Below are 56,559 nucleotides of genomic sequence, written 5' to 3' on the forward strand. Positions count from 1 at the left end.
CAGGGCATGGGCGGGCTGAACGAGCGGATGGGCATCGAGCTCGTCGAGATCTCCGCGGACCGCGTGGTCGCGACCATGCCGGTCGCGGGCAACACCCAGCCGTACGGCCTCCTGCACGGCGGGGCGTCCGTGGTCCTCGCCGAGTCGCTCGGCTCCATCGGGGCGGCCATCAACGCGCACCCGGACCGGGTCGCGGTCGGCGTCGACATCAACGCGACCCACCACCGCTCGGCCACGTCCGGCATCGTCACCGGCGTCGCCACCCCGGTCCACCTGGGCCGGACGAGCTCGTGCTGGGAGGTCGTGGTCAGCGACGAGCGGGGCAAGCGGGTCTGCACCTCCCGCATCACCTGCTCGCTCATCCCCCGCGAGCGCGTCGGGATGTAGGGCTCGCCCGGGCTCAGTTCGCGTCGGAGGCCTGCGACCGCTTCAACGAGCGCCGGGCGGCGAGGACCTGCCCGAGCTGGCGGCCGCTGCTGCGGTGCAGGCTGGGGCGCTGGGCGGCCAGCCGCGCGCGGACCGCGTGCGTGGACGCCACCCGCAGGACCGCCTGCGGCCCGAGGGCGAGTCGTGCCATGAACCGGTTGCCGTCGCGCGAGCTGGACGCCGCGGCGGTCGCCAGCTGCGTGACGCCGAGCTCCTCGGCGTAGCTCACCGCCGCCTCCATCAGGGTGCGGCCCACCCCGTGGCGGCGGAACTCCGGGAGCACGTGCGGCGAGAGCGCCTGCAGGGTCGGCTCCAGGTTGATCGCGCTGAGCGTGGTCAACCTCAGGTAGACGGCGCCGGCCGGGCTGCCGTCGTACTCGGCGATGACGATCTTCTCGTCCGGCGACTCGGTCGCCGTCTTGATGACCAGCTCGAGGTCGGCCACCTGCTCCGCGCGGTCGACCCGCCGGATCGCGCTCTCCCACAGGGTCGCGAGGAACGGGGCGTCGCTGGCCCGCGCAGGCCGCAGGGACACCAGCGTCCGCATCATCGGTTCATGGCCTTCTACGTCTTCCCAGTGGCGAGCGCGCAGTCCGGTCCCGTGAACGCGACTCTCGGCCCGAGGCTACTCTCTGCAGGCTGATGTCGGCAGAGGAGGGGTCGAGGTGTTCCCTGGGATCGGGACGCTCGTGAACGTCGCCGCCGTGCTGGTCGGCGCGCTCCTCGGACTCCTGCTCGGGAACCGGCTCCCCATGCGCACCCGCGAGGTCGTCACCGACGCCCTCGGGCTGGTCACCCTGTTGAGCGCCGCGACCAGCGCGGCGGCCGTCCTCGACCCGGCCCTCACGGCCGAGGTCGGCGACAGCGCCCCGATGCTGATCGTGCTCGGCGCCCTGCTCCTCGGCGGGATCGTGGGCTCGCTGCTCGGCATCGAGACCGGGGTGAGCTCCTTCGGTGGCTGGCTGCAGCGCCGCCTCGTCGGCCAGATCGGCTCGGCGGAGCGGCAGCGCTTCATCGAGGGGTTCGTCGCCTCGTCACTGCTCTTCTGCACCGGGCCGCTGACGATCCTCGGCTCGTTGAACGACGGGCTCGGCAACGGTGCCGACGAGCTGTTCCTGAAGTCTGCGCTCGACGGCTTCGCCGCCATCGCCTTCGCCGCCTCCTTCGGCTGGGGGGTCGTGGCGAGCGTCGTGACGATCGTGGCCGTCCAGGGCAGCCTGACCCTCGTCGGCCTGGCGCTCGGCGACGTCCTTCCCGACGCCCACCTGGCCGCCGTCACCGCGGTGGGCGGACTGCTCCTGATCGGGATGGCCCTGCGCCTGCTCCGGGTGCGCGACGTCCCGGTGGCCGACCTGCTGCCGGCGCTCCTCGCCGCACCGCTGCTCGTCTCCGCGGTCGCAGCATTTCACTGAGCACGATCGTCCGGCGGGTATCCCCGGACCTGCCGAAATTGTCCGCTTGGTCACAAAACGGCCACAAAAGGCACCAGTCCAGTGACCCAGCACCCAAAGCGCGGCCGTCGCACTACCGTGCTTGCTGGTGCCCATGCCTGCATGGTGCTTCGTGAAAACCGGAGGATAAATGAAGCGCAATTCCCTGACTCTCCGTCTGGCCGCAGTGACGGCCGCGAGCGCGCTCGTGCTTGCGGGCTGTGGCGACGACGACAGCGAGCCCACCTCGAGCGACAACCCCAGCGAGAGCACCAGCGACGACGCGGCGCCCGCCGCCGAGGGCGACGGCACGCTGACGTTCGGCTCCCTGCTGCCGCAGACCGGCAGCCTGGCGTTCCTCGGCCCGCCCGAGTTCGCCGGCGTGGATCTCGCGGTCGCCGACATCAACGCCGCCGGCGGCGTCAACGGCGCCGACGTCGTGCACGTCCGCGGCGACTCGGGCGACACCGACTCCGGCATCGCCCCGGCCGAGACCGACAAGCTGCTCGACGCGGGCTCCGACGTCATCGTCGGTGCGGCCTCGTCGGGTGTCTCGCTCACCGTGATCGACAAGATCATGTCGGCCGGCTCGGTGATGTTCTCCCCGGCCAACACCTCCACGTCGTTCGACGAGGGCGACTACGCCAACCCCGACCTGTACTTCCGCACGGCGCCGTCCGACATCCTCCAGGGTGCCGTGCTCGCCAACCTGCTGGTCCAGGACGGTCGCAAGAACGTCGCGATCATGGCCCGTCAGGACGCCTACGGCGAGACCCTGGCCGGCGAGATCAAGAAGAACCTCGAGGCCCAGGGCTCGAAGGTCGCCGAGACCGTGTTCTACGGCGAGAAGGCCCAGTCCTACGACACCCAGGTCCAGGACATCGCCGGCGCCGGCGCCGACGCCGTCGTGCTGGTGGCCTTCGAGGAGACCACCGCGATCATCCCGCAGCTGATCGCCGCGGGCGCGGGCCCGCAGGACCTGCCGACGTACTTCGTCGACGGCAACACCGCTGACTACAGCAAGGACGCCACCGCTCCCCTGCCGCCCGGCACCCTGAAGGGCACCAAGGGCACGATCCCGGGCGCGGAGACCGCGACCGACTTCAAGGAGCGCCTGGCCACGGTCAACGACAAGCTGACGGACTACTCCTACGCGGCCGAGTCCTACGACGCCACGGTCGTCTCGGCGCTGGCGGCCATCGCGGCCGGGAGCGACGCCGGTGAGGCCATCGCGTCGCAGGTGGTCGACGTGACCACGGGCGGCACGAAGTGCACCTCGTTCGAGGAGTGCGCCGCGCTGCTCTCCGACGACCCGGCCACGGACATCGACTACGACGGTGTCTCCGGCCCGATCGAGCTCGGCGAGACGGGCAGCCCGACCGCCGCGTCGATCGGCATCTACGAGTACGACGGCGACAACAAGGTCTCCCCGGTCGACTACATCGCCGGCGAGATCTGAGCGGGATCCAGCCGCACCAGCACCAAGCGACAGGCCCCGGAGCGATGCTCCGGGGCCTGTCGGCTTTCTGGCGGACGCCGCCGTCCCGATCACGGCAGACCGACGACCAAGCCACAGGCCCCGGAGCGGTGCTCCGGGGCCTGTGGACTGTGCGGGTGACGCCGAGCGGTCAGCCGGTGGCGCCCAGGGTGCCGAGGTAGAGCTCGATCACCTTGGGGTCGTCGGCGAGCGACTTGCCGGTGCCGCTGTAGGCGTTGCGGCCCTGGTCGAGGACGTAGCCACGGTCGCAGATCTGCAGGCAGCGACGGGCGTTCTGCTCGACCATGACGACCGAGACGCCCGCCTTGTTGATCTTGCGGGTCTGCACGAACACCTCGTCCTGCATGACCGGGGACAGGCCGGCGGACGGCTCGTCGAGCAGCAGCACGGACGGGTTCATCATGAGCGCCCGGCCCATGGCGACCATCTGCCGCTCGCCACCCGACAGCGAGCCCGCCCGCTGCTTGCGACGGGCGCCCAGGGTCGGGAAGAGCCCGGTGACGAAGTCGAAGCGCTCCGAGAACGTCGAGGGGGCCTGGTAGCAGCCCATCTCGAGGTTCTCCTCGATGGTCAGGCTCGGGAACACGTTGTTGGTCTGGGGCACGAAGCCGATCCCCTGGGTGACCAGCTGGTCGGCCCGCTGGTTGGTGATGTCCTCACCCTTCAGCTGCACCGTCCCCGTGTGCACCTTCACCAGGCCGAAGAGCGCCTTGAGCAGCGTCGACTTGCCGGCACCGTTCGGTCCGATGATGCCGACCAGCTCGCCGGGCTGGCAGTACAGGTCGGCCCCGTTGAGGATGTTGACGCCCGGCAGGTAGCCGGCGATGAGGTTGTCGGCCCGCAGGACGGCGCCGTCGGCGGCGGCGAGGTGTGCCTCGCGCTCCGGGTTGGTCTCGCTCATGCCTGCTCCTCCTTCAGCTCGGCCTCGATCTCGGCCTCCAGGGCCTGCTCGTCGATCTGACTGAGGTCGGTGTCGTGGTGCGCCCCGAGGTAGGCGTCGATCACCCGCTGGTCGGCCATGACCGACTGCGGGGTGCCCTCGGCGACGATCTGCCCCTGGGCCATCACGATCACCCAGTCGGAGATGTGCCGGACCATGTCCATGTCGTGCTCGACGAAGAGCACGGTGCGCCCCTCGTCCCGCAGCGACTGGACGTGACCGAGCAGCGACTGCTTCAGGGCCGGGTTCACGCCGGCCATCGGCTCGTCGAGCATGATCAGCTCCGGGTCGACCATCAGCGCGCGCGCCATCTCGAGCAGCTTGCGCTGGCCGCCGGAGAGCGAGCCGGCGAAGTCCTCGCGCTTGGCGTCGAGCTTGAACCGGGCCAGCAGCTCGTCGGCCCGGGCCGTGATCTCGCGCTCCTGGCCGGACCAGAGCCACTTGAACGGCGCCAGCCAGAAGCTCTCGCCCTTCTGACCCGTCGCGCCCAGGCGCATGTTCTCGATGACGGTCAACTTGGCGAGCACCTTCGTCAGCTGGAAGGTGCGCACCATCCCGAGCCGGGCGACGCGGAACGCCGAGACCCGCTGGAGCGAGTTGCCGTTGAAGCTCCACTCGCCGGTGTCCGGCTCGTCGAAGCCGGTCAGCAGGTTGAACAACGTCGTCTTGCCGGCCCCGTTGGGGCCGATGAGCGCGGTGATGACGCCGCGCTGGATCTCGATGTGCTCGACGTCGACGGCCTTCAGGCCACCGAACGTGCGGGTGATCTGGCTCCCGACGATGATCGGGTCGGGCTTCTTCGCGCCGGGGTCGGTCGCCACGTCGGCGAGCGCGGCCTGGGCGGCGGTGAGTTCAGCGGCCATCGATCGCGATCTCCCTTCGATCGCCGAAGATCCCCTGAGGTCGGAAGATCATCAGCAGCATGAGTGCCAGACCGGTGATGATGAAGCGCACCAGGCTGGACTGGGTCTGGTCCATGAGCCACGACGGGATGAGCGGGTCGGGACCGCTGGTGGCCTGGCTGAAGAAGACGCCCAGGCCGGAGAGCAGGAACCAGAAGATGACCGCTCCGACCACGGGCCCGAGGACCCGGGCCGCGCCACCGATGAGCAGCGCGGTGTAGGCGTAGAACGTCAGCGTGGTGTTGTAGTCGGTGGGCACCACCGACGACTGCTTCAGGGCGAAGTACAGGCCGGCGAGGCCACCGAACATGCCGCCGAGGATCAGGGCCTGCATCTTGTAGGCGAAGACGTTCTTGCCGAGCGAGCGGACGGCGTCCTCGTCCTCGCGGATCGAGCGGAGCACCCGGCCCCACGGGCTGCGCATCAGTGCCCACACGATCAGGCAGGAGATCGCGACCAGGGTCCAGCCGACGGTGATGTTCCACAGGTCGTCGCGGCTGTAGCGGATGAAGCCCCAGTCGATGCCCTCGGAGTAGGGGTTCATGTCCTTGTAGGTGCTGGAGTAGCCGGTCAGGCCGTTGGAGCCGCCGAAGGTGTCCTTCAGCTCCACCGAGCCGAAGATCAGGCGCAGGATCTCGGCCGCCGCGATGGTCGCGATGGCCAGGTAGTCGGCGCGCAGGCGCAGGGTCGGCAGACCCAACACGATGGCCAGCACCAGCGGGGCCAGGAAGGCGAAGAAGATGCCGACCCAGAACGGCAGGTCCGCGACCACGACCGCCACCGCGAGCCCGTAGGCGCCGACGGCCATGAAGCCGGACTGGCCGAAGTTGAGCAAGCCGGTGTAGCCGAAGTGCACGTTGAGGCCGATGGCGGCCAGCACGAAGACGATCGCGGTGGGGCCGAAGGCCTGCTGCAGCGCGATGCGGAGAATCTCCAGGAAGTCCACGTGTCCCCCTCTACCCGATCCGCTCTCGGCGGCCGAGGATGCCTTGCGGCCTGATCAGCAGGATGAGGATGAGCACCACCAGGGCGCCGACCTCCTTGATGGAGGACGGGACGCCGAAGGTCGGCCCCACCTCGACGACGATGCCGATCACCATCGAGCCGAACAGGGCTCCCCAGATGGTGCCGAGCCCGCCGAGCGTGACCGCCGCGAAGACCAGCAGCAGCATCTTGAAGCCGGTGTCGAACTTGACCTGGCTGTTGACCGCCAGCAGCACCCCCGACAGGGCGCTGAGCGCGGTGCCGAGGATCCAGGCGTTGCGGATCACCCCGTCGACGCGCATGCCCGAGGACGCGGAGAGCGCGGGGTTGTCGGACACCGCCCGCAGGGCCTTGCCGAACCGGGTGCGCACCATCGCGATGCAGACGGCGGCGATGACCACCACGGAGACCAGGATGATCGCGATCTCCTTCTCCGCCAGGTGCAGCGGACCCCACTCGTGGCGGACCTGGGTCGTGTACTGGTCCAGCGAGCGGGTGGAGCCGCCGAAGGTGTACTGGTAGATGCTGCGCAGGAAGAGCCCGAAGCCGATCGAGACGATCATCATCGCGATCAGGCCCGTGCCCCGGTGCCGCAGCGGCTGCCACAGGACCTTGTCCTGGCCGTAGCCGAACAGCGCCCCGACCGCCACGGCGATCACCCCCGCGGCGATCACCGGAAGCCCGGCATCGCGGTTGAACCAGTACGTGACCAGGGATCCGAGCGTGATCAACTCGCCGTGGGCGAAGTTCGTCAGGCCGGTCGCACCGAAGATCAGCGACAGCCCGAGCGCCGCGAGGGCGATGATCAGGCCGAACTTGATGCCGGAGACGATCGAGTCGATCAGCTTCGTGGTGAAGCTGGTCGTGTCGGCGGCCTGGACGCCGATCGGGAACTGCGCGTTGGTCGCGGACCCGCTGATGAGCACCCGGATCTCCAGCTCCGTGCGGGTGGCGGAGTCGAGCTCGGTGCCCTCCGGGAGGGTGTCCTCGTCGAGGGTCACCGTGTAGGTGCCGGCCCCCGGCAGCGGGATGTTGGCCTTGCCCTCCGCGTCGGTGACGTCCTCCCCGACCTCGACGCCGTCGTCGGAGGTGACCGTCAGGGTCACCCCCTCGATCGGCGCCGGCAGGCCGTCCGGCCCCTTCTCGGAGTCGTTGGCCAGCGTGACGCTGATCGCGGTGCCGTCACCCACCGGCGCTGCCGGGGCCGACGTACTCGACGAGGGACTCGGGGATGGACTGGGCGAGGACGTGTCATCGGCGAACGCCGTGGCCGGTGACAGCAATGCTGCCGTCACCACCGCCAGCGCAATCAGTCGCGAAACCACACACAACTCCGTTCGTTCCACGCACCAGCGGCGAGGGTGGATGCAGTCTAGGGGCCCGACGGTCCGGGAGCGCTACATCAAATGGTGTCGACCGAAGGGAGACTCGCCCTTTACCACCCTGTGACCTTCGCCATGCGCCGGCGACGTCCGAACGGGGCGGTCGATCAGCCTCCGGCGAGCCCCGGACCGTGCTCGATCACGCCGTCGGCGACCTGCCGCATCGAGAGCCGCAGGTCCATCGCGGTCTTCTGGATCCACCGGAACGCCTCCGGCTCGGAGAGACTCAGCTGCTGCTGCAGGACGCCCTTCGCGCGGTCGACCGACTTGCGGGTCTCCAGGCGCTCGGTGAGGTCGGCGACCTCCGCCTCCAGCTGGCCGAGCTCGGCGAACCTGCTCACGGCCATCTCGATCGCCGGCACCAGGTCGCCCTTGCTGAACGGCTTCACCAGGTACGCCATCGCGCCCGCGTCCCGCGCCCGCTCCACGAGGTCACGCTGCGAGAACGCCGTCAGGATGACGACCGGGGCGATCCGCTGGCCGGCGATGGCCTCGGCCGCGGCGATCCCGTCGAGCACGGGCATCTTCACGTCGAGGATCACCAGGTCGGGCCGGAGCTCCTGGGCGAGCTCGATCGCCCGCGCCCCGTCGCCGGCCTGCCCGACGACGTCGTACCCCTCCTCGGTGAGCATCTCGGCGAGGTCCATCCGGATGAGCACCTCGTCCTCGGCGATGACGACGGTGCGGGTCGCGGGGGTCGGCGCAGCAGGCTCGGTCACGCGCCACAGGCTAACCCCGCCGACGCCGCCGTCGGGGCGTCGGGTGTCGGTCGTGCGGAGCGACCCCGGCCAGGGACCGGCGTGTCGGAGCGGACCCCGGCCGGGGGTAGGGTGTGCCCGCTCTCCAGCCCCGGTAGTCCAACGGCAGAGACAGTGGTCTCAAACACCATCCAGTGTGGGTTCGAATCCCACCCGGGGCACCGAAGCCGTCGCGTTGTCGGTCCTCGCCACGAGGCTGGCTCCATGTACGACGAGACGACCAGAGCCGCCGCGCTCGCGCTGCTGGAGACGCGGTCGCTCAGTGCCGCGAGCAGAGCGACGGGCATCAGCCGCTCAACGCTTCGCGTCTGGCGCGATGCGGGCGATCGGCCAGCGTCCCCGGGGTGCCCCCGCTGTGGCGGCACTCCACTCGGCCCCGCCTACTCGGCCCTTCTCGGCTACTACCTCGGCGACGGCTGTCTCTCCCGACATCCGCGCTACTACGCCCTTCGCGTCAGCTGCGACGCCGCGTACCCGGCGGTCGTGGACGACGTCGCCGACCTGATCAGGTCGGTCCACCCGCAGCGGCCGGTCTTCCGGGTACGCGCCCCAGGCGCGGTGGTCGTGCAGTCGCACTGGACGCACTGGCCGTGCCTGTTCCCCCAGCACGGTCCCGGACGCAAGCACGAGCGCCCGATCGTGCTGGCGGACTGGCAGGAGCGGATCGCCGAGAAGCACCCGGGCGGGTTCCTCCGGGGACTGTTCCACTCCGACGGGAGTCGGGTCCGCAATTGGGCGGCCCGGACGGTCGGCGGATCCACGAAGCGTTACGCGTATCCCCGGTGGCAGTTCAGCAATCGCTCAGCGCAAATCCTCGACCTGTGCTGCTGGGCGCTCGACCTGGTCGAGATCCCCTGGCGACGCTCCGGTCGGTGGACCGTCAGCGTCTCGACGCGCGACGGGGTCGCGCGCCTCGACGCCCTGATCGGCCTGAAGGGCTGAGGCTCAGCTCCGCTTGTACGCCGGCGCGACCTTGTTGATCGCGTCGCCCATCCGGTGGATCCGCAGTGCGTTGGTCGAGCCCGGGATGCCCGGAGGCGCACCGGCGATGATCACCACGAGGTCACCCTCGTGGACCCGGCCGATACGGAGCAGCTGCTCGTCGACCTGGCGGACCATCTCGTCGGTGTGCTCGACCGACTGGGTCTTAAAGGTCTCGACCCCCCACGACAGCGACAGCTGGGAGCGGACGCTCGCCTCGGGCGTGAAGGCCAGCAGCGGGACCGGACCGCGCAGCCGGGACATCCGGCGCGCGGAGTCACCGCTCTGCGTGAACGCGACGACGTACTTGGCGCCGACCCGCTCCGCGACCTCCTCGGCCGCCTTGGCGATCACGCCGCCGTTGGTGTGCGGGTCCCACTCGATGACGTCGAAGACGCCGACGCCGGTGGTCGCGGCGGCCGCGAGCGCGTGCTGCTCGGTCGAGGTGATGATCCTGGCCATCGTCTCGACGGTGTGGATGGGGTACTCCCCCACGCCGGTCTCACCCGACAGCATCACCGCGTCGGCACCGTCGAGCACCGCGTTGGCCACGTCGGATGCCTCGGCGCGCGTCGGCGACGGGCTGGAGATCATCGACTCCAGCATCTGGGTCGCCACGATGACCGGCTTCGCGTTGAGACGGGCCTGACGCACGATCTGCTTCTGCAGGAACGGCACGTCCTCCAGCGGGCACTCGACCGCGAGGTCACCGCGGGCGACCATGAAGCCGTCGAAGGCGGCGATCACCTCGTCGAGGTTCTCGATCGCCTGCGGCTTCTCGATCTTCGCGATGACGGGGAGCATCACCCCCTCCTCGCGCATGATCCGGCGCACGTCCTCGGCGTCGGCCGCGTTGCGGACGAAGCTCAGGGCGATGAAGTCGACGCTGAGGCTGAGCGCGAAGCGCAGGTCGCGGATGTCCTTCTCGGACAGGGCGGGCACCGAGACGGCGACGCCCGGCAGGTTGATGCCCTTGTTGTTGCTGACCTTGCCGCCGACCAGCACCTCGGTCTGCACGTCGGTGCCGTCCTTGACGGCGGTGACCCGGAGCCGGATCTTGCCGTCGTCGATCAGGATCGGGTCGCCGACCTGGACGTCGCCCGGGAGGCCCTTGTACGTCGTGCCGCAGATCTGGTCGTCGCCCGGGACGTCACGGGTGGTGATCGTCCAGACCTGGCCGCGCCGCAGCTGGGCCGGACCGTCGGCGAACCTCTCCAGGCGGATCTTGGGACCCTGCAGGTCGGCGAAGATGCCGACCCCGTGGCCGCTGGCGTCGGCCGCCTCCCGGACCAGCCGGTAGGACTCGGCGTGGTCCTCGTGGGTCCCGTGGCTCATGTTCAGCCGGGCGACGTCCATCCCCGCGTACACGAGCTCGCGGATGCGCCGCGGGGAGGAGGTGGCCGGGCCGAGGGTGCAGACGATCTTGGCTCTACGCACGAGAAGAGAGTCTAGCGCGTATTTGATCGTTCAAAATCCGAACCCCCGGCCCGGCGCCGTACCTGCCTGTCTCAGACCACCAGCGGGCGGTCGGTCGGCTTGACCGGCGTGGGCAGCGTCGTCGAGCCGGTGAGGAACCGGTCCACGTTCGCGGCCGCGGCGCGACCCTCCGCGATCGCCCACACGATGAGCGACTGCCCGCGGCCGGCGTCACCGGCGACGAACACGCCGGGCACCGACGAGGCGTAGGAGCCGTCGCGAGCAACGTTGCCGCGCTCGTCGAGCTCGACGCCGAGCTGGTCGACCAGCCCGTCCTTCTCCGGTCCGACGAAGCCCATGGCGAAGAGGACCAGGTCGGCCGGGATCTCGCGCTCGGAGCCCTCGATCTCGGTCAGCCGGCCGCCTTCGAAGACGACGTCGACGAGCTTCAGCGCCCGCACGTTGCCCTGGTCGTCGCCGATGAACTCCTTGGTGGAGACGGCGTAGACCCGCTCCCCCGCCTCCTCGTGCGCCGAGGAGACCCGGAAGGTCATCGGGTACGTCGGCCACGGCTGGCCGGCCGGCCGCGACTGCGGCGGCTCGGGCATGATCTCCAGCTGCGTGATCGAGACCGCGCCGTGGCGCGTGGAGGTGCCGAGGCAGTCCGCGCCGGTGTCGCCGCCGCCGATGATGACGACGTGCTTGCCGGCGGCGGTGATCTGCTCCGAGCCGTCCACCGTCGCCGGGTCGCCGACGGCGGCGCGGTTGGCCTGCGGGAGGAACTCCATCGCCTGGTGGATGCCGGCCAGCTCGCGGCCGGGCACGTCCAGGTCACGCGGGATCGTCGAGCCCATGGCGAGCACGACGGCGTCGTACCGCTCCCGGAGCCGCTCCGCGGTGAGGTCCCCCTCGCCGACGTTGACGCCGGCCCGGAAGACGGTGCCCTCGCGGCGCATCTGCTCGAGGCGCCGGTCGAGGTGCTTCTTCTCCATCTTGAACTCGGGGATGCCGTAGCGCAGCAGGCCGCCGACCTTGTCGGCGCGCTCGTAGACCGCGACCGTGTGACCGGCGCGGGTGAGCTGCTGGGCCGCGGCGAGACCCGCGGGTCCGGAGCCGACGACGGCGACCGTGCGGCCCGAGAGCCACTCCGGCGGCTGGGGCCGGACGAAGCCCGACTCCCACGCCTTGTCGATGATCGAGACCTCGACGTTCTTGATCGTCACCGGGTCCTGGTTGATGCCCAGGACGCAGGCGGTCTCGCACGGCGCCGGGCAGAGCCGGCCCGTGAACTCCGGGAAGTTGTTCGTCGCGTGCAGGCGCTCGATGGCGCCCTCCCAGTCGTCGCGCCAGACCAGGTCGTTCCACTCGGGGATGATGTTCCCGAGCGGGCAGCCCTGGTGGCAGAACGGGATCCCGCAGTCCATGCAGCGGCTGGCCTGCTTGCTGATGATCGGCAGCAGGGCACGGCCGACGCCGCCCGGGTAGACCTCGTCCCAGTCCTTGACCCGCTCGTCCACCGGACGGCGGGTCGCGACCTCGCGGCCCTCCTTGAGGAAGCCCTTGGGGTCAGCCATGGAGCGCCTCCATCATCTTGTGTGCGGTCTCGTTCTCGTCCAGCCCGTCGGCCTCGGCCTTGGCCTTCGCCTCCAGCACGATCCGGTAGTCGCGCGGCATCACCTCGGTGAAGCGGGTGAGCGCGGTGTCCCAGTCGGCCAGCAGCTCGGCCGCGACCTCGGAGCCGGTCTCCTCGGCGTGCGCGCGGACGAGCTGCTCGAGCTCGACCGCCGCCTGGCCGGTGACCGGACCGAGCTCGACGAGCTCCTTGTTGACGCGGAAGTCCTTCAGGTCCAGGACCCACGCGATGCCACCGGACATGCCGGCGGCGAAGTTGCGACCCGTCGGGCCGAGCACGACGACCCGGCCGCCGGTCATGTACTCGCAGGCGTGGTCGCCCACGCCCTCGGTGACCAGCCAGGCGCCGGAGTTGCGCACGGCGAACCGTTCGCCCGCACCGCCGCGGATCAGCAGCCGGCCCGAGGTCGCGCCGTACGCGATCGTGTTGCCGGCGATGATCTGCTCCTGCGACTTGAACGTCGCCGCGCGGTCCGGCCGGATCACGATCTGACCGCCCGAGAGGCCCTTGCCGACGTAGTCGTTGGCGTCGCCCTCCAGCCGCAGCGTGATCCCCTGCGGCACGAACGCGCCGAAGGACTGGCCCGCGGAGCCGGTGAAGGTGACGTCGATCGTGCCTTCGGGCAGACCTTCGGCGCCGTACCGCTTGGTCACCTCGTGGCCGAGGATCGTGCCGACCGTGCGGTGGACGTTGCGGATCTCCACCTGGGCACGGACCGGCTCCTTGCGCTCCAGCGCCGGCTCGGCGAGCGGCACCAGGGTGGTGACGTCGAGCGACTTCTCCAGCCCGTGGTCCTGGCCGGTGGTGTTGCGCAGCGCGGCACCCTCAGGCAGCTCGGGCATGTGCAGGACCGGCGTCAGGTCGAGACCGGCCGCCTTCCAGTGCTCGACCGCGCGGGTGGTGTCCAGCGCGCCGACCTGGCCGATCGCCTCGTCCAGCGAGCGGAAGCCCAGCTGCGCGAGCAGCTCGCGGACCTCCTGGGCGATGTACTCGAAGAAGTTGACGACGTACTCGGCCTTGCCGGAGTAGCGCTCGCGCAGGACGGGGTTCTGCGTCGCCACGCCCACCGGGCAGGTGTCGAGGTGGCAGACCCGCATCATGATGCAGCCCGAGACCACGAGCGGCGCGGTCGCGAAGCCGTACTCCTCGGCGCCCAGGAGGGCGGCGATGACGACGTCGCGGCCGGTCTTCAGCTGGCCGTCGGTCTGCACGACGATGCGGTCGCGCAGCCCGTTGAGCAGCAGGGTCTGCTGGGTCTCGGCGAGGCCGAGCTCCCAGGGACCGCCGGCGTGCTTGAGCGAGGTCAGCGGCGAGGCGCCGGTGCCGCCGTCGTGCCCGGAGATGAGGACGACGTCCGCGTGCGCCTTCGACACACCCGTCGCCACCGTGCCGACGCCGACCTCGGAGACCAGCTTCACGTGCACCCGAGCCGCCGGGTTGGCGTTCTTCAGGTCGTGGATCAGCTGGGCCAGGTCCTCGATCGAGTAGATGTCGTGGTGCGGCGGCGGGCTGATCAGGCCGACGCCCGGCGTGGAGTGCCGGGTCTTGGCCACCCACGGGTACACCTTGTGGCCGGGCAGCTGCCCGCCCTCGCCGGGCTTCGCGCCCTGCGCCATCTTGATCTGGATGTCGTCGGCGTTGGTGAGGTAGTCCGACGTCACGCCGAACCGGCCGCTCGCGACCTGCTTGATCGAGCTGCGACGGGTGGGGTCGTAGAGCCGCTCGGCGTCCTCGCCGCCCTCACCGGTGTTGGACTTGGCGCCCAGCCGGTTCATCGCGATCGCGAGGGTCTCGTGCGCCTCCTGGCTGATCGAGCCGTACGACATCGCACCCGTCGAGAAGCGCTTGACGATCTCGGAGATCGGCTCGACCTCGTCGATGTCGATCGGCGTGCGGCCGACCTCCTCGGCGTCCTTGAAGCGGAACAGCCCGCGCAGCGTCATCAGGCGGTCGGCCTGCTCGTCGACCCGCGAGGTGTACTGCTTGAAGACGTCGTAGCGGCCGGCACGCGTGGCGTGCTGGAGCCGGAAGACGGTCTCGGGGTCGAACAGGTGCGGCTCGCCCTCGCGGCGCCACTGGTACTCGCCGCCGATCTCCAGCTCGCGGTGCGCCGGGGAGATGCCGCCGCGCGGGTACGCCGTGGCGTGCCGGCGGGCGACCTCCTCGGCGACGGTGTCGATGCCGATGCCGCCGAGCTTGGAGGTGGTCCCGGTGAAGTACTGGTCGACCAGGGACTGCGAGAGGCCGAGGGCCTCGAAGATCTGGGCACCGGTGTACGACGCCACCGTCGAGACGCCCATCTTCGACATGACCTTCAGCACGCCCTTGCCGAGCGCCTTGACGAGGTTCTTGACCGCGACCTCGGGCTCGGTCTTGACGTAGTGGCCCTCGCGGGCGAGGTCCTCGACGGACTCCATCGCGAGGTACGGGTTGACCGCGGCCGCGCCGTACCCGACGAGCAGCGCGACGTGGTGCACCTCGCGCACGTCGCCGGCCTCGACGAGCAGGCCGACCTGGGTGCGGGTCTTCTCGCGGACCAGGTGGTGGTGGACCGCGCCGGTGAGCAGCAGCGACGGGATCGGCGCCAGCTCCGCGGTGGAGTGCCGGTCGGAGAGCACGATGATCCGCGCTCCGTCGGCGATCGCGGCGCTGACCTCGGCGCAGATCTCCTCGATCCGCGCGGCCATGGCGGCACCGCCGCCCTCCACGGAGTAGAGGCCGCGGGACACGTGGCTGATGAAGCCCGGCGCGTCGCCGTCGCGGTTGATGTGGCGGATCTTGGCGAGGTCGTCGTTGGAGATCACCGGGAACGGCACGACGACCTGCCGGCACGAGGCCGGCGTCGGGTCGAGGAGGTTGGCCTCGGGACCGATGGTGCCGTTCAGCGAGGTGACGAGCTCCTCGCGGATCGCGTCCAGCGGCGGGTTCGTGACCTGCGCGAACAGCTGGGCGAAGTAGTCGAACAGCAGTCGCGGCTTCTCGCTCAGCGCCGCGATCGGCGTGTCGGTGCCCATCGAGCCCAGCGGCTCGCCGCCGGTGTTGGCCATCGGCGTCAGGAGGATGCGCAGCTCCTCCTCGGTGTAGCCGAAGATCTGCTGGCGGCGGGTGACCGAGGCGTGGGTGTGCACGATGTGCTCACGCTCGGGGATGTCGTTGAGGTGGATCAGACCGGCGTGCAGCCACTCGTCGTACGGGTGCTCCGCGGCGAGGCCGGACTTCACCTCCTCGTCCTCGATGATGCGGTGCTCGTCGGTGTCGACGAGGAACATCCGGCCCGGCTGCAGGCGGCCCTTGCGGACGACCGTCGCGGGGTCGAGGTCGAGCACGCCGACCTCGGAGGCGAGGACGACCAGGCCGTCGTCGGTGACCCAGTAGCGGGAGGGGCGCAGGCCGTTGCGGTCGAGGACCGCGCCGATCTGCGAGCCGTCGGTGAACACGACGCACGCCGGCCCGTCCCACGGCTCCATGAGGGAGGAGTGGAACTCGTAGAAGGCGCGACGCTTCGCGTCCATCTCGCCGTGGTTCTCCCAGGCCTCCGGGATCATCATCAGCACCGAGTGCGGCAGCGAGCGGCCACCCATGTGCAGCAGCTCGAGGACCTCGTCGAACGACGCGGAGTCCGAGGCGCCCGGGGTGCAGATCGGGTAGAGCCGGTCCAGGTCGCCGGGGATCAGGTCCGAGGCCAGCAGCGCCTCACGGGCGCGCATCCAGTTCCGGTTGCCCATCACGGTGTTGATCTCGCCGTTGTGGGCGATGAACCGGAACGGGTGCGACAGCGGCCAGCTCGGGAAGGTGTTGGTCGAGAACCGCGAGTGGACCACGGCGAGCGCCGAGGCGACCCGCTCGTCGACCAGGTCGGGGAAGAAGTTGTCGAGCTGGTCGGTCGTCAGCATGCCCTTGTAGGCCAGGGTCCGCGACGACAGCGACGGGAAGTAGACGTCGGTCTCGCGCTCGGCGCGCTTGCGCAGGCAGAAGGCGAGCCGCTCCAGCGCCATGCCCGTGACCCGCTGGCCGGAGCCGGCGACGAAGAGCTGGGCGAACGTCGGCATCACGCCGAGCGCGGTCTTGCCGAGGATCTCCGGGTTGACCGGGACCTCGCGCCAGCCGAGGACCGCGAGGCCCTCCTCGGCCGCGATCTCCTCGATCCGGGCGCGGGTCTTCCCGACCTCCTCCTCGTCCCCGGGGAGGAAGGCGGTGCCCACGGCGTAGGAGCCCTGGGCGGGCAGCTCGAAGCCCGCCACCGCACGCAGGAACGCGTCGGGGACCTGCAGCAGGATCCCGGCGCCGTCGCCCGAGTTGGGCTCGGCCCCCGCGGCACCGCGGTGCTCGAGGTTGCGCAGGGCGGTGAGGGCCTTCGCCACGATGTCGTGGCTGGCAACGCCGGTCAGGGTGGCCACGAACGCCACGCCGCACGCATCGCGCTCGTGGCGGGGGTCGTAGAGCCCTTGGGGCGGCGGGAACGCATGCTGGTAAGGCACGGATCCTCCCGTCGTCGTCAGCGCCGGAGGCGACTCGCGAGAGCACCCGGCCGGCGGAATCGGCAATGCAGTTGAGGAACCGGGCAGCTGGACTCACAGATGTGCAGCTGCGCCCGGATCGGCAGGGGACGACACTGGCCCGCGCGGAGTTGCCCAGGTTACCAGCACGTTGCCGCGACGGTGCTACTCGCGATCTCCGGCGGATGACTCGGAGGTGTCCTCGGTCTCGTCCGCGGGCGCGTCGTACACCTGCTCCTCGCGACCGGGGTGGCGCACGCTGCTCCAGGCGAAGTACGCCGCGGCCAGCACGAACAGCACGATGGACGTCCACACGTTGAAGCGCAGCCCGCCCACGTCGGAGAGCTCGACGCTGTCGATGCGCAGCGTCTCGATCCAGCCGCGGCCCAGGGTGTAGATCATCACGTAGAGCGCCAGGACCCGGCCGTGACCCAGCCGGAGCCGGCGGTCGAGCCAGATCAGGAGCGCGAAGCCCGCCAGGCACCACAGCGACTCGTAGAGGAACGTGGGGTGGAAGGTCGTGCCGGCGGGGTGGCCGGCGGCGATCGCCGTGTCGTCGCTGACCTCGAGCGCCCACGGCAGGTCGGTCGGCTTGCCGAAGAGCTCCTGGTTGAACCAGTTGCCCCATCGCCCGATCGCCTGGGCGACCAGGACCCCGGGCGCGAGCGCGTCGAGGACCGGCAGCAGCCGGATCCCCTTGACCCGCGCCCCGACCACGATCCCGAGGGCGCCGGCGGCGATGCCGCCCCACACCCCGAGCCCGCCCTCCCAGACGTAGAGCGCCCGCCAGGGGGTGCGGTCGTCGCCGAAGTACAGGCTGTGGTCGGTGACGACGTGGTAGATCCGGGCGCCGACCAGGCCGAACGGCACGGCCCAGATCGCGAGGTCCTGGACCTCCCCCGGCTTGCCGCCCCGGGCGACCCAGCGCCGCTCGCCGATCCAGATGGCGGCGACGATGCCGAGGATGATCGCGAGCGCGTAGCCCCGCAGCGGGAGCGGACCGAGGTGCCAGACCCCGCTGTCGGGGCTCGGGATGGCCAGCGGCACGATCGACCCGGTCACGTTCAGTCCCCTCCGAGCAGCAGCTCGATGTCCGCGGCGTACTGCGCCGACGAGGTGTCCATGCCCCAGAAGACCGGGGCCTCGCCCGAGGCGTCCATGCCGACGACCTGCGTGCCGTGGCTGCCGAGATCGTAGCCGCCGCTGGCCATCTGCTCGGCGTCCGCGACGAAGATGCCGACCGTCTCGGCCAGCTCCACGGTCGCCTCGAGGTCGCCGGTGAGACCGACGTACGACGGGTCGTAACCGTCGAGGTAGCGGCGCAGCACCTCGGCGGTGTCGCGGGACGGGTCGGTGCTCACGAAGACCAGCTGGACGTCGTCGCGATCGGCGTCGGAGAGTCGGGTCAGGGCGGAGGTGACGGTGCTCATCACCGCCGGGCACTCCGTGGCGCAGTTCGTGTAGCCGAAGAAGACCAGGGTCAGCCGGGCGTCGCCGTCCTGCAGCGTGGTCGGTCGGCCGTCGGTGTCCGGGAGCGCGGTCGTGCCGACCTCGAACGGCGGGTCGACCACCGAGCCGCTGAGCTCGCCGTCCGAGGACGCACCTCCGCCGCAGCCGGCGAGAAGGATCACGCTGGCCAGGGCGATGCCGAGCCTACGCACGTCGTACGCCGCTCGCGAGGTCCTCGGTCAGCGCGGTCAGGGCGCGCAGGCCCGCCGCCCGGTCGTCCGCGTGGTCGAGGAGGGTCCGCACGAACGCGGACCCGACGATGACCCCGTCGGCGTACGCGGCGATCTCGGCCGCCTGGTCGCCGTTGCTGACCCCGAGGCCGACGCCGACCGGCAGGCCCGGAGCCGCCGCGTGGGTGCGGGCGACGAGCGGTCCGGCCAGGTCGCTGGTCGTGGCGCGGGCACCCGTCACGCCCATGACGGCGGTGGCGTAGACGAACCCGCGGCAGGCGGCGGTCGTCATGGCGATCCGCTCGTCGGTCGAGGACGGGGCGACCAGGAAGATCTTGTCGAGGTCGCGGGCGTCGGCGGCGGCGATCCACTCCGGCGCGAAGTCCGGGGTCAGGTCGGGCGTGATCAGGCCCGCTCCCCCGGCGTTGGCGAGGTCGGTGGCGAACCGCTCGACGCCGTACTTCTCGACGGGGTTCCAGTAGGTCATCACGACGGTGGGCGTGCCCGTCGCCGCGACCGCCTCGACGGTGCGCAGCACATCGGTGGTGCGTACGCCGCCCTCGAGCGCGGCCTGTGCGGCGGCCTGGATGGTCGGGCCGTCCATGACCGGGTCGCTGTAGGGCAGGCCGATCTCGATGACGTCGCAGCCGGCGTCGACCATGGCCTTCAGCGCGTCGATGCCGCCCTGGACGTCGGGGTAGCCGGCGGGCAGGTAGCCGACCAGTGCGGCGCGGCCGTCGGCCTTCGCCTTCTCGAATGCGGTGCTCGTCGTCATCCGACGGGGTCCTCCGTCACCTTGTCCGGGTCGCCGAGACCGAAGTACTCGATGGCGGTGCCCATGTCCTTGTCGCCGCGGCCGCTGAGGTTGATCAGCACGGTGGCCTCCGGCCCCTTCTCGGCCGCGAGCCGCTCGGCGACCTGCAGGCCGCCGGCCACGGCGTGCGCCGACTCGATCGCAGGGATGATGCCCTCGGTGCGGCTGAGCAGCGCCAGCGCCGCCATCGCCTCGTCGTCGGTGACGGGGAGGTACGACGCCCGCCCGGTCTGGGCGAGGTGGGCGTGCTGGGGACCGACGCCCGGGTAGTCGAGACCGGCGGAGATCGAGTGCGACTCGATCGTCTGCCCGTCCTCGTCCTGGAGCACGTAGGTGCGCGCGCCGTGCAGGACTCCGCGGTCGCCGGCCCAGATGGTGGCGGCGTGGCGGGGCGTGTCGACGCCGTCGCCGCCCGGCTCGAAGCCGTAGATGGCCACGTCGGGGTCGTCGAGGAACGCGGTGAACAGGCCGATGGCGTTCGAGCCGCCGCCCACGCAGGCCGCGATGGCGTCGGGCAGCACGCCGTACTTCTCCAGGCACTGGGCGCGGGCCTCGTCGCCGATGCCGCGCGTGAAGTCGCGCACCATGCTGGGGAACGGGTGCGGGCCGGCCGCCGTGCCGAAGAGGTAGGCGGTGTGGTCGACGCTGGCGACCCAGTCGCGCAGCGCCTCGTTGATGGCGTCCTTCAGCGTGGCCGAGCCGGACTCCACCGGGACGACCTTGGCCCCGAGCAGGTTCATCCGGGCGACGTTGAGCGCCTGGCGGCGGGTGTCGACCGCGCCCATGTAGACCGTGCAGTCCAGGCCGAAGTACGCCGCCGCGGTCGCGCTCGCGACGCCGTGCTGGCCCGCGCCGGTCTCGGCGATCACCCGGGTCTTGCCCATCCGCTTGGTGAGCAGCGCCTGGCCGAGCACGTTGCGGATCTTGTGAGCGCCGGTGTGGTTGAGGTCCTCGCGCTTGAGCAGCACCCGGCAGCCCACCCGCTCGCTGAGCCGCTCCGCGAGGAACAGCGGGCTCGGGAGGCCGGCGTACTCGCGCAGGATGGTGTCGAACTCGGCCACGAACGCCGGGTCGGCCATCGCCTCCTGCCACGCCACGGTCAGCTCGTCGAGGGCCGCGATCAGGGCCTCGGGCATGAACCGGCCGCCGAAGTCTCCGAACCAGCCGCGCTCGTCGGCGTCGTACGACGTCGTGCGCTCGACCTGCGTCGTCATGCTTCCACTCCCGTCATGGCGGCCACCGCTGCGCGGGGGTCGCCGTCCTTGACCAGCGCCTCGCCGACGAGCACCGCGCGGGCACCCTCGGAGACGAAGCGCTTCACGTCGGTCGGCGAGAAGATCCCCGACTCGGCGACCTTCACGCGGTCGTCGGGCACCAACGGTGCCAGGCGCCCGAAGGCATCCGTGTCGATCTCCAGCGTCTTGAGGTTGCGTGCGTTGATCCCGACCAGCTCGGCGCCGAGCTCGACCGCGCGCTCGGTCTCGGCCTCGTCGTGGGCCTCCACGAGCACGGTCAGGCCGAGCTCGCGGGCCTCGTCGTGGAGTCGTCGCAGCTCGTCGTCGTCGAGAGCCGCGACGATCAGCAGCGCCAGGTCGGCGCCGGCGGCGCGGGCCTCCACGAGCTGGTAGCTGGTGACGATGAAGTCCTTGCGCAGGACCGGAACGTCGACGGCGGCCCGGACGGCGCGCAGGTCGTCGAGGCTGCCACCGAAGCGGCGCTGCTCGGTCAGCACGCTGATCGCGCCCGCACCACCGGCGGCGTACGCACGCGCCAGGTCGGCGGGGTCGGGGATGTCGGCGAGCGCGCCCTTGCTCGGGCTCTTGCGCTTCACCTCGGCGATCACGCTCGAACCCGGCGCACGGAAGTGCGGCATCGGGTCGCGCGGCGCGTCGACGTCGGCGAGCGCGGCGCGCAGGTCGGACAGGGGCACGGCCGCCTCGCGCTCCGCGAGGTCGGCCCGGACCCCGGCGACGATGTCGTCGAGCACGGACATGCGTAAGCCTCCGGAACAGCGGGCGAGGTGGACTTCTCCAGTCTCTCACCCGGCGAGGTTTGACCCGCCCGCAGGGCGGTACGTTTCCCTCCACTCGGCCGGCTCCGTCGCCGGCCGCCCGACGAAGGACGACGAGACGTGAGCTACTCCGAACCCCCTCCGCCCCAGTACGGCGCCCCGCAGCCGCCCTACGGCGGTGCCGCGCCGCAGAAGACCTCCGGCATGGCGATCGCCGGTCTGGTGCTCGGCATCGTCGGTGTCATCCCCTGCTTCTGGGGATGCCTGATCTTCTCGATCCTCGGCATCGTCTTCGGCCAGCTCGGCAAGAAGGACATCCGCGACTCGAACGGCGCCAAGAAGGGCGACGGCCTCGCGCAGTGGGGGTTCATCCTCGGCGTCATCGGCGTCGCGCTGGGCGTCCTGTACTGGATCCTCGTCGCCACGGGGGTCATCGACATCACCTACACGAACACCTCGGGCGACTGATCGACCGTCCTGGCGCTGCGCCGGCGTGCCGCCGCAGCGTCAGGGCGCCAGCCAGCTGCCGGCGGGCAGGTTCCGCAGCACGGTGAAGACCGCGAGCAGCGCCAACGCCCCGACCGCGACCCGCTGACGCAGCTGCCAGTCGGCCAGCGTCTCGCTCCCCCGCCAGCGCCGTACGGTCCACACCGCGATCAGCGCGACCAGGAACGGCAGCGCGACGACGAAGGCCAGGTTGCTCGACGCCGCCGCGGCGAGGTCGAGGTGGGTGAGGTCGTTGACCGCCCGCAGGCCGCCGCAGCCCGGGCAGGCGAAGCCCATCGCCGCCGTCGGGCAGAAGCCCCACGAGCCGCTCTGGTGCGGGTCGCGCAGGTGCAGGGCGAGGGTGGCGGCCGCGAGGCCGCCGATCGTGAGCGCCGGCGCCACCATCCGCTGCCGCCGCGTGGGCGGCGACGCGAGGGCGAGCCGGTCGCTCACGGGAGCACGCTCAGTGGCTGGTGCCGTGCAGGCCCAGCTTGTCCATCACGATGAAGACGACGCCGGCGGCGACGACCAGGCCCACGCCGACCCAGAACACGACCCAGCTCGCGGGGTCCAGCATCAGGCCGACCCCGCCGACCACGAACCCGAGCAGCGCGATCACGACCGCGGTCCAGGCTGCAGGGGTGTTGCCGTGGTTGGCGCTCATCGTGCTGGCTCCTCGAGGGGTGTCAGGGGTACGTCGGGCACGCGTCGGAGCGTGCGCGGACTCATTCTAGGGATGGGGTGGATCGGTCGGGTCGCGACCCTCGTCCAGGGCCTTCCACAGGTCCAGGTTCGACTGGTCCTCGGGCGCCGCGTCGGGGCGCTCGGGGGCCGCTGACGACGCTGGCGCGTCGTAGCGCCGGCCCATCTCGGGCCAGTTCGGTACCAGGCGTACGGCGAGCGCGAAGGCCGCCACGGAGGCCACCGAGCAGAGGAGGGCGACCCAGTACCAGACCGTGCGCCCCAGGTCGGGGCTCGCACTGGAGCCGGCGAAGGCGTCGCGGATGCCGTCCGCGGCCTGGCCCCAGCCCAGCACGGTGGTCGCCAGCAGGCCCAGGGAGGCGAGCAGGCCGAGCACGGTGACCGCGCGGCGTACCAGCCCCCGGGTGACGAGCACGACACCCCAGCAGGCCAGCACGACCAGGGCGAGCGCCCCGGCCAGCGGCACCTCGCCCGCGGACTCGGAGAGCGAGTAGCCGACGAGGGCGGCGTCGTCGGAGATCGTCCGGCCCTCGTCGAAGTCGACCCAGCGCCTGCTCCCGGCGACCGCCGCCAGCGCTCCGGCCGCCAGCCCGAGCAACACGACCGGGCCGAAGGAGCGCCGTCCGCCCATCCGGCCCGTCACAGCAGCCGATCGGCGTCGAAGCAGGTGCGGTCGCCGGTGTGGCAGGCGGCGCCCTCCTGGTCGACCTTGACGAGCAGGGTGTCACCGTCGCAGTCGAGCCGGACCTCCTTGACCCACTGCACGTGACCGGAGGTGTCGCCCTTGATCCAGTACTCCTGGCGCGAGCGCGACCAGTACGTCGCCCGCCCCGTCGTGAGCGTGCGCTGCAGGGCCTCGTCGTCCATCCAGCCGAGCATCAGCACCTCGCCGGTGTCGTGCTGCTGCACCACGGCGGGCACCAGCCCGTCGGTCGTGCGCTTGAGCCGGGCCGCGACGGCGGCATCGAGAGACATGCCGGACATTCTCTCAGTTACACGTTCACGAGCCCCACTCGCACAGCAGGACGGGATTTCGACACGGGTCGCGCGGGCGTCGCAGTCGAGCTCCCCACCACCGCGTGCGGATCAGCTCGCGCACTCGGGATGGATTTCGAGACGGGTCGCGCGTCCGTCGCTCCGCTCCGGTCGCGCCGAGCCCTCCTCAATCTGCGCCTCTCATCGTGGTCGGAGCTCGCAGTCTCGCTCCGCCCACGGAGGCTTGCTCAGCGCACGGAGGCTTGTGCCGTCCACGAGGCGTGCAGGCCGGCGTACACGGAGCCCTCCTGGGCGGCGAGCTCCGCGTGCGGGCCGCGCTGGACGACGCGGCCGGCGTCGACCACGACGACCTCGTCGGCGCTCTCGGCCGTCGAGAGCCGGTGGGCGATGGTGACCGACGTGCGGCCGGACATCAGCCGCTCCAGGGCGCGGCCGATGCGCATCTCGAGTTCGGGGTCGACCGAGCTGGTGGCCTCGTCGAGGACCAGCAGGTCGGGGTCGGCGAGGTGGGCCCGGAGCAGGGCGACCAGCTGGCGCTCCCCTGCCGAGAGCGACTCGCCGCGCTGGCCGACCCGGGTCTCCAGGCCGCGCGGCAGGCCGGCGAGCCAGTCGCCGAGGCCGAGCTCGTCCGCGCTGGCGCGGATCTCCGCCTCGGTGGCGTCGAGCTTGCCGTAGCGGACGTTGGCGGTGAGCGTGTCGTCGAAGAGGAAGCCCTCCTGCGGAACCAGGACGACACCCCGGCGCAGCGACTCCTGGGCGACGTCGCGCACGTCGATGCCGTCGAGGAGCACCGCGCCCTCGCTCGGGTCCATCAGCCGGGTGAGCAGCTTCGCGAAGGTGGACTTCCCGGAGCCGGTCTCGCCGACGATCGCGACCCGGGTGCCGGCAGCGAGGTCGAGCGTGACGTCGCTCAGCACCGGCGGGCCGCCGGGGTAGGCGAAGGTGACGCCGTCGAAGCGGACGTCGATCGGGCCGCGGGGCAACCGGCGACCCGACGGACCGGGGTCGACCAGATCCGCGGGCGTATCGAGGATGCCGATGACCCGGCGCCAGCCGGCGATCGCGTTCTGGGCGTCGGTGAGGATCTGGGTGCCCATCTGCACCGGGCCGACGAACAGCGTCACCAGGAACGCGAAGGCGAGGACCTGACCGGCGGTGATGTCCTCCGCGCCGGGAATCACGCCCTGCCCGAGCCAGATCCCGACGATCAGCACGCCGGCGTTGGCGAGCCCCGCCGACAGGCCGCCCAGGGAGAACGAGACCGCGGTGAAGCCCTGGGCGCGGGTGCTCGCGGCCTGGTGCACCGCGATCGCCTCGTCGATGCGGGCCTGGGTGCGGGTCTCGACGGCGTACGCCCGGACGACCGCCGCGCCGACCACCGGCTCGGAGATCGCCGAGAGCATCAGGCCGACCTGGCGGCGCACGGTGCCGTAGGCGTCGGAGAGCTTGCGCTGGAAGTAGCGCAGCGAGAGGAAGAGCGGCAGGAAGCAGAGCCAGACCACGATGGTGAGCTGCCAGCTGTAGACCAGCATCACCACGGTCGCCACCAGCACCTGGCCGACGCTGACGATCAGCAGCAGGCCGCCGAAGACGAGGAACTGGCTGACCTGGTCGACGTCGCTGGTCACCCGCGAGACCAGCGCGCCGCGGCGCTCGGTGTTCTGGGTGAGCAGTGGGAGGTCGTGGACGTGGCGGAACGCCTTGATCCGCAGGGTCGCGAGTCCGCGCTCGGAGGTGACGAAGAGCCGCTTCGTCATGGCGTACGACGCCACGCTCGTGCCGACGATCGCGAGGGCGGCGAGCACGCCGGTCCACACCGTGAACGACACGTCGGGGCCGCCCTCGGCCCCGAGCCCCTTGTCGAGGACCTGCTGGACGGCCACCGGCACGACGATCTGACCGACCGAGGCGAGGACGGCGAGCACCAGCGTGCCCCAGATGCCCTCGACGAGCTCGGGCGAGAAGTGCACGCCGCGGCGCAGGGTGCGCAGCGCGGAGATGTCCTCGCCGGTGTCCAGGGTGGTGCTCATGTCGTCTCCCCCGCGAGCTCGTCCTGCTCGTGCTCGTAGGCGTTGACCAGCCGGGCGTACGACGGGCTGCGGTCGAGCAGCTCCGCGTGCGTGCCGCGGGCGGCGATCCGGCCGTCCTCCAGGTGGACAACCTCGTCGGCCAGCCCGATGGTGGCCTTGCGGTAGGCGACGACGACCAGCGTCGTGTCGGAGCCGCCCTCGGAGTCCCCGGAGCGCAGCGCCTCCAGGATCCGCGCCTCGACCTCGGGGTCGACCGCGGACGTGGCGTCGTCGAGGATCAGCAGCCGCGGGCGGCGGACGAGGGCGCGCGCCAGTGAGACGCGCTGGCGCTGGCCGCCCGACAGCGAGGTGCCGCGCTCCCCCAGCCGCGCGTCGAGGCCGCCGTCGAGGGCGGCGACGAAGCCGTCGGCCTGGGCCGCGCGCAGCGCCGCCCAGACCTCGTCGTCGGTGACGTCGGCGCCCAGCGTGACGTTGCCGCGGACGGTGTCGTCGAAGAGGAACGCCGACTGCGGGACGACGGCGACGACCCGGGCCAGCTCGCCGGCGGCCAGGTCACGCAGGTCGGTGCCGTCGAGCAGCACCCGCCCGTCGTCGGGGTCGATCAGGCGGGTCAGCAGGGTGGTGAGCGTGCTCTTGCCGGAGGCGGTGGCGCCGACCACCGCGAGGGTGCGGCCGGGTTCGACCGAGAAGGTCACCTCCCGCAGCAGCTCCTGGTCGGCGTCGTAGGCGTAGACCAGGCCGTCGACGTCGAGCCGGGCTCCGGCGCCGGTCGCGGCGGTGCTGCGGTCGCCGTACGGCATCTCACCGGTCTCGTCGAGCACGGAGCGCACCCGCTCGTAGCCGACCACGCTGCGCGGCAGCTCGCCGAGCAGCCAGCCGATCGAGCGGATCGGGAACGAGACGATGGTGAGCAGGTAGGCGACGGTCACCACGGCCCCGGCGTCGGTCTGCCCGTTCAGAACCCGGGAGACACCGACGGCGAGCACGATCAGGACGCCGAGGTTGGGCAGGGCCGCCAGCGTCGGGTCGAACGCCGCGCGGATCCGGCCGGCGCGGATGTTGACGTCGCGCAGCTCGTGCGACTTGGCGGCGAAGCGGTCCGTCTCCTCGCCCTCGCGGCCCAGGGTCTTCACCACGAGGGCGCCGTCGAACGACTCGTGCGCGATCTCGCTGAGCTCCGCGCGCAGCTGCTGGGCGCGAGTCATCCACCCCTGCGCGAGGCGCTGGTAGGCGACGTTGGCGGCCATCACCGCCGGGAACACGAGCAGCCCGACCAGCGCGAGGACCAGGTCGGCGACGAGCATCTGGGCGACGGCGATCACCATCATCGCGACCGTCCCCACGGCCATCGGCAGCGGCGCGATCGGCCCCCAGGCCGCCTCGACGTCGGAGTTGGCGTTGGACAGCAGCTGGCCGGTGGGGTGCCGCTGGTGCCACTCCATCGGGAGGGAGAGGTACTGCCGGGTCACCGCGCGGCGGGTGTGAGCCTGCATGCGGTACTGCATGATCCCCGCACCCAGCCGACGGGCGATGATCCCGACCGCGCGCAGGATCGCGACGCCGACGAAGAGGGCGAGGATCGCCAGCAGCATGTCGCCGCCGACCTCGCCCGACTCGAACGCGGGCAGCAGGACGTGGTCGGTCGACCAGCCGAGCACCCAGGCGTCGGCGACCGTCAGCGCGCCGAAGAGCACGCTGCCGAGCGTGGAGATCGCGAAGACCCACGGCTCGCGCCGGATGGCGACGAGGAGTACGGCGAAGCCCGCGCGTGTCGATCCGCGCCCGCTGGTCCGCTCGTCCGTCACCTGCACCCCGTCCTTCGCCCCGCCGCAACCGCGCGGATCGGCCAATCTATTCCCGGCCACCGACAGCGACCGAATTCCTGCCGGGAGCCCGGGTCTCGCGACCGGCGCCCGCGGCGGCGTACCCCGGGGGCCGTAATCTCCTCCCCTATGGGTCTCTTCTCCCGCCAGCCGACCGCCCAGCTCGAGATCGATCCGCACCTGGCCGACGACCTCCCGCTCATCGAGGCCGCGCACGCCGGTGCACCGCAGGGACTCGGCACCCGTCTCACCGAGCTGCGCGAGCAGGGCCGCTGGCACCACCGCCACCAGCTGATCGCCCGGGCGGCGCGTGCCGACCGCGGCACCGGGTGGATCGAGGACTGGGCGCGCACGTCGACCGGCACCCAGGACGCCCTGACCACCCGGGCGGTCACCGAGGTCCGGCTCGCCCGGGCCTCGGAGGACCCGCAGCAGCGGCTGGCGGCCGCGTCGCTGGTGCTGGAGGCCGCGCGCGACCGCGCGCCCGCCGACCCCACGACCTGGTCGGCGCTGTTCGACCAGGCCCACGGTCTCGGGTACGACGCCGCGCGGATCCGCGAGCTGGTGATGGAGGCGGAGGCGGCCTCACCGACCGGGTTCGCGTGGCGGGCCGCCGTGGTCGAGCTGCTCTCCGCCCGCTGGCACGGCCGGACCGAGGAGTCGTGGGACTTCGCGGTCGGCTCCGCGGAGGTCGACCCGCAGAGCCGCCTGGTGCTGCTGCCGGCGTACGCCGCCCTCAGCGCGCTGCGCCGCGAGCCGGACGAGCTCGCCGAGCAGATGCTCGCCGAGGCCCTGCCGCCGGCGTGGGACTACCTGGTCTCGTGCAGCGAGGACGAGGTCGAGCACACGGAGGCCGCCAGCAGCCTCGCCGCCCGCCTCGCCGCGGCCTCGCGCCGGCGGGAGACCCCGGTCTACCTCGACCTGCTCGGCGAGCGCGTCGACACCCTCGTCTGGGGCACGGTCGTCGGCCCCGACCCGGTCGGGGCGTTCACCCGGGCCCGGCGGACGTTCCGCTAGCGACGTCGAGCGTCGCGCGCCAGGGCGGCGGCGTTGACGGCGGCGTAGCCGAGCGTCACGGCCAGCACCTTCGTGCGCACCCGGCCGTTGGGCGCCTTCATGCCCAGCACCACCGTGTCGGCGAGGTCGCCGGCGATGCGCAGCGCCATCGCCGTGCGGACCACCGTCGGCGTCGGACCGAGCAGGCCCAGGGCGCCGATGACGGTGTCGCGCACGCCGTACGTCCGCGCGAGCCTGTCGTACGTCGGCTTCTCGAACGCGTCGGACTCCATCACGCGCCCGAGGTGCTCGGGCCGCACCAGCGAGTAGACGCCGTAGCCCAGCGTCGCCACGGAGATGGCCCGGCTGAAGGTCTGATCGGTCATGGGCATGGAGTACCCCTCACCGGACCGGATGACCCGCGTCGGCGAGCGCCGACTTCACCTCGGAGATCCGCAGGGTGCCGAAGTGGAAGACCGTCGCGGCGAGCACCGCGTCGGCGCCGGCGTCGACCGCGGGCGGGAAGTGCTCGGTCGCGCCCGCGCCGCCCGAGGCGATCACGGGGATGCCGACCTCGCGCCGGACCGCCCGGATCAGCTCCAGGTCGAAGCCGTCCTGGGTGCCGTCGGCGTCCATGGCGTTGAGCAGGATCTCCCCGGCGCCCAGCTCGGCGGCCCGCACCGCCCAGGCGACCGCGTCGATCCCGGCGGACTGCCGGCCGCCGTGGGTCGTGACCTCGAAGCCCGAGTCCGTGCCCGCGGCGCGCCGCGCGTCCACGGAGAGCACCAGCACCTGGTTGCCGAACCGGCCGGCGACCTCGGCGATCAGCTCGGGACGGCGGATCGCGGCGGTGTTCATGGCGACCTTGTCGGCTCCCGCGCGCAGCAGCCGGTCGACGTCCTCGACGGAGGAGACTCCCCCGCCGACCGTGAGCGGGATGAAGACCTGCTCGGCGGTCGCCGAGACGATCTCCATCGTGGTCGCACGACCCTCGTGGGAGGCGGAGATGTCGAGGAAGGTCAGCTCGTCGGCGCCCTCGGCGTCGTACACCTTGGCGAGCTCGACGGGGTCGCCGGCGTCACGCAGGTCCTGGAAGTTGATGCCCTTGACCACCCGGCCGCCGTCGACGTCCAGGCACGGGATGACGCGTACGGCGAGGCTCACGCCGAGGCGCCCTTGGTCAGCGCCAGGGCGTCCTCGAGCGTGAACCGGCCCTCGTAGAGCGCGGTGCCCGCGATCGCGCCCTCGACGCCCGCCGGCACCAGGGCCATCAGCGCCTCGATGTCGGCGAGCGTGCTCACTCCGCCGGAGGCGATCACGGGCGCCTCGGTGGCCGCGCAGACGTCCTGCAGCAGCTGCAGGTTGGGGCCGGCGAGCATGCCGTCCTTGTTGACGTCGGTGACGACGTAGCGGGCGCAGCCCTCGGAGTCGAGGCGGGCCAGCGTCTCGTACAGGTCGCCGCCGTCCTTGGTCCAGCCGCGGGCGGCGAGGGTGGTGCCGCGGACGTCGAGACCGATCGCGATCCGGTCGCCGTGCTCGGCGATGATCCGGGCGCACCACTCCGGCTGCTCCAGCGCGGCGGTGCCGATGTTGACCCGCCGGCATCCCGTGGCGAGCGCCGCCTCGAGCGACTCGTCGTCGCGGATGCCGCCGCTCATCTCGACCTGGATGTCGAGCGCGCCGACGATCTCGGCCTGCAGCTCGCGGTTGGTGCCGCGCCCGAAGGCCGCGTCGAGGTCGACGAGGTGCAGCCACTCCGCGCCGGCGTCCTGCCAGCGGCGCGCGGCGGCCACCGGGTCGCCGTACACGCGCTCGGAGCCGGCCACGCCCTGGGCGAGCTGGACCGCGCGGCCCTCGGTGATGTCGACGGCGGGGAGGAGCTGGAGGTAGGACATGCGACTTCTCTCTAGGTACGGCGGCGGAACAGCAGGGTGTAGAGGACGGGGGCGGCCAGCGGCGTGATCGCGAGGGCCATGGCGCGAGCCGCCCAGTCGTGGGAGAACGCGAAGACGAGCACGTTGGCGAGGAGCAGGAGCGCGGCGGTCGCCCAGACCTGCTTGCGGCGGCGCTCGACGAGCACGCCACGCTGCCGGGGACGACGGCGCGGCAGGCGCGAGGTCACCGCGCGCAGCCGGGCCTCGCGGCGCTCGCGCCGCTCGGCCTCGGCCGCCCGCGCGGCGGCGACGACCGCCGCCTCCCGCTCGCGCTCGGCGCGGCGGAGGGCGCGCTCCTTGCTCATCGGAGGATCACAGCGACCGGACCCAGTTGCGCAGCAGGGCCGCGCCGGCGTCGCCGGACTTCTCCGGGTGGAACTGGGTCGCGGTCAGCGGGCCGTTCTCGACCGCGGCGACGAACCGGTCGTCGCCGTGCTGCGCCCAGGTCACCAGCGGAGCCTTGGTCCGGTCGTTGGTGACCAGGGTCCAGTCACGCACACCGTAGGAGTGCACGAAGTAGAACCGCTCGTGCTCGATCCCCGCGAACAGGTTCGTGCCCGCGGGGACGTCGACGGTGTTCCAGCCCATGTGCGGCACCACCGGCGCCTGCAACCGCTCGACGACGCCCGGCCACTCGTCGCAGCCCTCGGTCTCGACGCCGTGCTCGACCCCGCGCGCGAAGAGGATCTGCATGCCCACGCAGATGCCGAGCACCGGACGCCCGCCCGCGAGGCGGCGACCGATCAGCCGGTCGCCCTTGACCTCGCGGAGGCCGGCCATGCACGCGGCGTACGCCCCGACGCCGGGGACCAACAGGCCGGCGGCCTCCAGGGCCGCGTCGAAGTCGCTGGTCAGGGTGACCTCCGCGCCCGCGCGCTCGACGGCGCGGACCGCGGAGCGGAGGTTGCCCGACCCGTAGTCGAGGACGACGACGCGCTTGGCGCTCAAAGAGCTCCCTTGGTCGAGGGGATGCCGGTCTCGCGCGGGTCGAACGCGACCGCGTCGCGGAAGGCTCGGGCGAACGCCTTGAACTGGGTCTCCACGATGTGGTGCGGCTCGCGGCCGGCCAGCACCCGCACGTGCAGCGCGAAGTGGGCGTGGAAGGCGATCGACTCGAAGACGTGCTGCGTCAGCGACCCGAGGTACGCCGGGGTGCTGCCGCCGAGCTGGACGTACTGCTGACCCTCCGGCTCGCCGGTGTGCACGCAGTACGGCCGGCCCGACACGTCGACGACGGCCTGCACCAGCGCCTCGTCGAGCGGCACGGTGGCGTCGCCGAAGCGGCGGATGCCCTTCTTGTCCCCCAGCGCCTGGCGCAGCGCCTGGCCGAGGGCGATCGCGGTGTCCTCGGTCGTGTGGTGGGCGTCGATCCAGTGGTCGCCCTCGGACTGCACGGTCAGGTCGACCAGGCTGTGCCGCGCGAACGCGGTGAGCATGTGGTCGTAGAAGCCGATGCCGGTGGAGATCTCGTGGCGGCCGGACCCGTCGAGGTCGACCTCGACGAGCACCTTCGACTCGCTGGTCTGCCGCTCGATCCGTGCGGTCCTGCTCATCCCACAACCTCCGTCAGTGCTTTCCGGAACGCTTGCATCTCGTCGGCGGTGCCGATCGACACCCGCAACCACCCGTCGGGGCCGACCTCGCGGATCAGCACCCCCCGGTCCAACAGGCCCTGCCACACAGCATGGCGGTCGGGGAAGGTGCCGAACAACGCGAAATTGGCGTCGCTGTCGGCCACCTGCAGTCCCCGCTCACGCAGCCACGCGACGGTGGCGTCGCGCTCGGCCCGCAGCTCGTCGACCTTCCCGAGCAGCTCGGGCGCGTGCCGCAACGCGGCCAGCGCGGTCGCCTGGGTGACCGCGGAGAGGTGGTACGGCAGCCGGACCACCCGGATCGCGTCGCAGATCGCGGGGTCGGCGGCCAGGTAGCCGAGCCGCAGCCCGGCGGCCGCGAACGCCTTGCTCATCGTGCGCGTCACGACCAGGTTGCGGTGCTCGGGCAGCAGCTCCAGCGCGCTCGGCACGCCGGCGCGACGGAACTCGCCGTACGCCTCGTCGACGACCAGGATGCCCTGCTCCCCCACCGCCGTGGCGAGCCGGCCGACGGCCTCCGGCGGCAGCGCGGTGCCGGTCGGGTTGTTGGGGCTCGGCAGCAGCACCACGCTCGGCCGCTCGGCCTCGATCAGCGCGACCGCGGCGTCGAGGTCGATCGAGAAGTCGTCGGCCCGGTGCCCCTGCACCCAGCGGGTGTGGGTGTCGCGGGCGTACTCCGGATACATCGAGTACGTCGGCGCGAAGCTCAGCGCCGCGCGTCCGGGCCCGCCGAAGGCCTGCAGCAGCTGCAGCATCACCTCGTTGGACCCGTTGGCCGCCCACACCTGCTCGGGCGTGACGCCGTGCGGCGTGTCCGCGGAGAGGTACGCCGCCAGCGCGGTGCGCAGCTCGACGTGCTCGCGGTCGGGGTAGCGGTGCAGCCCGCTCGCCGCGTGCGCGACAGCGGTCGCGATGTCGGCCACGCAGGCCGGCGACGGCCCGTAGGGGTTCTCGTTCGTGTTGAGCTGGACGGGCACGTCCAGCTGGGGGGCGCCGTACGGCTCGAGGCCGCGCAGCTCCTCCCGGATCGGAGGGAACGTCACTCGAATCGCACCCTGACCGCCGCGCCGTGGCCCGGCAGGTCCTCGGCCTCCGCCAGCGTCACCACGTGGTCGGCGACCTCGGCCAGCGCCGCCTCGGAGTAGTCGACGACGTGCATCGAGCGGGTGAAGGCCCGGACCGACAGCCCGCTGCTGTGGCAGGCGCAGCCCGCGGTGGGCAGCACGTGGTTCGACCCGGCGCAGTAGTCGCCGAGGCTGACGGGAGCGTGCGAGCCGACGAAGACCGCGCCGGCGGTGGTCACCCGGGCGGCCCAGGCGGACGCGTCGGCGGTCTGGATCTCGAGGTGCTCGGCGGCGTAGGCCTCGACGACCGCGAGGCCCTGCTCGAGGTCCTCGACCAGGACGACGCCCGACTGCGCGCCGGTCAGCGCGGTGTGGATCCGCTCGGAGTGCTTCGTCGCGGAGACCTGCTTGTCGAGCTCGGCCAGCACGTCGTCGGCGAGCCGCTCGCTCGGCGTGACCAGCACGCTGGCGGCCATCGGGTCGTGCTCGGCCTGGCTGATCAGGTCGGCGGCGACGTACGCCGCGTCCGCGGTGTCGTCGGCCAGGATCGCGATCTCGGTGGGACCGGCCTCGGAGTCGATGCCGACCTCGCCACGGACCATCCGCTTCGCCGCGGCGACGTAGACGTTGCCCGGCCCGGTCACCAGGTCGACCTTCGCGCACTCGCCGGCCCCGTAGGCGAACATCGCGATCGCCTGGGCGCCGCCGACGGCGTACACCTCCTCGACGCCGAGCAGGGCGCAGGCCGCCATGATCGTGGGGTGGACCTGCCCGCCGAAGTCCTTCTGCGGCGGGCTGGCCAGGGCGATCGAGCCGACGCCGGCGGTCTGGGCGGGCACGACGTTCATCAGCACGCTGGAGACCAGCGGCGCCAGGCCTCCGGGCACGTAGAGGCCGACCCGGCCGATGGGCACCTTGCGGTGCACGACGCGCGCGCCCGGCCCGAGGTCGGTGGTGACGTCGTGCTCGAGCTCGGCCGCGCAGGTCAGCCGGAGCCGGCGCACGGACTCCTCCAGGCCGGCGCGGATCGCCGGGTCGAGGTCGGCCAGGGCCTGCTGCAGCGCGGCCGGGGGAACCCGGACGTCGTCGAGGTCGACGCCGTCGAACTGCTGGCCGTACTCGCGGATCGCCTCGACCCCGCGCGTGCGGACGGCGTCGAGGATCGGGCGGACGGCATGCGTCGCGGCCTCGATGTCGAACTCCGCGCGCGGCACGGCCGCGCGGTAGTCCACCGGGCCGCCGTCGGTGGCGGCCCCCCTGAGGTCGATCCGGCGCATCATGGTGCCGATTCTACGAGCGGCGCGCCCGCGCTCCCGAAACGACGACGAGGACTGGACTACCTTGCAGGGGTGACGCCGACGCTGCCGATGTTCCCGCTGAACACGGTCCTCTTCCCCGGCGTCAGCGTGCCGCTGCACATCTTCGAGGACCGCTACCGCGCCCTGATCCATCACCTGCTGCGGATCGAGGACCCGACGGAGCGGATCTTCGGCTCGGTGGGCATCCGCGAGGGCTACGAGGTCGGCGACCACGGTGCCCAGTCGCTGTACCGGATCGGCTGCAAGGTGCTGCTCACCGAGGTCGACGCGCACGAGGACGGCACCTTCGACGCGGTGGCGGTCGGGCTCGACCGGATCGAGCTGGAGCGCCTCGACACCACCGGCCCCTTCCCGGTCGGGCACGTCCAGGACCGGCCCGAGGCCGCCACCCCCGTGCCGGAGCAGGTGCTGACCTCCGCCCGGGCCACCTTCTCCGCCTACCGCGCCGCACTCGCCGGGATCCGGGCCGACCCGTACTCCGGCGCGCTGCCCCGCGACCCGTCGTACCTCTCCTGGACGCTGGCGGCCTGCGCCCCGCTGCCGATGCCCGAGCGCCAGTCGCTCCTGGAGGCCGAGGACGCCGGCGAGCGGCTGATCCTGGTCACCGACCTACTGCGCTCCGAGCTGCGCGCCATGAACGTGATCCCGTCCCTGCCGGCCACCGAGGTCGCCCGCACGCGCTGGAGTCCTAACTAGTGGCCAAGAAGCAGAAGCCCGCCGGCGGCACCCCCGCCACCGTCGCCCTGACGAAGGCGGGGGTGGCGTTCACGCTGCACCCCTACGAGCACGACCCGCGGGCGGAGTCCTACGGGCTCGAGGCGGCCGAGGCGCTCGGGCTCGACCAGGCACGGGTCTTCAAGACGCTGATGGCCAGCGTGGACGGGCGGCTGGCGGTCGCTGTCGTCCCCGTCTCCGGCCAGCTCGACCTGAAGGCGCTGGCCCGGGCGGTCGGCGGGAGCAAGGCGGCGATGGCCGACAAGGACGCCGCCGAGCGAGCGACCGGGTACGTCGTGGGTGGCATCTCCCCCGTCGGCCAGAAGCGTCCGCACCCGACCGTCGTCGACGCGAGCGCCCTGGTGCACCCCACGATCTACGTCTCGGCGGGCCGGCGCGGTCTCGACCTCGAAATAGCTCCGGCCGACCTGGTCGCGGTCACCGGGGCGACCACGGCCGAGGTCGGCCGGAGCTGAGGTCGAGCAGGGTCAGTCGGTGCTGATCCGCAGCCGGGCGTGCGAGACGCCGTCGTCCTCCCAGGCGCTCATGCCGAGCGCCCCCAGGGGCCGGAGGTTGTCGGCGAGCTCGTCGTCGTCACCCATCCCCTCGGTGATGAACGAGGCCAGCCTGTCGAGGTCGAGGAAGAGCACCGCGGCGACGTCGTCGGCGTCGGGTACGACGTCCTGGAACGCGTCCGAGTCGCCGAGCCCGCCCTCGGCCAGCACCTCGTCGCGGTAGTCCGCGTTCGGGCCGACCGCGACGGCATCGCCCTCGGAGGAGCTGCCGAGCAGCTCCTCCTCGGAGCCGAGCTGCGGGCGGATCTTGTCGAGCACCCCCTCCACCTCGTCCGGGTCCCCCAGCACCTTCAGGGCGAGCGGCAGGGAGCTCGGGTCCTCGAGCGAGAACAGCTCGTCGGGATCCAGGCCTCCGCCCACCGCGAGGGTCGCGGAGTCGCCGAAGAGCGCCTCGGCGTCCTCGGGCAGGCTCAGCCCGGTGATCTCCTCCATCTCCTGCAGGAGGGTCTCGAGGTCCTCGCCGAGCGACGGTGCCGCCGCGGTCAGGACCTCGTCGAACCACCCGTCCTCGAACCCGATGCCGAAGGCGGCCATCGTGTCGGAGGGCAGGGTGCCGAGCGCCTCGGCTCCGCCGTCGCCGTCGTAGGCGCCCTCGCCGTACATCCCGGGGTCGCCGACCATCTCGACCGCGATCGAGCCGCCGTCGAACCGGATGCTGACCGCGGCGCCCTCGAAGTCCTTCAGCGTCTCCTGCAGCTCGTCGGTGGCCTCGTCCAGCTCCTGGCCCAGCTCGCCGGTCAGGTCGTCGCCCAGGTCGTCGCCCAGGTCGTCGCCCAGGTCGTCCGTGGAGCTGGTGAGCGCCTCGAAGTAGGCGTCGAGCTCCTCCGGCGTCATCTCCGCGAACTCCTCCTCGGAGAGCTCGGGCACCTCGGGCAGCTCATCGGACGAGGTCGCCATGTCGGAGAGGTCCGGCGTCATGCCCATCATCAGCCCGCCGAGGTTCTCGGCGAGGAACGCGCCGGCGGCCGGGGCGGCGTACATCGTGACGATGCCGGGGTCACCGGCGGCCTCGGTCCACTTCCGGAAGGTCTCGTCGTCGGCCAGCGAGCCGTCCTCGGTCGCGGCGGCCACGTCCTCGGCGATCTCCGGGGTCTCGGCGATCAGCATCCACTCGTCCCCGACGAGCTCCATTCCGGGCTCCTCGGACTCGTCACCGCAGGTGAAGACCTTCGTCAGCCCGTCGAGCGCGGCTTCGCCGTCGGTGACCTGCAGGACGAACACCGGGGAGGGCTCGTCCTCACCGGCCTCCACGGCCGCGACGGCACCGCGGTCACCGAGCCACGGCTCGATGTCGTCGCCGTAGTCGAGGTCGCACGGGGCCTCGGCCAGGACGACGTCGAGGATCGACTTCTTGACGTCGATGTCGCGGACGTCGCCGCCGAGGTCCAGCTCGTCGTCGATGACCGGGAACTTCTTCAGCGTGCGCAGGGCGTCGAGCTTCTGCTCACCGCTCGGGTCGAGGTCGATGCTGACGTAGCCGAGGGTGTCGGCCGGCAGCGCCTCGGCCGGCTGCGGACCGGTCGAGAGGTACCACCAGGCACCGAAGGCCGCGCCGCCGACCGCGCCGATGCCGACGACGGCACCCGCGATCAGCAGGAAGCGCTTGCGACCACCGCCGGACGCACCCGGGGGTCGCTGCGGCGGGATCGGCCCGCCGCCGCCGTACTCGAGCGTCTCGGCGCCCGGAGGCGGGCTGCTCGGGGGCGGACCGCTGGGCGGCGGGCCGGCCGGGGGTGGGCTGGACGGCGGAGGGCCGGGAGGCAGGCTGGACACGGCCGCAGCCTATCCCGGCGCCCGGGTCCTCAGCGGGTCATTGCGGACGCCGGTTGAGCGTCGCGAGGAACACCACCAGGGTCGCCGACAGCGCGCCCACCGGAAGCGCGACGTAGGGGCTGAGACCGGTCAGCGTCAGGTCGCCGGGAAGCCGCTCACCGTCCGGCACGGCCTTGGCCAGGACGTCGGGATCCGGGGGGCCGAGCGACATGCCGACCCGCGCCATCAGCCAGGCGGCCAGGCAGGAGCCCACCGCGAGGGCGGCGACCGTCACCAGCTCGGTGCGGGCCAGCACCAGCGCGCACACCAGGCCACCGAGGACCCCCGTGGCCAGGGCCACGAGGACGTAGAGCGCGATCGCGTCGAACTCGGCCTGGCGCCCCGGCATGTAGGGCTGGGGATACCAGGTGTGGTCGGACACGACCCCGAGCGGAGGGGTCCAGATCTCGTGCCACACCCAACCGGCGGCGACACCCAGCGCAGCGAAGAGCGCCACGACGGCGAGCCCCTGCCCGAGCGCGACCCGCCGGTCGCGTCGGACCCGGCTCAGCTCGTCAGGCAACCGGGCCCCAGCAGCTGCTTGAGATCGGCGAACAGGGCCGAGCTCGGCGTGACGCGGTTCTCCAGGGCCATGACCAAGGTCTTATCTCGGGTCAGCAAACGCAGCCGCACCTCGGTCGTGCCCCGGTGGGTGCCGAGCACGTCCTTGAGCTGGGCCACCACGGGAGCGGTGCACCGGGTCCGCGGGAGGCTGATCACCACCGGGCCGCTGGGGCCGTCGGAGATGTCGGGGACGCTGACCTCCTGGCCGTGGATCTCCGGCTGGTCCTTGCTCTTCGAGAGCCGGCCGCGCACCGTGATGATCGCGTCCTCGGTGAGGTAGGGAGCGGCCAGCTGGTAGGAGCTGGGGAACAGCAGCACGTCGATCGCGCCGTCGAGGTCCTCGAGGGTGATCATCGCCCACGAGTCGCCGCGCTTGGTGATCTTGCGCTGCACGGACGTGACCAGGCCGGTGAGGGCGATGGGCGAGCCGTCGGAGCGGTCCTCGTCGAGCATCAGCTGACCGATGGAGCAGTCGGAGGTGTCGCGGAGCACGTGCTCGAGGCCGAGCAGCGGGTGGTCGGAGACGTAGAGGCCGAGCATGTCGCGCTCGTGGCCGAGCAGCGTCATCTTGTCCCAGTCGTCGATGTCGGGAACCGTCACCGAGATCCCGAACCCGCCCCCGGCGCTGTCGTCGAGGCCACCGAAGAGCGAGTCCTGGCCGATCGCCTCGTTGCGCTTGATGTCGACGTACTGGTCGACCGCGGTCTCGTGGATCGCGACCAGCGCCCGGCGGCGGTGCTGCATCTCGTCGAACGCCCCGGCCTTGATCAGCGACTCGATCACCCGCTTGTTGCAGACCAGCGCGGGGACCTTCTCCATGAAGTCGTTGAAGTCGGAGTAGCGACCCTTCTCCTCACGGGCCTCCACGATGCCGGTGACCACGTTGGCGCCGACGTTGCGGATCGCGGTCAGGCCGAAGCGGATGTCGGTGCCGACCGGGGTGAAGTTGTGGGCCGACTCGTTGACGTCGGGCGGAAGCACCCGGATCTTCATCCGCCGGCACTCGTTGAGGTAGATGGCCAGCTTGTCCTTGTCGTCCTTCGCGGACGTGAGCAGGGCGGCCATGTACTCGGCCGGGTAGTTGGCCTTGAGGTAGGCGGTCCAGTAGGTGATGACGCCGTACGCGGCGGAGTGGGACTTGTTGAAGGCGTAGTCGGAGAAGGGCAGCAGGATCGCCCAGAGGGTGTCGATCGCGTCCTGCGGGTAGCCGCGCTCGAGCATCCCGGCCTGGAAGCCGGCGTACTGCTTGTCGAGCTCCTCCTTCTTCTTCTTGCCCATGGCCCGGCGCAGGTTGTCTGCGGCGCCCAGCGTGAAGCCGGCCAGGACCTGGGCGATCGCCATCACCTGCTCCTGGTAGACGATCAGACCGTAGGTCTCGCCCAGGACCGGTTCCAGCGCCTCGGCCAGCGCCGGGTGGATCGGCTCGATCGGCTCGCGGCCGTTCTTGCGGCGGGCGTACTTGTTGTGGGAGTCCGCACCCATCGGGCCCGGTCGGTAGAGCGCGCTGACGGCGGTGATGTCGGCGAACTTGTCGGGCAGCATGGAGCGCAGCAGCGCGCGCATGCCGCCACCATCGAGCTGGAACACGCCGAGGGTGTCGCCGCGACCCATCAGCTCGTAGGTCGCCCGGTCGTCGAACCCGACCTCCTCCAGCACGACGGTCTCGTCGAGGTTGGCCTTGATGTTGCTCAGCGCGTCCTCGAGGATGCGCAGGTTGGAGAGGCCGAGGAAGTCCATCTTGACCAGCCCGAGCGACTCGCACATCGGGTAGTCGAACTGGGTGATGACCGCGCCGTCCTGCGGGCGGGCCATGATCGGGACGACGTCGATGATCGGCTCGCTGGACATGATCACGCCGGCGGCGTGCACGCCCCAGTTGCGGATCTGGCCCTCGAGGCCGACCGCGGTGCTGTAGATGGTGCGGACGTCGACGTCGGAGTCGTGCAGCGCGCGGAACTCGCCACCCTCGGCGTAGCGCTTGTGCTCGGGGTTGAACAGCTCCTTGAGCGGCACGCCCTTGCCCATCACGTCGGCCGGCAGGGCCTTGGTGATGCGGTCGGAGATCGCGAACCCGTGGTCGAGCACGCGCGCGGCGTCCTTGATGGCCGCCTTGGACTTCAGCCGGCCGAAGGTGGCGATCTGGGCGACGCGCTCGGTGCCGTACTTGTCGGTGACGTACTTGATGACCTCGCCGCGGCGCGCGTCGTCGAAGTCGATGTCGAAGTCGGGCATCGAGGGACGCTCGGGGTTGAGGAACCGCTCGAAGAACAGCCCGTGCTCCAGCGGGCACAGGTCGGTGATGCTCAGGGCGTATGCCGCGATCGAGCCGGCACCCGAGCCACGGCCCGGGCCGACCCGGATGCCGTTGCGCTTGGACCACTGGATGAAGTCGGCGACCACGAGGTAGTAGCCGCAGTAGCCCTTCTGCGAGATGACGCCGAGCTCCATCTCGACGCGGTCCTTGACCTCCTGCGTCAGCCGCTCACCGGGGTAGCGCGCCTCGATGCCGCGCCAGACCTCCTTGCGGAACCAGCTCTCCTCGGTCTCGCTCTCGGGGACGTCGGCGCGGGCCATGTAGCCGCCGGTCGACTCGGTGAACTCGACGTCGCAGCGCTCGGCGATCGCGAGGGTGTTGTCGCAGGCCTCGGGCATGCCGTGCCGGACGGCCCACAGCTCGCGCATCTCGGCGGCGGACTTGATGTAGTAGCCGCCGCCGTCGAACTTCAGCCGGTTGGTGTCGGCGAGTCGCTTGCCGGACGCGACGCAGATGAGGGCGTCGTGGGCGTCGGCGTCCTCGGGGTTGTTGTAGTGGGAGTCGTTGGTGGCCAGCGGCGGGATGCCGAGCTCGCGGCCGAGCTTCAGCAGGTCGTCGCGGACCCGCTTCTCGATGGAGATGTCGTGGTCCATCAGCTCCAGGAAGACGCTGTCCTTGCCGAACATGTCCTGCAGCTCGCCGGCCTCGCGGACCGCCTCGTCCCACTGGCCCAGCCGCAGGCGGGTCTGGATCGCGCCGCTGGGGCAGCCGGTGCTGACGATGATCCCCTCGGCGTGCTCGGCGAGGATCTCCTTGTCCATCCGGGGCTTGTAGAAGAACCCCTCCAGGCTGGAGCGCGAGGAGAGCTTGAAGAGGTTGTGCATGCCCTTCGTCGACTCGGCCCACATCGTCATGTGGGTGTAGGCGCCGCCACCGGCGACGTCGTTGCCGCCCTCCTCGGCGATGTCGCCCTTGCCCCACCGGACCCGCTTGCGCTCGCCGCGGGGAGTGTCGGGGGTGATGTAGGCCTCGATGCCGATGATCGGCTTCACGCCGTGCTTGCGGGCCTTGGAGTAGAAGTCGAAGGCGCCGTGCATGTTGCCGTGGTCGGTCATCGCGATGGCCGGCATCCCCAGCTCGGCCGTCCGGCTGAACAGCCCGCCCAGCAGCGAGGCACCGTCGAGCATGGAGTACTCGGTGTGCACGTGCAGGTGGACGAACGAGTCCTTCTGACCGGTCGACATCGTCGCGGGGCGCTCCTCGTCAGCAACAGTTCGGGCAGGCAGCATCAACAGCCGGAGGCGTCGGCAAACGATCCTGGGGGAAGGACGTCAGCCTACGCGACCACGGGACCTCATCCTGGCAGCCTCCGCCGACAGTCCCGGTGGCCGTCGGTCAGCTCGCGTCGAGGCTCTCGGTGATCACGGCGTGCATGATCCGGGCCAGCCGCTCGGCTCCCAGCGTGGGCGCGCGCTGGGCCATCGTCTCGGCGATGGAGCGCTCGCGGGCGGGGTCGCGGGTCCGGTCGTGCTTGACGCCCTGGACCGCCGCGGTCAGCGCCGCACGACGCTCGAGCAGGTCGCCCAGCTGGGCGTCGACGTCGTCGATCAGGCCGCGCAGGAAGCGCAGCGGCTCCTCCCCCGGCCACGCGACCCGGATGTCCGGCGCGCGCTCCTCGTTGGCCGAGCCGTCGGTGCGCTCCAGCTCCACCAGTCCGTGTCCGGCGTAGAACGCGCGGGCCGGAGCGTTCGCCTCGAAGACCCACAGGCAGAACCCGTCCGGGCGCTGGGACTTGACCAGGTCGAGCAGGGCCGAGCCGACGCCGCGGCCGGCGTACGACGGCAGCACGTAGAGGTCGTCGAGCCAGGTCGGGGTGAAGCGCGCGTAGCCGACGACGCGGCCGTCCTGCTCGGCCACCCACGCCTGGTCCTCCCCGAGACGGGCGGCGAGCCAGCGCCGGGTCTCCTCGTCGGCGTGGACCGACGGGGGCATCGCTCCCCCGCCCTCGGCCTCCCGACGGGCCGCGAGGTGGACCTCGCCCACCGCGGCGGCGTCGGCCTGGGTGGCGGGCCTCAGCAGCAGCGCGGAGTCCGGATCAGTGGGCATCTCGGATGACGGCGAGGGCGTGCGCGAGGTCGTCGGGGTACGACGACTCGTACTCGACGTGCTCGCCGGTGTCGGGGTGCTCGAAGCCGAGCCGCACGGCGTGCAGCCACTGCCGCTCCAGGCCCACGCGCTTGGCCAGCGTCGGGTCCGCGCCGTACGTCAGGTCCCCCACGCACGGGTGCTTCAGCGCCGACATGTGTACCCGGATCTGGTGGGTCCGGCCGGTCTCCAGGTGAACCTCGAGCAGGCTCGCGAACCGGTGGGCCTCGAGCGTCTCGTAGTGGGTGACGCTGGGGCGCCCGTCGGCCATCACGGCGAACTTGTAGTCCGCCTTCGGGTGCCGGCCGATCGGGGCGTCGACGGTGCCCTCGAGCGGGTCCGGATGCCCCTGCACCAGCGCGTGGTAGGTCTTCTCGACGGTGCGCTGACGGAAGGCGTTCTTCAGCAGGGAGTAGGCGTGCTCGGACTTCGCGATCACCATCACGCCCGAGGTGCCGACGTCGAGGCGCTGGACGATGCCCTGGCGCTCGGAGGCACCGCTGGTCGCGATCCGGAAGCCCGCGCCGGCGAGGTGCCCGACCACGGTGGGACCGCTCCACCCCGGTGAGGGGTGCACGGCCACGCCGACGGGCTTGTCGATGACGACGATCGAGTCGTCGTCGTGGATGATCCCGATCCCCTCGACCACCTCGGGGACGACCTCCAACGGGTCCACGGCCGCCGGGATCGTGACATCGAGCATCGCCCCGGGGAAGACCCGGTCGCTCTTGCCGACCTCGGAGCCGTCGACGAGCACCTGGCCCTGGGCGATCAGGTCGGCGGCCCGGGTGCGGGAGAGGCCGAACAGCTGGGCCATCGCGGCGTCGACCCGCTCACCGGCGAGGCTCTCGGGGACGGGCAGGGTCCGGTGGTCCGCCTGCGTCACTCGTCGGCTTCCTCGTCGCTCACGCGGGTGCCGTCGAGGCGGATGCCGCGGAAGGCCTGGATCAGGATCAGACCGGCGGCGACGTTGATGCAGATGTCGGCGACGTTGAAGATCGGGAAGTTCGGCAGCATCAGGAAGTCGACCACGTGCCCGCGCAGCGGACCCGGGTCCCGGAAGAGCCGGTCGGTGAGGTTGCCGCAGACACCCGCCATCAGGAAGCCCAGGGCGACCGCCCAGGCGGTGCTGCCCAACCGGCGGCTGAACCACAGGACGGCCACGGCCGCGATCATCGCGACGCAGCTGAGGACGACGGTGTACTCGGTGCCGAGGCTGAAGGCGGCGCCCGGGTTGTAGACCAGCCGCAGCTGCAGCAGGTCGCCGACGACCGGGACGTCCGCCCGGCCCTCGAGGTGCTTCTCCGCCTGCCACTTGGAGATCTGGTCCACGGCGTACAGGACGGCGGCCACCACGGCGAACAGGGGCCATCGCCGGAGGGCCCGGCGGGCGCCGGACGGGGTCTCGGTGTCGCTCAGCGACGTTCCTCGCGCTGCTTGCATGTCATGCAGAGTGTCGCACGGGGAAAGGCCATCAGCCGCATCTTGCCGACGGGCTGACCGCAGGACTCGCAGACGCCGTACGTGCCGTCGTCGATGCGCGAGAGGGCGTGGTCGATCTGGGCGAGCTTCTCGCGCTCCATCGCCAGCACGGTCATCTCGTGGTCGCGCTCGAAGCTCGAGGCGCCGACGTCGGCCTGGTCCTGACCGGCTCCGTCACCGGAGTCGCGCATCAGGCCCGAGAGCTCGGCCTCCTGGGTGCTCACGATCTCGGCGCTGTGCGTGCGCTGGTCGTGCAGCTCGGCCAGCACCTCGGCCAGCTCGGACTTGGTCCACGGCGACTCGCCGTCCTTGACCACCAGCGCGTTCGCCGGCGCCTTCTTCGCGGCCGACTTCCTGGTCACCGCCTTCTTCGCGGGCGGCGCCTTCGTCGCCGGCGATGTCTTCTTCGCGGCAGGGGCCTTCGTGGCGGGCGCGGCCTTCTTCGCGGGCGCCTTGGCGGCCGGCGAGGCCTTCTTCGCAGCAGGCGCCTTCCTCGCGGGCGTCGACTTCTTCGCCGGCGCGGCCTTCGTCGCGGGCGACGACTTCTTGGCGGCCGGCGCCTTCGTCACCGCGGGCGCCTTCTTCGCCGGCGCCGACTTCTTGGCCGGCGCCGACTTCTTGGCCGGCGCCGACTTCTTCGCCGGCGCCGACTTCGCGGCGGGGGCGGCCTTCTTCGCCGGTGTCGGCTTCGTGGCAGGGGTGGAGTTCTTCGCCGCGGCCTTCTTCGAGGTGGCCGTCCGCGGCTTCGCCGGCTCGGCGGTCTCGGACGCGGTCTTGGTGGACCGGCGCGAGATCACCTTGCGGGCGGCCGTGGCCGCCTGCCCGGCCAGCGACTTCCTGGTGCTGCGAGTCATCGACTGCCTCCATCCGGGGCCGAGCACGTGGCGAGGCCACTGGTGTGCAGGGACAGTAGCCGGTCAAGCCAGTCCCGAAAAGGTGGCACACCGGTACAGACCCGTCCGACATGCGGAACGGCCGGTCCCCCTCGGGGAACCGGCCGTCCGGATGGAGCAGGGTGCGGGCGCTCAGGCCTCGTCGTCGCCCAGGATCGAGCGGAGCCGCTTCGGAGCCGGGGGCTCGTCGGTCGGCGCAGCCGTCTCGCCGGAGCCGCTGAGGGCCTCCAGCTGCTGGGTGAAGTAGCTCTTGAGCCGCGAGCGGTACTCGCGCTCGAAGGAGCGCAGGGTCTCGACCTCGCCGCTGAGCCGGTCGCGCTCACGCTCCAGCTCGCCGAACATCTGCTGCCGGCGCTCGGCCGTCTCCGAGTCCAGCATCTGGGCGCGGGTGCGGGCGTCCGCCTCGAGGCGGTCGGCCTTGGTCTTGGCCTCGCCCTCGAGGCGCTCGGCGCGGGTGCGGGCGGAGCCGACGATCTCGTCGGCCTCGTTCTTGGCCTCGTCGACGAGCTCGTCGGCGTTGCGGGTGGCGATCTCCAGCAGCCGGGCGGCGGCGTTGGACGCCTGCGGCACGGTCTCGACGCGGATGGTCTCGACCGGGCTGGCGGCCACCACGGGGGCGGGCGTGGGGGTCGGCTCCGGCTCGGGCTCGGGGGCCTTCTCGACGACCGGGGCCGGCGCGGGGGTCGGCTCGGGGACCGGGGTCGCGACCGGGGCACCGGACTGGGCGGCCGCGAGCTTCGACCGGAGGTCGTCGTTCTCCTTGGTCAGCCGCGCGAGCTCTGCCTCGACCTCGTCGAGGAACTGGTCCACCTCGCCCATGTCGTAGCCCTCACGAAGCCGGACGGGAGTAAACCGCTTGTTACTCACGTCCTCAGGCGTCAGTGGCATGACTTCACCCATTCATTCGTCGAGAAGTAGATCTGTCCGTCGAACAATAGCGCCTGCCGTGGGACTGGTGTGACTCAGCAGGGCTCGGCGGGACCCCGGGCACGGACGGACCCGGGGCCGACCGGGCTCAGACTCCGAAGGCCGACCGCACCACGGCGATCAGCACGTAGGTGCAGATCATCACGATCAGGAAGCTCAGGTCGAGGGAGATGCTCCCCAGCCGGAGGGGCGGGATCACCCGGCGCAGCGCCTTGATCGGCGGGTCGGTGGCGGTGTAGACCGCCTCCAGCACCACGAGCAGCGGCCCGCGCGGGCTCCAGCCGCGCGCGAACACCTGCACCCAATCGACGATGAACCGGATCCAGAGCATCCCGAAGAACACGTAGAGGATGATCAGAAGGATGTTGCCGACGGCTTCCACCTGAGAACTGCGCTCCTGCGTTGACGCGAACCCGACCCCGGGAGGGGTCTCAGCTCTGGTTGAAGAAGTCGCCCTCGACGATGCGACGCTTGTCCTCGGCGGTGACGGACACGTTGGCGGGCGAGAGCAGGAAGACCTTGTTGGTCACCCGCTCGATGGTCCCACGCGTCGCAAACACCAGCCCGGCCGCGAAGTCGACCAGGCGCTTGGCGTCGGCGTCGTCCATCTCGGTGAGGTTCATGATGACCGGCGTGCCGTCGCGGAAGTGCTCGCCGACGGTGCGCGCCTCGTTGTACGTGCTCGGGTGCAGGGTGACGATCCGGGACAGCTCGGCCACGGAGCCGACCGGGGCGACCGTCGGACGCCGCCGCTCGGCGAGGTCGGCGACCGGCGCGGGCTGGGCAGCGCGGACCTCGCGGGTCTTGGGCGCGCGAGCCGGGCGAGCGGCGACGGCCTGGGTCTCCTGCGTGTAGTCGTCGTCGCCGTCGTACTGGTCGTACTCGTCGTCGTACCGGCCGGTGTCCTCGACCAGGCCGAGGTACTCCCCGATCCTGCGCATCGCGCCGCTCATGACTTCTCGCCCTCCGAATTCGGCGCCCCGATACCGGGGCACACTCCTGGTGTTCGGGACATTACTGGACCGTGGGCCTCGAACCGAGGACCGCGGAGCCGACGCGCACGTGTGTCGCGCCGGCGTGGATGGCCTGCTCGAGATCGCCGCTCATGCCCGCGGAGAGCCAGTCGGCCCGCGGGTGCTCGGCGAGCAGGTCGCGGCGTACGCCGGCGAGCCGGGCGAACGCCTCGGCGGGGTCCTCCCCCAGCGGCGCGACCGCCATCAGTCCGCGCAGCCGCAACCCGTCGGCCTCCGCGACCGCCGTCGCGAGGCTGGGCAGGTCGGACGGGTCGGCGCCCGCGCGCCCCTCGCGGCCCGGCGGGTCCAGGCTGACCTGGAGCAGCACGTCGACCTGGCGGTCGGCCTCGTGGGCACCGCGCGCGAGCGGGGCGAGGAGCTTGGGCCGGTCGACCGACTCCACCACCTGGGCGTACGACGCCACGGCGGCCGCCTTGTTGCTCTGCAGGCCGCCGATGAAGTGCCAGACCAGGGGCAGGTCCGCGCACTCGCCCGCCTTGGCCTCGGCCTCCTGGTGCCGGTTCTCGCCGACGTGCCGGACGCCGAGGTCCGCGAGCAGGCGGACGTCGGAGGCCGGGAAGAACTTGGTCACGACCACCAGCGTCACCTCCTCGGCGTCCCGGCCGGCCGCCGCGCAGGCCCTCTCGATCCTTCCCCGGACCGAGGCGAGACCGGCGGCGACCTCCTCGGGGCGACTCACTTGAGGAAGTCGGGGACGTCCAGGTCGTCGTCGTCGAACTGGACCTGGCGCGGGGCCGGCTTGGGCGGCTGGGTCGGCGCGGGGGTGGTCGGGCGAGCCGCCTGGGTCGGCTGGGCCTCCGCCGGGCGGGTCGTCGCCGCAGCGGCCGCGGCGACCGCCGCGCGCTCGCGCGTCTCCTCCTGGGTCTGCTGCGGACGCGGCTCGCGCCGCAGCACGGTGCCCTCGTCGCGCTTCTTGGGCGTGCCGCCGTCGAAGCCCGCCGCGATGACGGTCACACGGACCTCGTCTCCGAGCGCGTCGTCGATGGTGGCACCGAAGATGATGTTGGCCTCGGGGTGCACGGCCTGGGCGACCAGCGCGGCGGCCTCGTTGATCTCGAACAGACCGAGGTCGGAGCCGCCGGCGATCGAGAGGAGCACGCCGTGGGCGCCGTCGATGCTCGCCTCGAGCAGCGGGCTGGACACGGCCATCTCGGCCGCCGCGACCGAGCGGTCCTCGCCCCGCGCCGAGCCGATGCCCATCAGCGCCGAGCCGGCGTTCGCCATCACCGACTTCACGTCCGCGAAGTCGAGGTTGATCAGGCCGGGCGTGGTGATCAGGTCGGTGATGCCCGAGACACCCTGGAGCAGCACCTGGTCGGCCTGCTTGAAGGCGTCGAGCACCGAGACGTTGCGGTCGCTGATCGAGAGCAGCCGGTCGTTGGGGATGACGATGAGGGTGTCGACCTCGTCGCGCAGCGCGGCGATGCCCTCCTCGGCGGAGTTGGCCCGGCGCCGGCCCTCGAAGGCGAACGGCCGGGTGACGACGCCGATGGTCAGCGCGCCGAGCGAGCGGGCGATCTTGGCCACGACGGGCGCGCCGCCGGTGCCGGTACCGCCGCCCTCGCCCGCGGTCACGAAGACCATGTCGGCGCCCTTGAGCACCTCCTCGATCTCCTCGGCGTGGTCCTCGGCGGCCCGCGCACCCACGTCGGGGTTCGCGCCGGCGCCCAGACCCCGGGTGAGCTCGCGGCCGATGTCGAGCTTCACGTCGGCGTCGCTCATGAGCAGCGCCTGCGCGTCGGTGTTGATCGCGATGAACTCGACGCCCTTGAGGCCGACGTCGATCATCCGGTTGACGGCGTTCACGCCACCGCCACCGATGCCCACGACCTTGATGATGGCCAGGTAGTTCTGTGCTGCTGCCACGGTGGCTGCCTTTCGGAGGGGGTGTACGACGGTCTGCTCGTGCTGAGGTCGGTCCGGCGTGTCGGTCAACTCTGACCCTCAGCCTGAGGGTTATAGTTATGTCAACCTCGCCGTGATCACGACAGTAGGCAGGGCTGCGCCCCGGATCGTGCAGACACGCCGGTGCGCGGCGCGGATCAGCGATCCGCCGCGTCTGCCTGCCCCGACGTCGCCGGTCGCGAGGGCACGCTCACGTCGTAGCTGCCCGCCGGTTGGTCCAGCAGGCGCGCGAGCACCTCGGCCTTCAGGTCCGACTCGTCCGCGCTCCCCCACATCACCTCGCGGTCGCCGCGCAGCACCAGGCGGATCTCGTCGACGGTCTCGCCCTCGAGCCGGATCACCTCGCCGACGAGGTCCGGCGGGAGTGCCGCGATCACGACGGCCGCCTCGCGCAGGGTGGCGACGTCGGCCTCCGGCCCGGCCTTGACCAGCGGCAGGTCGTCGGGCACCGAGCGGTAGCGGCGGAAGAGCACCCCGCTGTCGTCCATCCCCCGGATCAGGCCGCCGATCTCGACGACGGCGACCGGCACGCGCTCCTCGACCCGGACCAGCACCCGGTCGGGCCACTGCCGGGTCACGTCGGCCGAGCGGATATCGGCCAACGACTCGACCCGTGAGCGGACGGCGTTCAGGTCGACGGTGGCCAGCGGTTCGCCCTCGGGCACCCGGGCGGCCTCGCGGACGGCGTCGTCGGAGATCGAGCTGGTGCCGGCGACCGAGACCCCCTGCACCGAGAGCCAGGTCGAGAAGTAGAGGGCGTACACGCTCCCGCCGACCAGGGCGAGCAGCACCACGATGGCCGCGACGTAGCGCCACGCGAGCCAGCGGCGGCGCCACTGTCGGCGTGCGAACCGGCGCCGCGTGCGCTCCGCGGTGTCCGCCGGGTCGGTCGATCCGCGCTCAGCCATCGGCGGCCTCGGGGTGCTCGAGCAGCTCGAGGACGCGCGGACCGGTGCGGGTCACGTCGCCCGCGCCGAGGGTCAGCACCAGGTCACCCGGCCGGGCCCGGGCGGCCAGCTCGCGCGCGGCGTCCTCGACGCCGGGGACGAAGGCGACCCGCTCGCGCGGCAGGGGTACGGCGTCCGCGACCAGCGCGCCGGTCACGGCGGGGTCGGCGTCCTCCCGGGCGAGGTAGACGTCGAGCACGACGACCTCGTCGGCCGCACCGAGCGCCTCGCCCATCGCGGTGCCGAAGATCCGGGTGCGGGAGACCAGGTGCGGCTGGAAGGCGACCACCAGCCGCCCCTCCCCCGCGAGCGCGCGCCCCGCCTGCAGGTCACCGACGATCTCGGTCGGGTGGTGGGCGTAGCTGTCGTAGACCCGGACCCCCGCCGCCTCGCCCTTGCGCTCCATCCGCCGCTTCGTCCCGGTGTACGACGCCAGCCCCCGCACCAGGTCGGCCTCGGCGAAGCCGAGCTCCCGCCCGACCGCCAGCGCCGCGAGCGCGTCGGCGAGGTAGTGCTCGCCCGGCGACCACAGCTCCACGCCGGCCAGCGCACCGGGCTCCGCGGCCGAGACGGCCACGACCCGGCGACCGGCGGCCCGTTGGCGCTCGGCGAGCGCGGCCGCCTCCGGGTCGTCGACGACGCAGACCAGGAAGCCGTCGGGGTCGAGGGTGTCCGCGAACTCGTCGAAGGCGGCGGCGTACGCCTCGGGCGTGCCCCAGTGGTCGAGGTGGTCGGCGTCGACGTTGGTGACGATCGCGGCGTACGGCGCGTAGTGCAGGAAGGCGCCGTCGCTCTCGTCGGCCTCGGCGACGAAGAGGTCGCCGCTGCCCTCGGCCGCGTTGCGCCCGGTGGCGGCCAGCTCGCCGCCGATGGCGTACGTCGGGTCCGCGCCGGCCTCCTGGAGGGCGACGGTCAGCAGCGAGGTGGTGGTGGTCTTGCCGTGGGTGCCCGCCACCGCGACCACCCGGCGGCCCGCCATCACCGACGCCAACGCCGTGGACCGGGGCAGCACCCGCAGGCCCCGGCGGACCGCCTCGAGGTACTCCGGGTTGTCCTCGCGCACCGCCGTCGACACGACCAGCGTGTCGGCATCGCCGAGCTGGTTCGCGTCGTGCCCGACGTGCACCCGGGCGCCCGCGTCGCGGAGCGCGTCGAGGGTCGGCGAGTCGACGCCGTCGCTGCCGCTGACCGCGATCCCGCGGGCGAGCATGATCCGGGCGATGCCGGAGAGCCCGGCGCCGCCGATGCCCACGAAGTGCACCCGGCCCAGCCGGTCGGCCGGCAGCACCTCCTCGGGCACCGGGACCCTCATCGGGCCGGCCCCGCCGCGGCCTCCAGCACGATCCGCGCGAGCTTCTCGTCGGCGTCGCGCGGGATCAGGCCGGCCGCGGCCGCGCTCATGGCGCCCAGCCGGTCGGGGTCGGTGGCCAGCGCCGGCACCGTCGCGGCCACCCAGTCGGTGGTGACGTCGGCGTCGGCGACGAGCAGGCCGCCGCCCGCGTCGACGACCGGGCGGGCGTTGAGCTCCTGCTCGCCGTTGCCGATCGGCAGCGGCACGTAGACGGCGGGCAGGCCGGTCGCGGCCGCCTCCGTCACGCTGTTGGCACCGGACCGGCACACCGCGAGGTCCGCGGCCGCGTAGGCGTAGTCCATCCGGTCGATGTAGTCGAGGACGACGTACGGCACGTCCGGATCGCCCGAGCCGGGCTCGGCGCCCCCGTGCTTGCCCTGGGCGTGCAGCACCTGGACGCCGGCGGCGGCGAAGGCGGCCGCGGCACCCGACACCGCCTGGCTGAGCCGACGCGCCCCCTGAGACCCGCCGGTGACCAGCACCGTCGGCAGCTCGGGGTCGAGGCCGAAGAACGCGCGGGCCTCGGTGCGGAGCGCGGCGCGGTCGAGGGTGGAGATCATCCGGCGGATCGGCAGGCCGACGTACTCGCCGGAGCGGATCGGGGTGTCGGGGAAGCTGGTCGCGACGCGCGCCGCGGACCGGGCCCCGACCCGGTTGGCGAGGCCGGGGACCGCGTTGCCCTCGTGGACGACGTACGGCACCTTGCGGCGGCGCGCGGCGAGGTACGCCGGCAGCGAGACGTAGCCGCCGTAGCCGACCACGACGTCGGGGCGGATCCGGTCGAAGACCTCGTCGGTGGCCCGGCGTGCGGCGCGCAGCCGGGTCGGCACGCTGAGCAGCTCGCGGTTGAGCCGCCGCGGCAGGGGCACCGGCGGGATCAGCTCCAGCGGGTAGCCGGCGGCGGGGACGACGGTGGTCTCCAGGCCGCGGGACGTGCCGAGACAGGTGATCTCGACCGACGGGTCCAGCCGGCGCAGGGCGTCGGCCGTGGCGAGCAGGGGCGAGGTGTGGCCGGCGGTACCGCCGCCGGCGAGAAGAACGCGCATATCGAGGACGACCCTACGTAGGTCGGCCGGCGGACAGACCGGCGGAGCGGGCGCGGCGGCGCTGGGCCAGCGCCCGCGCCGCCCCGGGCTCGCGCCGGGCGAAGCCGACGAGCAGGCCGAGGGCGACCAGCGAGGGCAGCAGCGCGGAGCCGCCGTACGAGATCAGGGGCAGCGGGATACCGATGACGGGCAGCAGCGCGAGCACCATGCCGACGTTGATGATCATCTGGCCGAGCAGCCAGACCACGATGCCGAAGGAGGCGTAGCGGACGAACGGGTCGGCGGTCTCGCGGGCGACCCGCAGCGCGGCGTACGCGATGGCGAGGAAGAGCAGCACCACCAGCAGCGTCCCGACCAGACCCAGCTCCTCGCCGAGCACGGCGAAGATGTAGTCGGTGTGCGCCTCGGGCAGGGTGCCCCACTTCTGCCGGCTGGCGCCGATCCCCTCGCCGAAGATCCCGCCGGAGGACAGGGCGTAGAGCCCGTGGGCGGGCTGCCAGCCGGTGTGGTTGAAGTCGCGGAACGGGTCGGTGAACCCGACGATCCGACCGAGCCGCTCCTGGTCGGTGGCGGCCAGGGCGAGCACGACGGCGCTCATCAGCAGCAGGCAGATGGTGAAGAAGCGCCGGGGCGCGCCGACGATGAAGAGCATCCCGATCAGGATCGCGACCAGGACCAGCGCCGTACCGAGGTCGCGGCCGACGAGGACGAGCCCGGTGGCGAGCAGCATCCCGGGCACCACGGGCACGATGACCTGGTGGAGGTTGCCGAGGCGACGCTCCTTGTTGGCGTAGATGTGGGCGGCCCAGACGACCAGCGACAGCTTGGCGATCTCGGACGGCTGGATCACCAGGGACCCGACCCCGAGCCAGTTCTGGTTGCCGTTGCGCTCCACGCCGAAGAAGGCGGTGAGCAGGAGCAGCACCAGCGAGATCGAGAAGGCGGGATAGCTCAGCTGCCGGATCCACCGGTGCGGGAGCCGGCTGGCCAGCCAGGCGGCCGGCACCCCGATCACGACCCACATCAGCTGGCGCGTCACCACCGCGTAGGAGTCGCCGAAGGTCCGGTAGGAGTACACGCTGGAGGAGCTGAGCACCATGATCAGACCGATGGTGAGCAGCAGCGCCGAGGACCCGAGCAGCAGGTAGTACGTCGTGAGCGGGCGCTCCAGCGCCTCGCGGCCGGCCGACAGCCAGCGGAGCCGGGTCCGGGACCGTCGGGCCGCCGCACTCGGGGCTTCGACGGTGGCGGTCACCAGGTCATTTTCACCGTCGCCCCGCTCGATGCCCGGCACATCGGGAGCGTGTCGCGAAAGGGCGGACCTCAGGCGGAGAAGGCGCGCAGCCCGTCGCGGACCGCGGCCTGCCCGACCCCGTGCGCGCGGGCGAGCGCGGCGGCCACGAGGGCGTCGTGGACCACCTCCGGGGCGGTGTCGGGGAGGTCGGTGAGCGAGCAGAGCTCGGCGGCGCTGGTGTCGCGCTCGGCGATGAAGGCCCGGTCGACGAGCAAGTCCTCGACTACGCCCAGCATCCCGACGCCGGGCGTGCCGAGCGTCACGGCGATCGCCCGGGCACCCTCGACCACGTCGGCCTCGCGGACCAGGTCCTCGGTCGCCGGGTCGGCGAGCGGGTAGACGCACGCCCGCTCGACCTGCTCGTAGACGCGACCGATCCCGTCGGCGACGTCGAGCACGGCGGCCGACTCGGCGGCCATCGGACCGGCGCCGGTCAGCTGCTCGGCGCTCAGGCCGACCGCGAGGACGTCGTACGGCTCGGGGTCCATGACCACCTCGACGAGGGGCAGGCCGCCCGGTCCGGCGGCGACGGTACGACGCCCCTCGGCGCGCAGGACCGCCGCCAGCATGGCCACCGCCCGGCCCGGGTCGCGCGCGCCCGTGACGCACAGCCACGGCGCCGGGTGGGCCGGGTCCCGGAGCCGCCAGGCCAGCTCGACCTCGCCCCAGGTCGGGAGTCCACGCTCGCGGGCGGCCCACACGAGCGGCGACTCCTCCCAGCCGGGCGAGACGACGACGAGGTCGGCATCGTCCGGCAGGTTGGCGGTCGCCCCGGTGCCGCGCCGGATCGTCGCGCCGAGGACCTCGAGCAGCTCGGCCTGGTCCTCGCGCCCCTCCGCCGTCTCGTCGAGCGCGGTCACCGTCGCCCCGAGGTGGAGCAGGTTGTCGGCGGCCGCGAAGCCGGCGGCGCCGAAGCCCGCCACCACCGCGCGGACGCCCGTCCAGGAGTCGTGCCGTCCGAGAGCGGCCGGGTCCGTCATGTGCCGGCGACCCACTCGGCGTAGAAGATGCCGAGGCCCGCGGCGACGCACAGGCCGGTGATGATCCAGAACCGGATCACCACGGTCACCTGCTCCCAGCCGAGCATCTCGAAGTGGTGGTGGATCGGCGCGATCCGGAAGATCCGCCGACCGGTCCCGGTGAACCGCTTGGTCGTCTTGAACCAGGTGACCTGCAACATCACCGACAGCGTCTCGACCACGAACAGGCCGCCGAGGATCACCAGCAGCATCTCGGTGCGGGTGAGGATCGCCAGACCGGCGAGCGCGCCACCGAGGGCCAGCGAGCCGGTGTCGCCCATGAAGATCTGCGCCGGCGAGGCGTTCCACCACAGGAAGCCGAAGCACGCCCCCGTGATCGCCGCCGCGACGATGGCGAGGTCGAGGGGGTCGCGGACCTCGTAGCACTTGCCGTAGGTGATGTCGGACTGGCCGCACCACTGGTTGTTCTGCCAGATGTTCACGAACGTGTAGGCGCCGAAGACCATCACGCTGGCGCCCGCCGCCAGGCCGTCGAGGCCGTCGGTGAGGTTCACCCCGTTGGTCGTCCCCGCGACGATGAACCAGATCAGCAGCACGACCAGGACCGCCGGGATGGTCCAGCCCTCGATGTCGCGGATGAACGAGAGGTGCTGCGACGCCGGGGTCTGCCCCCGGTCGTCCTCCAGCGCCGGCGAGATCGCCAGGATGCCGAAGGTCAGCGCCACGACCGAGAGGCCGATCATCTTGGCCTTGCTGCGCAGACCGAGGCTGCGCTGCTTGTAGATCTTGATGAAGTCGTCGAGGAAGCCGACCAGGCCGGTGCCGACGAACAGGAAGAGCAGCAGCATCGCCGACGCGGTCGGCATGGTGCCCGTGAACAGCTTCGCGGCGAAGTAGCCGGCCACGGCGGCGAAGATGATCGCGACGCCGCCCATGGTCGGCGTGCCGCGCTTGGTGTGGTGCGTCGTCGGGCCGTCGTCGCGGATCTCCTGGCCGTAGCCCCACAGCGTGAACTGCCGGATCGCGAAGCGAGTGCCGATCAACGAGATCAGCAGGGCCAGTCCCCCGCCGACCAGGATCGCTCTCATCGCTGCCTCTCGTTCATCGTGGTGTGTGCCGCCTCGGCATTCTTCCCCATGCGCGCGAGCTCCTCGCGCACCACCACGCGGTCGTCGAACGGGTGGACGACGCCGCGCACCTCCTGCCCGGTCTCGTGGCCCTTGCCCGCCACCAGCACGATGTCGCCGGCGCGCGCCCGGGCCAGCGCCTCGGCGATGGCGGTACGACGCTCGCCGACCTCGAGCACCTCCGCGACCGCGTCCCGGGTGCCCGCCAGCATCGCCGCCCGGATCGCGGCGGGGTCCTCGGTGCGCGGGTTGTCGTCGGTGACCACCAGCACGTCGGCGAGCCGGGCCGCGATCTCGGCCATGATCGGCCGCTTGCCCGGGTCCCGGTCGCCACCGGCGCCCAGGACCACGATCACCCGGCCCTCGGTCAGCGGGCGCAGCGTGCGGATCGCGGCCTCGACCGCGTCGGGCTTGTGCGCGTAGTCGACCACGACCTCGAAGTCCTGGCCCGCGTCGACCCGCTCGAGGCGCCCCGGCACCCCGGGCAGACCGGCGATGCCGGTGGCGACGGCGCCGGCGTCGAGTCCTGCCTCGCCCGCCGCTGCGACGGCCGCCAGCGCGTTGGCGACGTTGAACGCCCCCGCGAGCGGTACGCCACCGTCGGGCACCCGCCCGTCGGGTGCCCGGACGCCGAAGTCCGAGCCGCTGGGGCGCGCGACCACGTCGGTCGCCCGCCAGTCGGCCGCGGCACCGGTCGCGGAGAAGGTCGCCACGGGCAGGGGCGTCTCCCCCACCAGCCGCCGGCCGTGCTCGTCGTCGACGTTCACCAGGGCGCGCCGGGCGCGCTCGGGCGTGAACAGCGAGGCCTTCGCCGCGTAGTAGTCCTCGACCGTCTCGTGGAAGTCGAGGTGGTCGCGGCCGAGGTTGAGGAACACCGCGACGTCGAAGACGACGCCGTCGACGCGGCCGAGCACGAGGGCGTGGCTCGACACCTCCATCAGGCAGGCCTCGACGCCGCGCTCGAGCATCAGCGCGAACAGCGCGTGCAGGTCGGGCGCCTCGGGGGTCGTCAAGGCGGTCTTCACCTCGGTCCCGGCGATCCGGGTCCCGAGCGTGCCGATCACGCCGACCGTGACGCCCGCCGCCGCCAGGCCGCCCTCGGCGAGCCGGGTCGTCGTGGTCTTGCCCTGGGTCCCGGTCACGCCGATCATCCGCAGCCGCTCCGCGGGGTTGCCGTAGACCTCCGCGCTCAGCCGCCCGAGCACGCTGCGCGGCCG

The 56,559-nt window shown here is 72.0% G+C and carries 55 protein-coding genes and 1 tRNA gene (2 of these 56 only partly in view); 9 read left to right on the plus strand and 47 right to left on the minus strand.

The features are described from left to right. On the plus strand, positions 1-387 hold the 3' portion of the coding sequence (locus VMF51_RS08620; RefSeq protein ID WP_325474005.1) for a hotdog fold thioesterase. It extends 57 nt beyond the left edge of the window; only the last 387 of its 444 coding nucleotides appear in the window; its start codon lies off the left edge, out of view; the stop codon is at positions 385-387. Between the two features lie 13 nt (positions 388-400). On the opposite strand, the gene VMF51_RS08625 is transcribed toward VMF51_RS08620, so the two are convergent. Next, on the minus strand, positions 401-976 hold the full coding sequence (locus tag VMF51_RS08625; protein WP_325474006.1) for a GNAT family N-acetyltransferase: 576 nt from the start codon (positions 974-976) through the stop codon (positions 401-403). A 115-nt stretch (positions 977-1,091) separates the two neighbouring features. Here VMF51_RS08625 and VMF51_RS08630 point away from each other — a divergent pair, with 115 nt between their 5' ends. Next, the gene (locus tag VMF51_RS08630) at positions 1,092-1,838 is read left to right on the plus strand and encodes a DUF554 domain-containing protein (protein ID WP_325474007.1); all 747 of its coding nucleotides are present in this window, start codon (positions 1,092-1,094) and stop codon (positions 1,836-1,838) included. A gap of 169 nt (positions 1,839-2,007) precedes the next feature. Further along, on the plus strand, positions 2,008-3,315 hold the full coding sequence (locus VMF51_RS08635; protein ID WP_325474008.1) for an ABC transporter substrate-binding protein: 1,308 nt from the start codon (positions 2,008-2,010) through the stop codon (positions 3,313-3,315). 169 nt (positions 3,316-3,484) lie between these two features. Here VMF51_RS08635 and VMF51_RS08640 read toward each other — a convergent pair whose 3' ends face one another. From VMF51_RS08640 to VMF51_RS08660, 5 genes are all read right to left on the minus strand, one after another. Further along, a complete protein-coding gene (locus tag VMF51_RS08640; RefSeq protein ID WP_325474009.1) occupies positions 3,485-4,255 on the minus strand; it encodes an ABC transporter ATP-binding protein in 771 nt (256 codons plus the stop codon). Beyond that, positions 4,252-5,157: an ABC transporter ATP-binding protein gene (locus VMF51_RS08645; RefSeq protein ID WP_325474010.1), complete on the minus strand. Its 906-nt coding sequence runs from the start codon at positions 5,155-5,157 to the stop codon at positions 4,252-4,254. The genes VMF51_RS08640 and VMF51_RS08645 overlap by 4 nt, the downstream gene beginning before the upstream one ends. Beyond that, on the minus strand, positions 5,147-6,142 hold the full coding sequence (locus VMF51_RS08650) for a branched-chain amino acid ABC transporter permease (RefSeq protein WP_325474011.1): 996 nt from the start codon (positions 6,140-6,142) through the stop codon (positions 5,147-5,149). The genes VMF51_RS08645 and VMF51_RS08650 overlap by 11 nt, the downstream gene beginning before the upstream one ends. A 10-nt stretch (positions 6,143-6,152) precedes the next feature. Beyond that, the gene (locus tag VMF51_RS08655) at positions 6,153-7,370 is read right to left on the minus strand and encodes an ABC transporter permease subunit (protein ID WP_325474012.1); all 1,218 of its coding nucleotides are present in this window, start codon (positions 7,368-7,370) and stop codon (positions 6,153-6,155) included. A 299-nt stretch (positions 7,371-7,669) separates the two neighbouring features. Next, the gene (locus tag VMF51_RS08660; protein WP_325474013.1) at positions 7,670-8,281 is read right to left on the minus strand and encodes an ANTAR domain-containing response regulator; all 612 of its coding nucleotides are present in this window, start codon (positions 8,279-8,281) and stop codon (positions 7,670-7,672) included. 127 nt (positions 8,282-8,408) lie between these two features. Here VMF51_RS08660 and VMF51_RS08665 point away from each other — a divergent pair. Together VMF51_RS08665 and VMF51_RS08670 are read left to right on the plus strand one after the other, a co-directional pair. Continuing rightward, positions 8,409-8,481: transfer RNA gene (locus tag VMF51_RS08665), tRNA-Leu, on the plus strand. Positions 8,482-8,803: 322 nt separating this feature from the next. After that, positions 8,804-9,262 carry a hypothetical protein gene (locus tag VMF51_RS08670; RefSeq protein ID WP_325474014.1) on the plus strand — a complete coding sequence of 153 codons (459 nt, stop codon included), beginning with the start codon at positions 8,804-8,806 and terminating at the stop codon, positions 9,260-9,262. Between the two features lie 3 nt (positions 9,263-9,265). On the opposite strand, the gene pyk is transcribed toward VMF51_RS08670, so the two are convergent. The 8 genes from pyk to trpC all read right to left on the minus strand — a co-directional run bounded on the left by pyk (position 9,266) and on the right by trpC (position 21,332). After that, entirely contained in the window at positions 9,266-10,738 is a 1,473-nt protein-coding gene (pyk, locus tag VMF51_RS08675; RefSeq protein ID WP_325474015.1) for a pyruvate kinase, read from the minus strand. Between the two features lie 71 nt (positions 10,739-10,809). Then, a complete protein-coding gene (locus tag VMF51_RS08680) occupies positions 10,810-12,291 on the minus strand; it encodes a glutamate synthase subunit beta (protein ID WP_325474016.1) in 1,482 nt (493 codons plus the stop codon). Next, positions 12,284-16,828: a glutamate synthase large subunit gene (gltB, locus tag VMF51_RS08685; protein WP_325474017.1), complete on the minus strand. Its 4,545-nt coding sequence runs from the start codon at positions 16,826-16,828 to the stop codon at positions 12,284-12,286. The genes VMF51_RS08680 and gltB overlap by 8 nt, the downstream gene beginning before the upstream one ends. Positions 16,829-17,011: 183 nt before the next feature. After that, on the minus strand, positions 17,012-17,908 hold the full coding sequence (lgt, locus tag VMF51_RS08690) for a prolipoprotein diacylglyceryl transferase (protein WP_325474018.1): 897 nt from the start codon (positions 17,906-17,908) through the stop codon (positions 17,012-17,014). A gap of 2 nt (positions 17,909-17,910) precedes the next feature. Next, positions 17,911-18,507 (minus strand): SCO family protein, encoded by a 597-nt coding sequence (locus tag VMF51_RS08695; RefSeq protein WP_325474019.1) that lies wholly within the window; start codon positions 18,505-18,507, stop codon positions 17,911-17,913. Next, the gene (gene trpA, locus VMF51_RS08700; RefSeq protein WP_325474020.1) at positions 18,500-19,300 is read right to left on the minus strand and encodes a tryptophan synthase subunit alpha; all 801 of its coding nucleotides are present in this window, start codon (positions 19,298-19,300) and stop codon (positions 18,500-18,502) included. The genes VMF51_RS08695 and trpA overlap by 8 nt, the downstream gene beginning before the upstream one ends. Beyond that, positions 19,297-20,553, minus strand: coding sequence for a tryptophan synthase subunit beta (gene trpB / locus VMF51_RS08705; RefSeq protein WP_325474021.1), 1,257 nt, complete (start codon positions 20,551-20,553; stop codon positions 19,297-19,299). Before trpB ends, trpA begins: the two co-directional genes overlap by 4 nt. Continuing rightward, positions 20,550-21,332 carry an indole-3-glycerol phosphate synthase TrpC gene (gene trpC, locus VMF51_RS08710; RefSeq protein WP_325474022.1) on the minus strand — a complete coding sequence of 261 codons (783 nt, stop codon included), beginning with the start codon at positions 21,330-21,332 and terminating at the stop codon, positions 20,550-20,552. The genes trpB and trpC overlap by 4 nt, the downstream gene beginning before the upstream one ends. A 138-nt stretch (positions 21,333-21,470) precedes the next feature. Between trpC and VMF51_RS08715 the strand changes: the two genes are divergently transcribed. Next, positions 21,471-21,818 carry a DUF4190 domain-containing protein gene (locus VMF51_RS08715; protein WP_325474023.1) on the plus strand — a complete coding sequence of 116 codons (348 nt, stop codon included), beginning with the start codon at positions 21,471-21,473 and terminating at the stop codon, positions 21,816-21,818. Positions 21,819-21,857: 39 nt separating this feature from the next. Here VMF51_RS08715 and VMF51_RS08720 read toward each other — a convergent pair whose 3' ends face one another. The 6 genes from VMF51_RS08720 to VMF51_RS08745 form a co-directional block, all read right to left on the minus strand. Continuing rightward, positions 21,858-22,289, minus strand: a complete 432-nt coding sequence (locus VMF51_RS08720; RefSeq protein ID WP_325474024.1) for a DUF2752 domain-containing protein — start codon at positions 22,287-22,289, stop codon at positions 21,858-21,860. 10 nt (positions 22,290-22,299) lie between these two features. Beyond that, positions 22,300-22,500, minus strand: a complete 201-nt coding sequence (locus tag VMF51_RS08725; protein WP_325474025.1) for an HGxxPAAW family protein — start codon at positions 22,498-22,500, stop codon at positions 22,300-22,302. 66 nt (positions 22,501-22,566) lie between these two features. Then, positions 22,567-23,169, minus strand: coding sequence for a Trp biosynthesis-associated membrane protein (locus tag VMF51_RS08730; RefSeq protein ID WP_325474026.1), 603 nt, complete (start codon positions 23,167-23,169; stop codon positions 22,567-22,569). Positions 23,170-23,177: 8 nt separating this feature from the next. Then, positions 23,178-23,513 carry a phosphoribosyl-AMP cyclohydrolase gene (gene hisI / locus VMF51_RS08735; RefSeq protein ID WP_325474027.1) on the minus strand — a complete coding sequence of 112 codons (336 nt, stop codon included), beginning with the start codon at positions 23,511-23,513 and terminating at the stop codon, positions 23,178-23,180. A 248-nt stretch (positions 23,514-23,761) separates the two neighbouring features. Then, complete coding sequence (locus VMF51_RS08740; RefSeq protein WP_325474028.1) at positions 23,762-25,564, minus strand: ABC transporter ATP-binding protein; 1,803 nt, start codon at positions 25,562-25,564, stop codon at positions 23,762-23,764. Beyond that, complete coding sequence (locus VMF51_RS08745; RefSeq protein ID WP_325474029.1) at positions 25,561-27,369, minus strand: ABC transporter ATP-binding protein; 1,809 nt, start codon at positions 27,367-27,369, stop codon at positions 25,561-25,563. Before VMF51_RS08745 ends, VMF51_RS08740 begins: the two co-directional genes overlap by 4 nt. A 147-nt stretch (positions 27,370-27,516) precedes the next feature. Here VMF51_RS08745 and VMF51_RS08750 point away from each other — a divergent pair, with 147 nt between their 5' ends. Then, the gene (locus tag VMF51_RS08750; protein WP_325474030.1) at positions 27,517-28,404 is read left to right on the plus strand and encodes a hypothetical protein; all 888 of its coding nucleotides are present in this window, start codon (positions 27,517-27,519) and stop codon (positions 28,402-28,404) included. Here the strand turns inward: VMF51_RS08750 and VMF51_RS08755 are convergent. From VMF51_RS08755 to hisD, 8 genes are read right to left on the minus strand one after another with little or no spacing between them, the layout of a single operon-like run. Further along, a complete protein-coding gene (locus VMF51_RS08755; RefSeq protein WP_325474031.1) occupies positions 28,401-28,775 on the minus strand; it encodes a hypothetical protein in 375 nt (124 codons plus the stop codon). The two genes, VMF51_RS08750 and VMF51_RS08755, sit on opposite strands and share 4 nt — an antisense overlap. Before the next feature lie 10 nt (positions 28,776-28,785). Continuing rightward, a complete protein-coding gene (hisF, locus tag VMF51_RS08760; RefSeq protein ID WP_325474032.1) occupies positions 28,786-29,547 on the minus strand; it encodes an imidazole glycerol phosphate synthase subunit HisF in 762 nt (253 codons plus the stop codon). Further along, the gene (gene priA, locus VMF51_RS08765; protein ID WP_325474033.1) at positions 29,544-30,278 is read right to left on the minus strand and encodes a bifunctional 1-(5-phosphoribosyl)-5-((5-phosphoribosylamino)methylideneamino)imidazole-4-carboxamide isomerase/phosphoribosylanthranilate isomerase PriA; all 735 of its coding nucleotides are present in this window, start codon (positions 30,276-30,278) and stop codon (positions 29,544-29,546) included. The genes hisF and priA overlap by 4 nt, the downstream gene beginning before the upstream one ends. Before the next feature lie 11 nt (positions 30,279-30,289). Then, on the minus strand, positions 30,290-30,622 hold the full coding sequence (locus VMF51_RS08770) for a hypothetical protein (RefSeq protein ID WP_325474034.1): 333 nt from the start codon (positions 30,620-30,622) through the stop codon (positions 30,290-30,292). Between the two features lie 7 nt (positions 30,623-30,629). Beyond that, complete coding sequence (gene hisH / locus VMF51_RS08775; RefSeq protein ID WP_325474035.1) at positions 30,630-31,265, minus strand: imidazole glycerol phosphate synthase subunit HisH; 636 nt, start codon at positions 31,263-31,265, stop codon at positions 30,630-30,632. Further along, positions 31,262-31,870 (minus strand): imidazoleglycerol-phosphate dehydratase HisB, encoded by a 609-nt coding sequence (gene hisB / locus VMF51_RS08780; RefSeq protein ID WP_325474036.1) that lies wholly within the window; start codon positions 31,868-31,870, stop codon positions 31,262-31,264. The genes hisH and hisB overlap by 4 nt, the downstream gene beginning before the upstream one ends. Continuing rightward, on the minus strand, positions 31,867-32,952 hold the full coding sequence (locus VMF51_RS08785) for a histidinol-phosphate transaminase (protein ID WP_325474037.1): 1,086 nt from the start codon (positions 32,950-32,952) through the stop codon (positions 31,867-31,869). Before VMF51_RS08785 ends, hisB begins: the two co-directional genes overlap by 4 nt. Next, positions 32,949-34,253: a histidinol dehydrogenase gene (gene hisD, locus VMF51_RS08790; protein ID WP_325474038.1), complete on the minus strand. Its 1,305-nt coding sequence runs from the start codon at positions 34,251-34,253 to the stop codon at positions 32,949-32,951. The genes VMF51_RS08785 and hisD overlap by 4 nt, the downstream gene beginning before the upstream one ends. A 69-nt stretch (positions 34,254-34,322) precedes the next feature. On the opposite strand from hisD, the gene VMF51_RS08795 reads away from it, so the two are divergent. After that, entirely contained in the window at positions 34,323-34,988 is a 666-nt protein-coding gene (locus VMF51_RS08795) for an LON peptidase substrate-binding domain-containing protein (RefSeq protein ID WP_325474039.1), read from the plus strand. Then, positions 34,988-35,482 carry a Cys-tRNA(Pro) deacylase gene (gene ybaK / locus VMF51_RS08800; RefSeq protein ID WP_325474040.1) on the plus strand — a complete coding sequence of 165 codons (495 nt, stop codon included), beginning with the start codon at positions 34,988-34,990 and terminating at the stop codon, positions 35,480-35,482. The genes VMF51_RS08795 and ybaK overlap by 1 nt, the downstream gene beginning before the upstream one ends. Before the next feature lie 12 nt (positions 35,483-35,494). Here the strand turns inward: ybaK and VMF51_RS08805 are convergent, their stop codons facing one another. The 19 genes from VMF51_RS08805 to VMF51_RS08895 form a co-directional block, all read right to left on the minus strand. After that, positions 35,495-37,354, minus strand: coding sequence for a DUF3352 domain-containing protein (locus VMF51_RS08805; protein WP_325474041.1), 1,860 nt, complete (start codon positions 37,352-37,354; stop codon positions 35,495-35,497). A gap of 37 nt (positions 37,355-37,391) precedes the next feature. After that, a complete protein-coding gene (locus VMF51_RS08810) occupies positions 37,392-37,916 on the minus strand; it encodes a hypothetical protein (protein WP_325474042.1) in 525 nt (174 codons plus the stop codon). Further along, entirely contained in the window at positions 37,901-41,455 is a 3,555-nt protein-coding gene (dnaE, locus tag VMF51_RS08815) for a DNA polymerase III subunit alpha (RefSeq protein WP_325474043.1), read from the minus strand. The genes VMF51_RS08810 and dnaE overlap by 16 nt, the downstream gene beginning before the upstream one ends. Before the next feature lie 151 nt (positions 41,456-41,606). Continuing rightward, positions 41,607-42,317, minus strand: a complete 711-nt coding sequence (locus VMF51_RS08820) for a GNAT family N-acetyltransferase (protein WP_325474044.1) — start codon at positions 42,315-42,317, stop codon at positions 41,607-41,609. Further along, on the minus strand, positions 42,307-43,242 hold the full coding sequence (locus tag VMF51_RS08825) for an RluA family pseudouridine synthase (RefSeq protein ID WP_325474045.1): 936 nt from the start codon (positions 43,240-43,242) through the stop codon (positions 42,307-42,309). Before VMF51_RS08825 ends, VMF51_RS08820 begins: the two co-directional genes overlap by 11 nt. Next, positions 43,239-43,799 (minus strand): signal peptidase II, encoded by a 561-nt coding sequence (lspA, locus tag VMF51_RS08830; protein WP_325474046.1) that lies wholly within the window; start codon positions 43,797-43,799, stop codon positions 43,239-43,241. The genes VMF51_RS08825 and lspA overlap by 4 nt, the downstream gene beginning before the upstream one ends. Next, a complete protein-coding gene (locus tag VMF51_RS08835) occupies positions 43,772-44,692 on the minus strand; it encodes a TraR/DksA family transcriptional regulator (RefSeq protein ID WP_325474047.1) in 921 nt (306 codons plus the stop codon). Before VMF51_RS08835 ends, lspA begins: the two co-directional genes overlap by 28 nt. A 171-nt stretch (positions 44,693-44,863) precedes the next feature. Further along, positions 44,864-45,619 carry a DivIVA domain-containing protein gene (locus VMF51_RS08840; RefSeq protein ID WP_325474048.1) on the minus strand — a complete coding sequence of 252 codons (756 nt, stop codon included), beginning with the start codon at positions 45,617-45,619 and terminating at the stop codon, positions 44,864-44,866. A gap of 127 nt (positions 45,620-45,746) precedes the next feature. Beyond that, positions 45,747-46,040 (minus strand): YggT family protein, encoded by a 294-nt coding sequence (locus tag VMF51_RS08845; RefSeq protein ID WP_325474049.1) that lies wholly within the window; start codon positions 46,038-46,040, stop codon positions 45,747-45,749. Positions 46,041-46,089: 49 nt separating this feature from the next. Further along, positions 46,090-46,611: a cell division protein SepF gene (locus tag VMF51_RS08850; protein ID WP_325474050.1), complete on the minus strand. Its 522-nt coding sequence runs from the start codon at positions 46,609-46,611 to the stop codon at positions 46,090-46,092. Positions 46,612-46,672: 61 nt separating this feature from the next. Next, positions 46,673-47,371 carry a YggS family pyridoxal phosphate-dependent enzyme gene (locus tag VMF51_RS08855; protein WP_325474051.1) on the minus strand — a complete coding sequence of 233 codons (699 nt, stop codon included), beginning with the start codon at positions 47,369-47,371 and terminating at the stop codon, positions 46,673-46,675. Further along, positions 47,368-48,558: a cell division protein FtsZ gene (gene ftsZ, locus VMF51_RS08860; protein WP_325474052.1), complete on the minus strand. Its 1,191-nt coding sequence runs from the start codon at positions 48,556-48,558 to the stop codon at positions 47,368-47,370. Before ftsZ ends, VMF51_RS08855 begins: the two co-directional genes overlap by 4 nt. A 176-nt stretch (positions 48,559-48,734) precedes the next feature. Beyond that, positions 48,735-49,505: a cell division protein FtsQ/DivIB gene (locus VMF51_RS08865; protein WP_325474053.1), complete on the minus strand. Its 771-nt coding sequence runs from the start codon at positions 49,503-49,505 to the stop codon at positions 48,735-48,737. Next, entirely contained in the window at positions 49,498-50,856 is a 1,359-nt protein-coding gene (gene murC / locus VMF51_RS08870) for a UDP-N-acetylmuramate--L-alanine ligase (RefSeq protein WP_325474054.1), read from the minus strand. The genes VMF51_RS08865 and murC overlap by 8 nt, the downstream gene beginning before the upstream one ends. Continuing rightward, positions 50,853-51,941: an undecaprenyldiphospho-muramoylpentapeptide beta-N-acetylglucosaminyltransferase gene (gene murG / locus VMF51_RS08875; protein ID WP_325474055.1), complete on the minus strand. Its 1,089-nt coding sequence runs from the start codon at positions 51,939-51,941 to the stop codon at positions 50,853-50,855. The genes murC and murG overlap by 4 nt, the downstream gene beginning before the upstream one ends. Before the next feature lie 13 nt (positions 51,942-51,954). Further along, a complete protein-coding gene (ftsW, locus tag VMF51_RS08880) occupies positions 51,955-53,196 on the minus strand; it encodes a putative lipid II flippase FtsW (RefSeq protein WP_325474056.1) in 1,242 nt (413 codons plus the stop codon). A 68-nt stretch (positions 53,197-53,264) separates the two neighbouring features. Next, on the minus strand, positions 53,265-54,215 hold the full coding sequence (locus tag VMF51_RS08885) for a hypothetical protein (protein ID WP_325474057.1): 951 nt from the start codon (positions 54,213-54,215) through the stop codon (positions 53,265-53,267). Beyond that, entirely contained in the window at positions 54,212-55,303 is a 1,092-nt protein-coding gene (mraY, locus tag VMF51_RS08890; RefSeq protein WP_325474058.1) for a phospho-N-acetylmuramoyl-pentapeptide-transferase, read from the minus strand. The genes VMF51_RS08885 and mraY overlap by 4 nt, the downstream gene beginning before the upstream one ends. Then, positions 55,300-56,559, minus strand: partial view of a UDP-N-acetylmuramoyl-L-alanyl-D-glutamate--2,6-diaminopimelate ligase gene (locus tag VMF51_RS08895; protein WP_325474059.1) — the 3' portion only. The gene runs 288 nt beyond the window's last position; the window shows 1,260 of its 1,548 coding nt (coding positions 289-1,548); its start codon lies off the right edge, out of view; the stop codon is at positions 55,300-55,302. Before VMF51_RS08895 ends, mraY begins: the two co-directional genes overlap by 4 nt.

The sequence above is a fragment of the Nocardioides sp. genome, assembly GCF_035503875.1.
Classification (GTDB): domain Bacteria; phylum Actinomycetota; class Actinomycetes; order Propionibacteriales; family Nocardioidaceae; genus Nocardioides.

Excerpts from the sequence above, each read along its gene's own strand:
- VMF51_RS08625 (WP_325474006.1), bottom strand. The coding sequence starts at position 976 with ATGATGCGGACGCTGGTGTCCCTGCGGCCTGCGCGGGCCAGCGACGCC.
- VMF51_RS08635 (WP_325474008.1), top strand. The coding sequence starts at position 2,008 with ATGAAGCGCAATTCCCTGACTCTCCGTCTGGCCGCAGTGACGGCCGCG.
- VMF51_RS08640 (WP_325474009.1), bottom strand. The coding sequence starts at position 4,255 with ATGAGCGAGACCAACCCGGAGCGCGAGGCACACCTCGCCGCCGCCGAC.
- VMF51_RS08645 (WP_325474010.1), bottom strand. The coding sequence starts at position 5,157 with ATGGCCGCTGAACTCACCGCCGCCCAGGCCGCGCTCGCCGACGTGGCG.
- VMF51_RS08680 (WP_325474016.1), bottom strand. The coding sequence starts at position 12,291 with ATGGCTGACCCCAAGGGCTTCCTCAAGGAGGGCCGCGAGGTCGCGACC.
- trpA (WP_325474020.1), bottom strand. The coding sequence starts at position 19,300 with ATGACGACGAGCACCGCATTCGAGAAGGCGAAGGCCGACGGCCGCGCC.
- trpB (WP_325474021.1), bottom strand. The coding sequence starts at position 20,553 with ATGACGACGCAGGTCGAGCGCACGACGTCGTACGACGCCGACGAGCGC.
- trpC (WP_325474022.1), bottom strand. The coding sequence starts at position 21,332 with ATGTCCGTGCTCGACGACATCGTCGCCGGGGTCCGGGCCGACCTCGCG.
- VMF51_RS08725 (WP_325474025.1), bottom strand. The coding sequence starts at position 22,500 with ATGAGCGCCAACCACGGCAACACCCCTGCAGCCTGGACCGCGGTCGTG.
- VMF51_RS08730 (WP_325474026.1), bottom strand. The coding sequence starts at position 23,169 with ATGGGCGGACGGCGCTCCTTCGGCCCGGTCGTGTTGCTCGGGCTGGCG.
- hisI (WP_325474027.1), bottom strand. The coding sequence starts at position 23,513 with ATGTCTCTCGATGCCGCCGTCGCGGCCCGGCTCAAGCGCACGACCGAC.
- VMF51_RS08740 (WP_325474028.1), bottom strand. The coding sequence starts at position 25,564 with ATGAGCACCACCCTGGACACCGGCGAGGACATCTCCGCGCTGCGCACC.
- VMF51_RS08750 (WP_325474030.1), top strand. The coding sequence starts at position 27,517 with ATGGGTCTCTTCTCCCGCCAGCCGACCGCCCAGCTCGAGATCGATCCG.
- VMF51_RS08755 (WP_325474031.1), bottom strand. The coding sequence starts at position 28,775 with ATGCCCATGACCGATCAGACCTTCAGCCGGGCCATCTCCGTGGCGACG.
- priA (WP_325474033.1), bottom strand. The coding sequence starts at position 30,278 with ATGTCCTACCTCCAGCTCCTCCCCGCCGTCGACATCACCGAGGGCCGC.
- VMF51_RS08770 (WP_325474034.1), bottom strand. The coding sequence starts at position 30,622 with ATGAGCAAGGAGCGCGCCCTCCGCCGCGCCGAGCGCGAGCGGGAGGCG.
- hisB (WP_325474036.1), bottom strand. The coding sequence starts at position 31,870 with ATGAGCAGGACCGCACGGATCGAGCGGCAGACCAGCGAGTCGAAGGTG.
- hisD (WP_325474038.1), bottom strand. The coding sequence starts at position 34,253 with ATGATGCGCCGGATCGACCTCAGGGGGGCCGCCACCGACGGCGGCCCG.
- dnaE (WP_325474043.1), bottom strand. The coding sequence starts at position 41,455 with ATGTCGACCGGTCAGAAGGACTCGTTCGTCCACCTGCACGTGCACACC.
- VMF51_RS08820 (WP_325474044.1), bottom strand. The coding sequence starts at position 42,317 with ATGCCCACTGATCCGGACTCCGCGCTGCTGCTGAGGCCCGCCACCCAG.
- lspA (WP_325474046.1), bottom strand. The coding sequence starts at position 43,799 with ATGCAAGCAGCGCGAGGAACGTCGCTGAGCGACACCGAGACCCCGTCC.
- VMF51_RS08835 (WP_325474047.1), bottom strand. The coding sequence starts at position 44,692 with ATGACTCGCAGCACCAGGAAGTCGCTGGCCGGGCAGGCGGCCACGGCC.
- VMF51_RS08840 (WP_325474048.1), bottom strand. The coding sequence starts at position 45,619 with ATGCCACTGACGCCTGAGGACGTGAGTAACAAGCGGTTTACTCCCGTC.
- VMF51_RS08850 (WP_325474050.1), bottom strand. The coding sequence starts at position 46,611 with ATGAGCGGCGCGATGCGCAGGATCGGGGAGTACCTCGGCCTGGTCGAG.
- VMF51_RS08865 (WP_325474053.1), bottom strand. The coding sequence starts at position 49,505 with ATGGCTGAGCGCGGATCGACCGACCCGGCGGACACCGCGGAGCGCACG.
- murC (WP_325474054.1), bottom strand. The coding sequence starts at position 50,856 with ATGAGGGTCCCGGTGCCCGAGGAGGTGCTGCCGGCCGACCGGCTGGGC.
- murG (WP_325474055.1), bottom strand. The coding sequence starts at position 51,941 with ATGCGCGTTCTTCTCGCCGGCGGCGGTACCGCCGGCCACACCTCGCCC.
- VMF51_RS08885 (WP_325474057.1), bottom strand. The coding sequence starts at position 54,215 with ATGACGGACCCGGCCGCTCTCGGACGGCACGACTCCTGGACGGGCGTC.
- mraY (WP_325474058.1), bottom strand. The coding sequence starts at position 55,303 with ATGAGAGCGATCCTGGTCGGCGGGGGACTGGCCCTGCTGATCTCGTTG.